The organism is Paenibacillus sp. sgz302191, from assembly GCF_057749925.1.
This window is the reverse complement of record NZ_JBYLHY010000009.1, coordinates 1-57,671: the sequence shown is the minus strand read 5'-3', so window position 1 is coordinate 57,671 and position 57,671 is coordinate 1. Positions and strand designations below refer to the sequence as shown.

At 41.2% G+C, this 57,671-nt stretch carries 53 protein-coding genes and 3 pseudogenes (1 of these 56 running past the window's edge); 7 read left to right on the top strand and 49 right to left on the bottom strand.

From position 1 onward, the window contains the following. The 4 genes and pseudogenes from nirB to AC3G2T_RS15055 all read right to left on the bottom strand — a co-directional run. Positions 1-1,653, bottom strand: the 5' portion of a protein-coding gene (gene nirB / locus AC3G2T_RS15070) for a nitrite reductase large subunit NirB (protein WP_488435996.1). 780 nt of this gene lie to the left of the window's left edge; only the first 1,653 of its 2,433 coding nucleotides appear in the window; the start codon lies at positions 1,651-1,653; the stop codon falls past the left edge of the window. A 541-nt stretch (positions 1,654-2,194) separates the two neighbouring features. Next, on the bottom strand, positions 2,195-2,458 hold the full coding sequence (locus tag AC3G2T_RS15065; RefSeq protein WP_474684821.1) for a helix-turn-helix transcriptional regulator: 264 nt from the start codon (positions 2,456-2,458) through the stop codon (positions 2,195-2,197). A 243-nt stretch (positions 2,459-2,701) separates the two neighbouring features. Continuing rightward, positions 2,702-3,034 carry a branched-chain amino acid transporter permease gene (locus AC3G2T_RS15060; protein WP_488435995.1) on the bottom strand — a complete coding sequence of 111 codons (333 nt, stop codon included), beginning with the start codon at positions 3,032-3,034 and terminating at the stop codon, positions 2,702-2,704. Continuing rightward, positions 3,025-3,669, bottom strand: a pseudogene (locus tag AC3G2T_RS15055) (AzlC family ABC transporter permease); the annotation flags it as partial. The pseudogene AC3G2T_RS15055 and the gene AC3G2T_RS15060, both read right to left, overlap by 10 nt. Between AC3G2T_RS15055 and AC3G2T_RS15050 the strand changes: the two are divergent. After that, on the top strand, positions 3,646-5,040 hold the full coding sequence (locus tag AC3G2T_RS15050) for an aminotransferase-like domain-containing protein (protein WP_488435994.1): 1,395 nt from the start codon (positions 3,646-3,648) through the stop codon (positions 5,038-5,040). The pseudogene AC3G2T_RS15055 and the gene AC3G2T_RS15050 overlap by 24 nt on opposite strands. Positions 5,041-5,127: 87 nt before the next feature. Here the strand turns inward: AC3G2T_RS15050 and AC3G2T_RS15045 are convergent, their stop codons facing one another. The 5 genes from AC3G2T_RS15045 to AC3G2T_RS15025 all read right to left on the bottom strand — a co-directional run bounded on the left by AC3G2T_RS15045 (position 5,128) and on the right by AC3G2T_RS15025 (position 9,272). Next, the gene (locus AC3G2T_RS15045) at positions 5,128-5,784 is read right to left on the bottom strand and encodes an FMN-dependent NADH-azoreductase (protein WP_488435993.1); all 657 of its coding nucleotides are present in this window, start codon (positions 5,782-5,784) and stop codon (positions 5,128-5,130) included. Next, complete coding sequence (locus AC3G2T_RS15040; RefSeq protein ID WP_488435992.1) at positions 5,784-6,317, bottom strand: EVE domain-containing protein; 534 nt, start codon at positions 6,315-6,317, stop codon at positions 5,784-5,786. The genes AC3G2T_RS15045 and AC3G2T_RS15040 overlap by 1 nt, the downstream gene beginning before the upstream one ends. A gap of 65 nt (positions 6,318-6,382) precedes the next feature. Next, a complete protein-coding gene (locus AC3G2T_RS15035) occupies positions 6,383-7,327 on the bottom strand; it encodes a helix-turn-helix transcriptional regulator (RefSeq protein ID WP_488435991.1) in 945 nt (314 codons plus the stop codon). A gap of 166 nt (positions 7,328-7,493) precedes the next feature. After that, positions 7,494-8,051, bottom strand: a complete 558-nt coding sequence (locus tag AC3G2T_RS15030) for a TetR/AcrR family transcriptional regulator (protein WP_488435990.1) — start codon at positions 8,049-8,051, stop codon at positions 7,494-7,496. A 66-nt stretch (positions 8,052-8,117) separates the two neighbouring features. Next, positions 8,118-9,272, bottom strand: coding sequence for a serine hydrolase domain-containing protein (locus tag AC3G2T_RS15025; protein WP_488435989.1), 1,155 nt, complete (start codon positions 9,270-9,272; stop codon positions 8,118-8,120). A 400-nt stretch (positions 9,273-9,672) separates the two neighbouring features. Here AC3G2T_RS15025 and AC3G2T_RS15020 point away from each other — a divergent pair, with 400 nt between their 5' ends. The 3 genes from AC3G2T_RS15020 (at position 9,673) to paiA (ending at position 11,305) form a co-directional block, all read left to right on the top strand. Beyond that, positions 9,673-10,170: a DinB family protein gene (locus AC3G2T_RS15020; protein WP_474684828.1), complete on the top strand. Its 498-nt coding sequence runs from the start codon at positions 9,673-9,675 to the stop codon at positions 10,168-10,170. A 139-nt stretch (positions 10,171-10,309) separates the two neighbouring features. Beyond that, complete coding sequence (locus AC3G2T_RS15015; RefSeq protein ID WP_488435988.1) at positions 10,310-10,762, top strand: MarR family winged helix-turn-helix transcriptional regulator; 453 nt, start codon at positions 10,310-10,312, stop codon at positions 10,760-10,762. A gap of 24 nt (positions 10,763-10,786) precedes the next feature. Then, positions 10,787-11,305 (top strand): spermidine/spermine N(1)-acetyltransferase, encoded by a 519-nt coding sequence (gene paiA / locus AC3G2T_RS15010; RefSeq protein ID WP_488435987.1) that lies wholly within the window; start codon positions 10,787-10,789, stop codon positions 11,303-11,305. Positions 11,306-11,372: 67 nt separating this feature from the next. On the opposite strand, the gene AC3G2T_RS15005 is transcribed toward paiA, so the two are convergent. From AC3G2T_RS15005 to AC3G2T_RS14945, 13 genes and pseudogenes are all read right to left on the bottom strand, one after another. Then, positions 11,373-11,723 carry a thioredoxin family protein gene (locus tag AC3G2T_RS15005; RefSeq protein WP_474684831.1) on the bottom strand — a complete coding sequence of 117 codons (351 nt, stop codon included), beginning with the start codon at positions 11,721-11,723 and terminating at the stop codon, positions 11,373-11,375. Between the two features lie 56 nt (positions 11,724-11,779). Further along, positions 11,780-12,163: a rhodanese-like domain-containing protein gene (locus AC3G2T_RS15000; protein ID WP_488435986.1), complete on the bottom strand. Its 384-nt coding sequence runs from the start codon at positions 12,161-12,163 to the stop codon at positions 11,780-11,782. 14 nt (positions 12,164-12,177) lie between these two features. Beyond that, a complete protein-coding gene (gene trxB / locus AC3G2T_RS14995) occupies positions 12,178-13,104 on the bottom strand; it encodes a thioredoxin-disulfide reductase (RefSeq protein WP_488435985.1) in 927 nt (308 codons plus the stop codon). Between the two features lie 121 nt (positions 13,105-13,225). After that, complete coding sequence (locus AC3G2T_RS14990; protein WP_488435984.1) at positions 13,226-14,344, bottom strand: flavin monoamine oxidase family protein; 1,119 nt, start codon at positions 14,342-14,344, stop codon at positions 13,226-13,228. 118 nt (positions 14,345-14,462) lie between these two features. Further along, positions 14,463-14,600: pseudogene (locus tag AC3G2T_RS14985) on the bottom strand (N-acetyl-alpha-D-glucosaminyl L-malate synthase BshA); the annotation flags it as partial. 26 nt (positions 14,601-14,626) lie between these two features. Next, a complete protein-coding gene (locus tag AC3G2T_RS14980; RefSeq protein WP_474684834.1) occupies positions 14,627-15,589 on the bottom strand; it encodes a zinc-binding dehydrogenase in 963 nt (320 codons plus the stop codon). 326 nt (positions 15,590-15,915) lie between these two features. After that, positions 15,916-16,569, bottom strand: coding sequence for an ArsR/SmtB family transcription factor (locus AC3G2T_RS14975; protein WP_488435983.1), 654 nt, complete (start codon positions 16,567-16,569; stop codon positions 15,916-15,918). A 277-nt stretch (positions 16,570-16,846) separates the two neighbouring features. Then, entirely contained in the window at positions 16,847-17,008 is a 162-nt protein-coding gene (locus AC3G2T_RS14970) for a hypothetical protein (RefSeq protein ID WP_488435982.1), read from the bottom strand. Then, complete coding sequence (locus AC3G2T_RS14965; protein ID WP_488435981.1) at positions 17,005-17,445, bottom strand: SRPBCC family protein; 441 nt, start codon at positions 17,443-17,445, stop codon at positions 17,005-17,007. The genes AC3G2T_RS14970 and AC3G2T_RS14965 overlap by 4 nt, the downstream gene beginning before the upstream one ends. A gap of 13 nt (positions 17,446-17,458) precedes the next feature. After that, complete coding sequence (locus tag AC3G2T_RS14960) at positions 17,459-17,947, bottom strand: MerR family transcriptional regulator (RefSeq protein ID WP_474684839.1); 489 nt, start codon at positions 17,945-17,947, stop codon at positions 17,459-17,461. Positions 17,948-18,146: 199 nt separating this feature from the next. Then, entirely contained in the window at positions 18,147-18,521 is a 375-nt protein-coding gene (locus tag AC3G2T_RS14955) for a VOC family protein (protein WP_488435980.1), read from the bottom strand. Between the two features lie 94 nt (positions 18,522-18,615). Continuing rightward, positions 18,616-18,723: pseudogene (locus AC3G2T_RS14950) on the bottom strand (SRPBCC domain-containing protein); the annotation flags it as partial. 27 nt (positions 18,724-18,750) lie between these two features. Further along, positions 18,751-19,089 carry an ArsR/SmtB family transcription factor gene (locus tag AC3G2T_RS14945; protein ID WP_488435979.1) on the bottom strand — a complete coding sequence of 113 codons (339 nt, stop codon included), beginning with the start codon at positions 19,087-19,089 and terminating at the stop codon, positions 18,751-18,753. 628 nt (positions 19,090-19,717) lie between these two features. Between AC3G2T_RS14945 and AC3G2T_RS14940 the strand changes: the two genes are divergently transcribed. Then, complete coding sequence (locus tag AC3G2T_RS14940; protein WP_488435978.1) at positions 19,718-20,128, top strand: DoxX family protein; 411 nt, start codon at positions 19,718-19,720, stop codon at positions 20,126-20,128. A 485-nt stretch (positions 20,129-20,613) separates the two neighbouring features. Here AC3G2T_RS14940 and AC3G2T_RS14935 read toward each other — a convergent pair whose 3' ends face one another. Continuing rightward, positions 20,614-20,814: a hypothetical protein gene (locus AC3G2T_RS14935; protein WP_488435977.1), complete on the bottom strand. Its 201-nt coding sequence runs from the start codon at positions 20,812-20,814 to the stop codon at positions 20,614-20,616. A 160-nt stretch (positions 20,815-20,974) separates the two neighbouring features. Between AC3G2T_RS14935 and AC3G2T_RS14930 the strand changes: the two genes are divergently transcribed. Beyond that, positions 20,975-21,256 (top strand): hypothetical protein, encoded by a 282-nt coding sequence (locus AC3G2T_RS14930; protein ID WP_488435976.1) that lies wholly within the window; start codon positions 20,975-20,977, stop codon positions 21,254-21,256. Here AC3G2T_RS14930 and AC3G2T_RS14925 read toward each other — a convergent pair. The 9 genes from AC3G2T_RS14925 to AC3G2T_RS14885 form a co-directional block, all read right to left on the bottom strand. Beyond that, entirely contained in the window at positions 21,233-22,027 is a 795-nt protein-coding gene (locus tag AC3G2T_RS14925) for an ATPase (RefSeq protein WP_488435975.1), read from the bottom strand. The genes AC3G2T_RS14930 and AC3G2T_RS14925 overlap by 24 nt on opposite strands. Before the next feature lie 172 nt (positions 22,028-22,199). Continuing rightward, on the bottom strand, positions 22,200-22,376 hold the full coding sequence (locus AC3G2T_RS14920; RefSeq protein WP_254366674.1) for a hypothetical protein: 177 nt from the start codon (positions 22,374-22,376) through the stop codon (positions 22,200-22,202). Continuing rightward, entirely contained in the window at positions 22,366-22,935 is a 570-nt protein-coding gene (locus AC3G2T_RS14915; RefSeq protein WP_488435974.1) for a hypothetical protein, read from the bottom strand. The genes AC3G2T_RS14920 and AC3G2T_RS14915 overlap by 11 nt, the downstream gene beginning before the upstream one ends. A 79-nt stretch (positions 22,936-23,014) precedes the next feature. Beyond that, a complete protein-coding gene (locus AC3G2T_RS14910; protein ID WP_488436131.1) occupies positions 23,015-25,108 on the bottom strand; it encodes a TnsD family Tn7-like transposition protein in 2,094 nt (697 codons plus the stop codon). Further along, complete coding sequence (locus tag AC3G2T_RS14905) at positions 25,074-26,831, bottom strand: TnsD family Tn7-like transposition protein (protein ID WP_488435973.1); 1,758 nt, start codon at positions 26,829-26,831, stop codon at positions 25,074-25,076. The genes AC3G2T_RS14910 and AC3G2T_RS14905 overlap by 35 nt, the downstream gene beginning before the upstream one ends. Before the next feature lie 67 nt (positions 26,832-26,898). Then, entirely contained in the window at positions 26,899-28,569 is a 1,671-nt protein-coding gene (locus AC3G2T_RS14900; protein ID WP_488435972.1) for an ATP-binding protein, read from the bottom strand. 16 nt (positions 28,570-28,585) lie between these two features. Then, entirely contained in the window at positions 28,586-29,326 is a 741-nt protein-coding gene (locus AC3G2T_RS14895) for a hypothetical protein (RefSeq protein WP_488435971.1), read from the bottom strand. A gap of 204 nt (positions 29,327-29,530) precedes the next feature. Continuing rightward, the gene (locus AC3G2T_RS14890) at positions 29,531-31,696 is read right to left on the bottom strand and encodes a Mu transposase C-terminal domain-containing protein (RefSeq protein ID WP_488435970.1); all 2,166 of its coding nucleotides are present in this window, start codon (positions 31,694-31,696) and stop codon (positions 29,531-29,533) included. Further along, positions 31,680-32,519, bottom strand: a complete 840-nt coding sequence (locus AC3G2T_RS14885; protein WP_488435969.1) for a TnsA endonuclease N-terminal domain-containing protein — start codon at positions 32,517-32,519, stop codon at positions 31,680-31,682. Before AC3G2T_RS14885 ends, AC3G2T_RS14890 begins: the two co-directional genes overlap by 17 nt. A gap of 282 nt (positions 32,520-32,801) precedes the next feature. On the opposite strand from AC3G2T_RS14885, the gene AC3G2T_RS14880 reads away from it, so the two are divergent. Continuing rightward, positions 32,802-33,227: a helix-turn-helix domain-containing protein gene (locus AC3G2T_RS14880; protein ID WP_488435968.1), complete on the top strand. Its 426-nt coding sequence runs from the start codon at positions 32,802-32,804 to the stop codon at positions 33,225-33,227. Between the two features lie 24 nt (positions 33,228-33,251). Here the strand turns inward: AC3G2T_RS14880 and AC3G2T_RS14875 are convergent, their stop codons facing one another. From AC3G2T_RS14875 to AC3G2T_RS14795, 17 genes are all read right to left on the bottom strand, one after another. Next, positions 33,252-33,569 (bottom strand): hypothetical protein, encoded by a 318-nt coding sequence (locus AC3G2T_RS14875; protein ID WP_488435967.1) that lies wholly within the window; start codon positions 33,567-33,569, stop codon positions 33,252-33,254. Between the two features lie 194 nt (positions 33,570-33,763). Continuing rightward, the gene (locus AC3G2T_RS14870; RefSeq protein ID WP_488435966.1) at positions 33,764-34,723 is read right to left on the bottom strand and encodes a 3'-5' exoribonuclease YhaM family protein; all 960 of its coding nucleotides are present in this window, start codon (positions 34,721-34,723) and stop codon (positions 33,764-33,766) included. After that, on the bottom strand, positions 34,720-36,609 hold the full coding sequence (locus tag AC3G2T_RS14865) for a UvrD-helicase domain-containing protein (RefSeq protein ID WP_488435965.1): 1,890 nt from the start codon (positions 36,607-36,609) through the stop codon (positions 34,720-34,722). The genes AC3G2T_RS14870 and AC3G2T_RS14865 overlap by 4 nt, the downstream gene beginning before the upstream one ends. A 14-nt stretch (positions 36,610-36,623) precedes the next feature. Then, positions 36,624-38,675 (bottom strand): ATP-dependent nuclease, encoded by a 2,052-nt coding sequence (locus tag AC3G2T_RS14860; RefSeq protein WP_488435964.1) that lies wholly within the window; start codon positions 38,673-38,675, stop codon positions 36,624-36,626. A 25-nt stretch (positions 38,676-38,700) separates the two neighbouring features. Further along, positions 38,701-40,866, bottom strand: coding sequence for a hypothetical protein (locus tag AC3G2T_RS14855; RefSeq protein WP_488435963.1), 2,166 nt, complete (start codon positions 40,864-40,866; stop codon positions 38,701-38,703). 232 nt (positions 40,867-41,098) lie between these two features. Next, the gene (locus AC3G2T_RS14850; protein WP_488435962.1) at positions 41,099-42,253 is read right to left on the bottom strand and encodes an IS110 family RNA-guided transposase; all 1,155 of its coding nucleotides are present in this window, start codon (positions 42,251-42,253) and stop codon (positions 41,099-41,101) included. Positions 42,254-42,461: 208 nt separating this feature from the next. Continuing rightward, positions 42,462-44,621: a hypothetical protein gene (locus AC3G2T_RS14845; RefSeq protein WP_488435961.1), complete on the bottom strand. Its 2,160-nt coding sequence runs from the start codon at positions 44,619-44,621 to the stop codon at positions 42,462-42,464. Between the two features lies 1 nt (position 44,622). Next, a complete protein-coding gene (locus AC3G2T_RS14840; protein WP_488435960.1) occupies positions 44,623-45,366 on the bottom strand; it encodes a DUF6063 family protein in 744 nt (247 codons plus the stop codon). Beyond that, positions 45,347-46,915: a hypothetical protein gene (locus AC3G2T_RS14835; RefSeq protein ID WP_254366342.1), complete on the bottom strand. Its 1,569-nt coding sequence runs from the start codon at positions 46,913-46,915 to the stop codon at positions 45,347-45,349. The genes AC3G2T_RS14840 and AC3G2T_RS14835 overlap by 20 nt, the downstream gene beginning before the upstream one ends. Continuing rightward, positions 46,916-47,974 (bottom strand): Wadjet anti-phage system protein JetD domain-containing protein, encoded by a 1,059-nt coding sequence (locus tag AC3G2T_RS14830; RefSeq protein WP_488435959.1) that lies wholly within the window; start codon positions 47,972-47,974, stop codon positions 46,916-46,918. It lies immediately after the preceding gene. A 260-nt stretch (positions 47,975-48,234) separates the two neighbouring features. Then, on the bottom strand, positions 48,235-48,582 hold the full coding sequence (locus AC3G2T_RS14825) for a hypothetical protein (protein ID WP_488435958.1): 348 nt from the start codon (positions 48,580-48,582) through the stop codon (positions 48,235-48,237). Between the two features lie 67 nt (positions 48,583-48,649). Next, a complete protein-coding gene (locus AC3G2T_RS14820; protein ID WP_488435957.1) occupies positions 48,650-51,745 on the bottom strand; it encodes an AAA family ATPase in 3,096 nt (1,031 codons plus the stop codon). After that, positions 51,702-52,898, bottom strand: a complete 1,197-nt coding sequence (locus AC3G2T_RS14815; RefSeq protein ID WP_488435956.1) for an exonuclease SbcCD subunit D — start codon at positions 52,896-52,898, stop codon at positions 51,702-51,704. The genes AC3G2T_RS14820 and AC3G2T_RS14815 overlap by 44 nt, the downstream gene beginning before the upstream one ends. Before the next feature lie 256 nt (positions 52,899-53,154). Continuing rightward, on the bottom strand, positions 53,155-53,856 hold the full coding sequence (locus AC3G2T_RS14810; RefSeq protein ID WP_488435955.1) for a hypothetical protein: 702 nt from the start codon (positions 53,854-53,856) through the stop codon (positions 53,155-53,157). Positions 53,857-53,952: 96 nt separating this feature from the next. Further along, entirely contained in the window at positions 53,953-55,011 is a 1,059-nt protein-coding gene (locus AC3G2T_RS14805; protein WP_488435954.1) for a hypothetical protein, read from the bottom strand. Positions 55,012-55,017: 6 nt separating this feature from the next. Continuing rightward, the gene (locus tag AC3G2T_RS14800; protein ID WP_488435953.1) at positions 55,018-56,664 is read right to left on the bottom strand and encodes a hypothetical protein; all 1,647 of its coding nucleotides are present in this window, start codon (positions 56,662-56,664) and stop codon (positions 55,018-55,020) included. Positions 56,665-56,807: 143 nt separating this feature from the next. After that, entirely contained in the window at positions 56,808-57,509 is a 702-nt protein-coding gene (locus AC3G2T_RS14795) for a hypothetical protein (RefSeq protein ID WP_488435952.1), read from the bottom strand. Between the last annotated feature and the right edge of the window lie 162 nt (positions 57,510-57,671).

The window sequence follows — 57,671 nt, the reverse complement described above, 5'->3', positions numbered from 1 at the left end:
ATTGCGTTCATTCACGAACCGGGACTCTCTTTCATCCTCATGCTCTTCCGGCCATACCATGCCGAGGTAATAGTTAAGCGCCGGACGGCATTTGGAGCACCCCTCCGCGTTCGACCATTCCAGCACGTTCATGACTTCTTTCGAGGTTGTCAATCTCATGCTGCGAATCGCCTCCACGACCTCGTCGCGCCCCAGCGGCGTACAGCCGCAAATGCCTTCCTTTACCGTCTTTACGCCGTCCGCTCCGAGCACATAGGTGAGCACATCGGCCACAAGCGGTTTGCAGCCGCCGCAGGAAGCGGACGCTTTGGTGCACGCTTTGATCTCATTGACGCTGGAACAGCCCTTCTCCCGGATCGCCTTCACGATGGCGCCTTTGGATACGCCGTTGCAGCCGCATACGATCTCGTCGTCATTCATCCCCGCAATCAAATCCGCGCCGGATTTCGCCTTGCCGCCTCCTTCGCCAAGAAGCACCGTCTTTTCCTTGCCGGTTACATCCTCGCCGTTGCGGATCATGGCAAACAGGCGGGAGCTGTCGCTGATGTCGCCGAACAGGACGGCGCCGATTACTTTGCCGTCCCGAATGACGGCTTTCTTATATATCCCTTCGAAATCGTCCTGAACGCGAACGGCGCGCGTACCCGGTTTGTCGGCATATTCTCCGGCCGAAAATACGTCCACGCCCGACACTTTCAGCTTCGTCGATACGACGGAGCCTTGATAGCCGGCTGTCTCAACGCCTGCAAGCCGCTTGGCCAGCACAGCGCCCTGCTCGTAAAGCGGAGCGACCAGCCCGTAAGCGACCCCGCGATGTTCAGCGCATTCGCCGACGGAGTAAATATGAGGGACGTTCGTCTCCATGAAATCGTTGACGACGATGCCCCGGTTAATCTCGATGCCGCTGTTTTTCGCCAGCGCAGTATTCGGACGAATGCCTACCGCCATCACGATCAGATCGGTTTCGATTTCCGACCCGTCGGTAAAACGAAGGCCTGTCGCGCGCTTTTTCCCAAGGATCGATTCGCTGTTTTTCTTAAGCAGAAACTTCATACCCTGGCGTTCCAGCTCCTGCTGCAGCAAGAGTGAAGCGGTCCGGTCAAGCTGGAGATTCATCAGGTATTCATTAATATGAACGACCGACACTTCCATGCCCAGGTTCAGCAAACCGCGAGCCGCCTCCAGACCGAGCAAACCGCCACCGATGACGACCGCTTTCTTGTATTGCTTGGCGGCTGCAATCATCGCTTCGCAATCTTTAATATCCCGGAAAGCAATAACGCCTTCTTTATCCGCGCCGGGGAGCGGAAGCATGAAAGGCAGCGATCCGGTCGCAAGAATCAGTTCATCGTAGGGAACCGTGATTCCGCCGTCCGTGCTGACGAGCTTGCGGTTCGCATCGATATGACTAACGGTATGGCCTGTATGCAGCGTAATGTTATTTTCTTCGTACCAGGACCAGTCGTTGATGACGATATCTTTCATACCTGCATCGCCGGCCAGCACAGAAGAGAGCAGGATGCGGTTATAGTTCGGATACGGCTCTTTCCCAAAAACAGTAATTTGATATTGACTGGGCGCCAGCTTCAGCAATTGCTCGATACAGCTGACTCCAGCCATCCCGTTTCCTACCAAGACAATTTTCTTCTTCATTGAAATTCACGCTCCTGTTCCGACTATAACATCACTTATGATGTTATGTTTTTCTTTATATTTAGCAAAAACACTTCCGATCTCGAAATTACGTAAATTAATCTAACATATAAATAATGTAACTCATAGGGCTGTATTTTTCAACAAAAAAATAACGATCTCGTTGGTGTTTACAACAAAATCCGTTAAATAAGCGGATATTTCAATGATATCCAGCTTTTAATATTCGTTTTTTAGAGCAATTCCCCTGGATTTTTTCGAGAAATCCTGCCATGAACGCTTTTGAATCCATGCTCCCGAATGAATTATATGTAATGTTTTTTAACATAAAATATACTGTTATCAATCAAGAGATGGACGAAAATACTCTTAAAAGTGCATAAGAAAAATAGGAATTAAGCGCCTGGGCAACCAGGGAATCAATTCCTCTCTGTATCCGATCCTAACTTCGTCTATTTGAAAAGGACTATCTAAAGAATAACTGTTTCAAAGCCAATTCGGTATACTACACATGCAGTATTATCGAGCTGCGGCACTATCGCTAAAGGAAATTGTTTATTATTTCCAGGAGTATACTGATCGTAATTGAAGCCTTGGAGTTTGCATTTAGCTTGTTATTGATATTTTGAATATGAGTGCGTACCGTACTTTCGCTGATATAAAGCATTTTGCTAATTTGTTTGTAGTTATAGTCGGAAATCCAGTAAAGCAAAATTTCTTTTTCTCTTTTCGACAGGTTCGGGAATATGGATCTCTCGACGAAAAAAGGTTGGATTGTTTTAAATATTTCTTCCTCGTCTTTCATAAAACACTCTCCTTCATAAATTCCCCCCTCCTATATGTAGACACGTTTCAAAAAAATAAAATCACTTATTTCAAACATATTATTCCAAATGATGAACAAAATGTGTACATTTTATGAATTCAATTGGCATGAGACGACCTATTACAGTCCCTTTGCACAATTCCGTCTGATTTTTCGCATACAAAATAAAAAGCAGCTTGCCGCGGCAAACTGCTCCTTGTCTCTTTTAACTATAGCAGCCAGCTAAAATAAAAATTGAACCAAAAACATATAGAATAGAGTGCCGCTTGCAATGGATAAAAACATATTCTTTTTCCAAATATGGAGAAAAACAACGACTGCAATTGAAATCAATTCGGGCACTCCATAATTGCCGGATAAAAATTTGACATCTTTAATGCTATAGACAATCAGCAGCCCCAAAGCTACCGAGGGCAATACTTTGCCGAGATACTGCACATAGCTTGGAGTGGGCCTACCTGAAGGAAAAATAATAAACGGAATAAATCTCGTCATCATCGTTCCCAAAACAACCATTCCAATCGTAATCATTTGCTCTAATAAAGTCATTGACATGTACGTCCACCTGGTTTCTTCTCCACTTGCTTCCTCATCAAAGTAAGTACGAAGAGAATGATGATCATGGAAGGAATGACAAAGCTGCCGCTGTTAAAAATAAAAAGGCATAAAAGCGATAATCCTAGACCCAATAAAGCGCTGCGATGCGCTGTCTCTTTCATCCATTGTTCGATAAAGATGACAACAAATAGAGCCGTCATAACAAACTCAAGCCCTTCCATATTTACTTGCACTAGCGACCCAAACAGCCCGCCAATTGTAGCCCCAAGGACCCAATAGCTATGATTAAGCACGGTGACGAAGAACATATACCATCCTTTATTCACTTCTTGCGGTATATTTGCTGTGTAATTGATGGAGAACGTTTCATCGCATAAACCAAAAATCAGATAGAGCTTTTTCAGCCCGGTCCCCCTGTACTTTTCAAGCATGGATATCCCATAAAAAAGATGGCGCGCGTTTACCGCTAAAGTGAGGAACAGTGCACCTAACGGATGAAAGGCCCCAAGCAGCAGATTGACAGCAACGAATTCCATCGAACCGGCAAAAATAAGCAGGCTCACAATCAATAGTATAATTGTATGGATTACAATTTTGCGAGGTACAGTATGCCGATAAACTCCTTTACTGATTACCCAATGTCGTGGAAACCCGACAAAGGCGCATTGAACCGTCCGATCTATCTTTCGCTGGCCTTATTACTGGAACATGACATTACAAACGGATTTTTAGCTCCCGGTACAAAATTACCGCCGCAAAGGGAGTTGGCCGATTTTTTAGATGTAAATTTTACGACCATTACACGCGCTTACAAATTATGCGAGCTTAAAGGCTTAATTTACGCTGTTACAGGGAGCGGTACATTTGTTTCGCCCAACGCGGCACGCTCCATCACAATTTCAAAAGGTAAAATTTCAAATGAATGTATTGATCTTGGCTTTGTCGAATCATTTGAGCAAACGAATACGACTGTCGCTGAAGCTGCAAAAAAAGTGATGGAGAAACGTTATTTGGAGCAGCTCTTAAATTACAATGATCCTACAGGAATTCCGCATCAAAAAGCAGCGGCTCAAAATTGGATGAAGGCTTTTGGCATCCATGCGGACACAGAAAATATGGCCATCGTTTCCGGAGCACAGAATGCGCTGGCAATTACGTTGTTAGCTCTATTTGAACCGGGAAACCGGATTGCGGTCGATATTTATACCTATTCAAACTTTATTGAGATTTCGAAAATGTTTCGTATTAAGCTAGTTCCGGTTCCCGGTGACGAGCACGGAATGCTCCCTAACGAGCTTGAAAATCAGTGCCTTCAATTGGATGTACACGGCATATTTTTGATGCCTTCTTGTTCTAACCCAACGACTGTAGTGATCCCGGAAAAGCGCAAAAAAGAATTAGCTGCCATAATACGAAAGCATAATTTGATTTTGATTGAAGACGATATTCATGCCTTCCTGTCAGTTGGTGTTATAGATGATTATGGTCAGCCTATGTTTCAACTTCTCCCAGAACAAACCGTTTATATTTGTAGTACCTCCAAGTCCATCTGTTCCGGCCTCCGAGTGGCATATATGGTGTTTAGCGATGCATACAAAGAGAAGATAATGAAGGCGATTTTTAACATTAATGTCAAAACCTCTTCGTTGGATGCCGAGATCATTACCGAACTTATTTTATCCGGAAAAGCAAATGCAATTGTCGCGAAAAAGAAGGAGCTGGCGCAGTGTGCTAACGGTTTATTTACAGAGTTTTTCCCACAGCCTCTTTACACTGGCCATCCATTAAGCTTCTATAGGTGGCTCCCCTTATCGAACCATATTCGTGCAACACACACGGAGAGCTACTTTATGAACAAAGGAATTCAGGTTTTTCAATCCGATCGCTTTTTAAGTGGGGCCGGTACGCATGATCATTATTTGAGAATAGCGCTTTCGTCTACAAATTCTTTGGAGGAATTGAAAAAAGGCTTGGAGATCTTGAAAGAAAGTCTCGGGATTTAAATGCTGACAGCGGCTTAGAATAAAAAAAGCTGCATATCCCCAGAAACCCGGGATTGCAGCTATTTTTATGGTGCTTCTTGCAACGTATTAGAAGCTCTTCGCAGCTTCCCGGGCTTTCACGATAGCCTCTTCCTTGATGACTCCGGCTCGATCCGGCATTTCTGCCATTCCCTCGACAAAAATGCTTTGAGTATCAGTGACTCCGACGAACTGCAAGATTGTTCGCAAGTAACTATGTCCAAACTCCATGAATGTGGCAGGGCCTTCCGAGTAGACTCCGCCGCTGGCCTGGATGTGAATCGCCTTCTTGCCGGTTATAAGTCCGACAGGGCCGGTCTCGGTGTAACGGTATGTCTTTCCGGGAATAACAAAACAATTGATATAATGGTTCAGCACATACGGGATTGTAAGGTTCCACATCGGCGAGACGAAGACGTATTTATCCGCTGCGATGAATTGATCACAGAGTTCATCAAGCCGGGCGAGCTTTGTTCGTTCAGCATCAGACAGCAACTGATCGAACGGGGTGCCGGAGCCGGACTTTCTCCATTCAAATAATTTCGCTTTTGCATTTAGGATATCGGCGTCCAAAGGCGGGATGTCCATTTGAAATAAGTCGAGATGGATGACTTCGTCCTCGGGGTGCGCTTCACGATAAGTATCGATAAACTCCTTACCGATAGCCAGGCTGTACGAAGCATGTTGATCGAGCGGGTGAGCAGTAATATACAATACGGTTTTCATTATGGTTTCCCTCCAAGTAATAAGTTCGTTGATTCATCCGAAGTTGTTTCTTCCCAGCCGGCCCCCAGCATCTCATTCGCTATGGTCATGAAATCTTCCCGATTAATTTCAAATTGCCCGAAGCGAAATGAGTACCCCCAGTTGCGTCTCCCTCTGGTGAATGTCAGCTTATCCAACAGACCGGCGATTTTAACGGTGCGGCAAGGCAAATAACGCATATTCCGGCGATATGGAATAAAGTCGTCGCTCATTTTAAATTGATATACGATATCGTCAGCGACCCAGCCAATAGCCGTAAATGCCTGCAGGAATTCTCCTCCCTTCATATCCGTTCGCGGGGAGTAGTAGATGAGCCAATCCCCCGACCGCATTCTTCCGAGCGAACCAGCCTTCCCGTTGCAAGTCTGCGCGATCCCTTCTTCTACCCCATGGTTGACATGCGATGCAGAGACTATACCGATCCAATAACGACTCCGCTTGGAACAAGTCATGTCGCCCTCATCAAACACAAAATCAGTTGCTCTATCGATCATTTTCTTGCAACCTCCTTTCGTTTTGATATATCCAAGCATACAACAACGCTACTGACAACATCATGTCAGTAGCGTTTTGTCATTTTTTCAATTTCTTCTCTCACTCGATTTTTAAACGATTCCGGCTCAATAACTACGACACCTGCCCCCCATCCGAGTATCCAATGCAGCAGTTCCTCGGGGTGACGTACGCGATAATTCACATAGTATCCATCCGCATGAAGCTCGCCATCCTCCATATAGTAGTTGTCCGTGTTCTGCACTTTATCCGCGATGCTTGCATCAAAGAGCACACGAATCTTGACGTTGCGGTCATCCGTTTGCCGATAATCGTGCAAATTAAAGCTGCTTGGGAGCTGAAACCTTTCATCCGTGATGACAGGATCTTTTATCCGCGAGACTCGGAAATGACGTAGGTCCTGGCGCAAGTCACAATGAGCTATTAACATCCAAGACCCGTCAACGAGTATCAAACCATAAGGCGCAACTGTTCGAGCAGTTTCACGGCTCCCATCGGCATCAGTCAATCTTTTATGGTATCCGAAATGGATTTTTTTGCCATCTAGTATGGCGGAGCGGATCGTTTCAATGTTTAATTTCTCACGCCCCACATTCCGTTCCTTCGTATTGAGAAGGCGGATACCGCTGCGGACCCGTTCAGTTTCCTCCTTGATTGGCCCAGGCAAAATCGCTTCAATTTTCCTCCGCGAAGACCGAGCATTTCTGATGTAATGATGATCAAAGCGCTGTTCGATAAAATCAACGCCGATCAACAAGGTGACTGCTTCATCCAAAGTAAAACTGACAGGCGGTAGAAAGTAGCCCTCGATTAAGGAATAGCCTATTCCGGGTGACCCTACGATAGGTACGCCGGCCTCACAAAGCGCCTGAATATCACGATAGATCGTTCTAACACTGGTCTCAAATGTTTCAGCCAAATCCTCCGCTCTCCGCACATTGCTCCGCTGCAGTTCCAACACAATCGCTAACAAACGTTCTGTTTTTTTCAAGCGCTGCTCCCCCTCTCCCCTTTGCTCTTATCCGCCTTCGTTTTTTTAATCTAACTATACAAACACGATAATGACAACTGTATGTCAGTAGCATTTCTTCTTTTTCAATTTTTATGAAAATAATAGAATGTTCGTTCATTATGAGGCAAAATAAAATGGGACGCGCTTAAGATTTAATCGCATCCCAACTCATTTGAACCAAGTCCTTCATATTTTTCTCAGTAAATTCAAATTCTCCCTTGAAATGCTGCTTCGCCAATGCTGCTATCGGATGTTGAAGATGTACGTACAACAGCTTGTTATCGCAGTCTTTGAGCAGCTGCTGTTCCCTGCCTTTCTCAACTAATTTATCGTAAGGCTGAAACATCTGACTGGTATCTTCAAGGTTCAAATTCTCAACAAGCGGTGAATTGCTAAACTGCTCGAGGAATAGAAAATCTTCTGTACGATCAGTAATAAACTTAATATAATTCCGAATCACTAGTTCGAATCCAGCTTTGACAGGCATAGATGCATCTATTCCCGCAAACATACACGAGCTCATTCTTTGTTTAACATTCAAATACAGCTTAGCGAGCATGTCCTCCTTGTTTTCGAAATAAACATAAATAGTCGACGGGGATACGTTGGCTCGCTTCGCGATCTTTGACATGGATATATCGGAAAAGCCAATCTCATTCAGAAGTTGTATCGTTGCTTGAAATATCGCTTCGCTCTTATTCATATCTTTATGTCTCATGAATTTATGATAAACGTTTATTCGATTAAAAGTCAACAATGTTTAGAAACTCTACTCCAGAGCCCCGTAAACAACGGCCCGCAGCCGGTTAGCAATGTAGGGTTCGAGGCTCGGCAGCATCTGCTGCATGTACACGACGGACAACTCCTCTGCCGGATCGATCAATAGCCACGAACCAGCCAAACCGGCCCAGCCGTATTCGCCGATCGAGCCGTTGCTGCCGCCGGCTGCCCGATCGATCATGACACGGACCCCTAAACCATAGCCGTAACCGCTCATATGCGACCAATTGAAATCTGTAAGCTGCCGCGGACTTAAATGATTGGTCCCCATCAATCGAACCGTATTCGGGCTAACAATCCGAATCCCGTCCAGTTCGCCCCCTCTTGCCAACGCTTGCGCAAACCTGCTATAGTCGCCGATCGTTGACAACAGCCCGCTTCCACCGCTTTCATGGCGGCAGCCTGGCTGATAAGGAGTGTCCATGCGGGTATTTGGAGTCAGCGTCCCATCTTCGGAACGATCGTACATCACACATAAGCGTTCCCGCTTCTCTTCCTGTATCCTGAATGAGGTGTCTGCCATTCCCAGTGGCTCGAAAATTTCCTTCTGCAGAAACTCTCCGAACGTTTGACCGGACAGCACTTCAATCAATGCAGCCAAGACATCGTGGCTTGTACCGTATTTCCAGCTCGTGCCGGGATCGAAAGCCAATGGAATGGCCGCCAGTGCTTTGGACAGCGCCCGGGGGTCCAAAGTCGCTACATTGTTCTCAAAGATTTTTCGGGTCTGCCTTTCAGTTTCCGTACCGTCGCCGCCATAAGTAAGCCCGGACGACATAGTGAACAAATCCTTGACCCGTATCGGGGCCGCTGCGGGAGAGACGGACACAGTACCGAGTTCATTATACCGGTACACTTGTGGATTTTTGAATTCTGGCAGATATTCATCCAGCGGATCGTTCAGCAAGTACAGTCCCTTCTCATATAGCATGAGAGCAGCGACACAAGTAACCACTTTGGTCATCGAATAGATCCGGTAAATTGTATCCGGCTGTATCCTTATGTTCTTCTCCAAATCAGCATATCCGAACCTCTCCTGATATAAAACTTCCCCGCGTCGTACGATGGTGCAGGCACACCCGGCCGGTCCGCCTTTCTCCATGAAGCTCTTAAGCAGCGGAGTCAATCGCTGTAATTGGCTCATTTCCCTAGCACCTCCCGAAAATACTTATAATGGCTGATTCTCAACAACCCATAGGTCAATGATTTAATTATTCGAGGAATACTATGGATATCCTCCTAAACTCTTCAAAGGCTTTTCCCCCTATTTACTTTTTCTATACCTGGAAAAAAGATATGATATCCGAAACAAAACGTCTGTTTGTAAAAACGTTCCTATGGCCCCGCCCGCCGAAATGAAAAGACCCGATAGGGCAGCCGGCACCAATGAAGATGAATTCAGCAAATAAACGGATACACGGGACGAACGAATGTAACATGCATTTCGGCTCGACCGAGACAAGCCTTTCCACTCGACCGAGACAAGCCTTTCCACTCGACCGGGTTTATAGTAAGCTAGTCATATAAGGGAGGAGAGGGAATCTATGGTGAAACAACTAATCATCGGAGATGCTATGCATGAGCTGGCCATTACGCGCCGCATTCTGGAACGCTTGCCCGAGGAGCATATGACGTGGAAGCCGCACGTGAAATCGATGACGTTGGGTGGGCTGACTACGCACCTGATCAACCTGCTGAACTGGCAAGTCGCGATTTTTCAGTACCCGGAATTCGATCTTTCGACCGTGCCGCTTCGGCGGGAACCTTTGGAAAGACGCGAAGACGTGCTGGAGGAATTCGACGCGAACGTCGTCAAGCTTGAAAAGCTGTTAGCCGAATGCGACGAAAAAACGCTCGGCGAGGAATGGACCTTGCGGAACGGCGATCATATCATCCTGCGCCAACCGCGGGCGATCGCGCTTCGCACCTTCGGATTAAGCCACATGGTCCACCACCGGGCGCAGCTCGGGGTTTATTTGCGGCTTCTCGATATTCCGGTGCCGGGCCTCTACGGTCCCTCGGCCGACGAGGCAGCCAACTGAACTAAGACACACCGAAAAGTCGCAGGGCATCGGCATGACGCCGGTACTCTGCGACTATTTTTTTGTTGTAAATACAACAAAAATGATGTACTATTTTCTTACGTCATTTGAAAAATACAATTGTAGTGGAGTTGCAAATATGAAGGAAATTCTACGTGAGGTTGGAATGATTGCTAGGTCATTGGATTCTATAAGTAATATTGAATTTAAACAATATGACCTTACAAAAGGACAGTACTTGTACCTCGTGCGAATATGTGAAAATCCGGGAATTATTCAAGAAAAGTTAGCCGAAATGATAAAGGTAGATCGAACGACAGCCGCTCGTGCTATAAAGAAACTTGAGATTCATGGATTTATTGAAAAGAATGATGATCCCTATAACCAAAAAATTAAAAACCTGTTTCCTACGGAGAAAGGGAAGGCTGTTTACCCTGCAATAAAAAGGGAAAACGATTATTCCAATACAGTCGCACTATCCGGATTCTCCGAAAGTGAAGTAGAAACCATTTTTAACCTGCTGCAAAGAGTCAGAAAAAATGTAGAAAAAGACTGGGAGTTTGTAAAAAAGGGAAACAAGAGAAATTATTGATTTTTTAAAAGGAGGACCAATAAAATGACTGTAACTATAAAAAAGTGCACGTTTAAAGATCTGGGCTTACTTCAAGAAATTAGTGTAGAAACATTTGATGAGACATTCAAGAATCAAAATTCACCAGAAAATATGAAAGCCTACTTGGAAAGAGCATTTAACTTAAACCAATTAGAAAAAGAATTATCAAATATTTCTTCGGAATTCTATTTTATTTATTCTAATGAGGAAATTGCCGGGTATTTAAAGATAAACGCCAATGAGGCTCAATCCGAAATAATGGGCAATGATTCGCTTGAAATCGAGAGGATTTATATAAGGGGAAAATTCCATAAACAGGGGCTTGGGAAATATCTAATAAATAAAGCTATAGAAGTAGCGATAGAACAGAATAAAGAGAAGATCTGGCTAGGGGTTTGGGAAAAAAATGAGAGCGCGATTGCCTTTTATAAAAAAATGGAGTTTGTTCAAACAGGAGCCCACTCTTTCTATATGGGTGATGAAGAACAAATAGATTTTATAATGACCAAAACACTCATTTAGCGGGTACGAGTAAAAAAACAGCAGCAGCCAAAGTTTTAATTCCAAGGTTGCTGCTGTTGCTTGAAAATTACTTCACTTTATCATCTTGAGTAACTATTTCATAAATTTGTTCAATTTGTTCATTTAAATGGTCAAAGCGAACAAACCGATCCGCTCTTGCATATTCTTTTTGTTCGATCATCAAAAGCATTGCAGGGACTGCAAAAATCAAAAATCTTGCCGCTACCTCCTCGACCTGATTGGCGTTAATATGGCCCAGGTGTATCTGCGGATAATGCTCGAGCAGCTCCCTTAGCTTAGGCAAAATGGCGTGACACACATTACACTCCGGCCTGGATACGTATAGGAAACTCAACTTATGCTGCTCCAGAAACGCTTCTACCATATCCAGCGAAGTTAATTCATGAAGCTCTTTCATGTTGTCACCCCCATGTTCGTCCACCCCCGAATTGGAGCTTCAACCAAGCGCGTATACTAATCTTCAAGTTGAAACAACTTAAGCTGATTCAAAACCGGCCCATGCACCGTATATAATTTGCGGAATCCTTTTCGTTGAAGAAGCCGGGCGGCCTTCTTGCTTTTGAAACAACCATCTGCCAAGATCATAACCTCATCCTCAAGGGATAATTCTTTTTGCCATACAAAGGGCAGCCGGCCTAATGAAATATTGATTGAGTTCGGAATATGCGCCTTATCGAAATCCGTAACATCCCTTACATCAAGCAGCTTAATTGAGGAGGGTAATTTGTTTAAGCTATCCCTTAGATTCGTTTTTAGACACGACAGGTAATGAACCGGCCCAACTTGACGAATAATCCACATGAGAACAACCGCAAGCAGAATATATAGAGTGACCATAATATTCACTGCTCTTAGTGTCCGTGGGATTCAACAAATTTTTCGCTGTCGATGGCTGCCATAGCGCCGCTGCCGGCCGCAGTGATGGCTTGACGATAGCGGCTATCCTGCACGTCCCCACAAGCGAATACGCCGGGTATATTGGTCTCCGTCGTACCTGGAGCAGTGATAATGTAGCCATTCGCATCCGTTGTAATCTGCCCATCCAGAAAGCCGGTATTCGGATGATGCCCAATAGCCACAAACACCCCGTTGGCATGAATGACTTCTTCTTCACCCGTTGCGTTATTTCGGACTTTCAATCCGGTTACCCCACGGTCGCCGGCGATGACTTCAACTGGCGTCTTGTTAAGTGCCCATTCGATTTTTTCGTTGGCATGCGCACGGTCTTGCATGATCTTAGAAGCTCTCAATTCGTCACGCCGATGAATCAAAATGACTTTAGAAGCGAAGCGCGTCAAGAAGTTCGCTTCTTCCAGCGCGGTGTCACCACCACCGACAACAATCAATTCTTTGTTCCGAAAAAAGAACCCGTCACATGTGGCACATGTGCTGACACCACGACCGACATTCTCTTGTTCATTTGGAATTCCAAGGTACTTGGCACTCGCACCGGTAGAAATAATGAGCGTTTCGGTTACAATCTCACCTTTTCCTTCCACTTGCAATTTAAACGGACGTTCGGACAGATCCGCTTTATTTACCCAACCTGTATAAAATTGGGCCCCAAATCGTTCGGCCTGTTTTCGCATGTTGTCCATCAATTCAGGACCCAGAATCCCCTCCGAAAATCCGGGGTAATTTTCAATTTCCGTCGTTGTGGTTAATTGCCCGCCAGGTTCTGGCCCTTCAATGACAAGTGGGTTCATATTGGCACGAGCCAGGTAAATGGCTGCTGTCAATCCTGCAGGGCCTGTTCCTACGATAACCGATCTATACATGCTTCATTCCTCCATTCGTCGTTGAAATTATCCACTATTCAATTGATTGATTGAATTATAGTATCAAACATCCCTTTCGTCAAGCGTAAACTTTCCACCTTGAATTCGTTGGACGAGCATGTCATTGATTCGTTTTGTATAGCTCAATGAGTTCAGATACCGCTCGCTCGGCTGATTGAAGCGCGCCTTCAAGGTGTCCGCCCTGTTCATAAGCAGTTTCTGTGCCCGCAAAAATGATCTTCTTTCCCCAACTCTGCGTGCCTACAGGCGGACCATAGCTTGGGTAGTCGCGAAGTGGTTCGGCGTCTTCATCAACCGCCGTCTCCGGGTCAATGGACCAATCCTTATAAAGAAGGGCACTCATGTTTTCAGCGGACGGCCCGAAGAGCCGGGTCAACTGTTCCACGACGAGTTTGAGGACTCTTTCCTCCCCTAGCTCTTGCCGCGACTTCGCCGGCATCCCAAAAAAACCAAAAAGTGCACCTGCGCCTGTATCAGGCGATGCATCATGGATTTCCTGCAAAGGTCCTACCCAACTGGATACGAGACCAGAAAGCCCTTTTTCGCGCCAAAATGGACGATCGTAAATCGCAACTGCTTTAGCCTGTGCTGCCATCCACGTGGGTTTGTTGACCAAGCTAGCCATTAGTTCGGGAGAGAGCCCAGGCCAAAAGGCGATGGTTCGTGCTACGATCCGGGGCGGTAAGGTGATAATGACCGCACTTGCACGGATATTCTCCCTCTTGCCATCTGCTTCAAGTGTGATGGTTCCGTTTCCTTCCTGATGGATCGAAGTCACTCGCGTGTTAAGCTGGATCGTCCCTGGAGGAAGTGTGGCTGCTACGGCGTCGATGAGGGACTGAACACCTCCAATGAACCGAACCGATCTTTCAACAGCTCCTTCCGGCAACACATATTGCTGTGCGGGTTCATTTCGAGATCGCTCAGAAAGCATGAATCCTTCATTGTACTGCTCAAATGTCCCTAAACCGAGTTCTTTAACGAGCTTGGTAATCGTTCGCTCATACTGTGGCCAGAACCATGTCGGGCCTAGATCGAACCTGCCAAGGTCAGGCCTGTCTGCAACCTCTTTGCTTAAGACTCTTCCACCGATACGTCCTCGTGCTTCTAGCACGCTGCACTTGATGCCTTGTGCTGTGAGCAATGATGCCGTACGTAGGCCGCTTAAACCTGCGCCGATAATGATCACCGGGTCATTCACATTCATTTCCAATTCCATTCCTGCACCCCTTCATCGATTCGATAGGCAGTAAATCCCTTATTCTGCATATGTTCCACGGCCTCCGTTGTATTCACACAAAAGGGTCCTCTACAATAAGCTGCAAGTTCTACATGCTGTGGCAGATAATTTTCACACCCGGACGTGCGAAATCATTACGCAGTGATGCGCTATTGCGCGGATAGTAGACTCGTTTGTCCACGAAGTTGTACATCAGGTCGACAGCACCCCATATATCCAGTAGCTCTCGCGTTTCTAAAGTCACATTCCCTTCGTTTAGAATCATTCAGAAATGCTCAGCACGGCTCGAAATCGTGTCTTTGCCGACATCATTTTATCATACGCTTCGCTAGCGCGTTCCAAGGGGAAGACTTCAATCATAGGCCGTACATCAGTCAGCACACTGAAGCGAACCGCCGCTTCAACTTCTTTAGCCTGTCCGGTAAACGAACCTCGCACTGTATTAGGACCTTTTAAAAAGTCCATGGCAGACAATTCCAAAGGTTCCCCAGAACCCGCTACAATAATGAGTTCGCCATCTGTACCAAGCCCATTGATTAAGGAAGAAATAACTTTAGCATTTGGCGCAGTAGCGAGAATGACTTTGGCTCCGCCTAAGGCTTTTAGCGCTTGGGCCGGATCTTCTTTTTCGGAATCAATGTAAAAATGCGCTCCAAGCTCTCGTGCCAACTTCTCTTTATCCCCGCCACGAGAGATGGCAACGGTTTGAAATCCTGCTTTCTTTGCGTACTGTACCGCAAGGTGCCCGAGTCCTCCAATACCGGAAATGGCTACAAGATCACCTGGCCGAGCCTTGCTGTTTCGCAGTGCGCTAAACGTAGTTTCGCCTGCACACATCAGCGGAGCTGCTTCTTTGGAGGATACTTCATTTGGAATGCTAGTCAGCCCATCTTCAAAAGCAACCATGTATTCCGCGTAGCCGCCGTCCATGGTTAGACCCGTCACATGGTTGTGGCCCCCATGCCATCCAATGCCTACCCGCTGCCCAATTTTCCATTTCGTCGAACCTGCCCCAAGCTCCTCCACGATACCGACTACTTCATGACCCGGAATCCGCGGATACTCAGGGGCATTCCCTCCAATGGCCACCGAGTCCCCGTTACATACCCCGCATGCTTCTACACGAAGAAGCACTTGCCCTTCTCCAGGTTGAGGCACCGGGATTTCGACCAGCTTCATTTTTTCGCCCTTGGACGGAATTTGTATAGCTTTCATCATTTTCATTGTATCTTACCTCCTACAGTTCGGTTGTGGAACGATTTTAGTATATGACAAAATCAAAGTATATTCAATTATATAATTGTATAGTTGAATGACAATATTCCTTATTTTCGTCAATATCCTTCCTCCGCCTGCGAACAGATCCGCCGCTTCTCTAGACGATTTCTGCTAACAAGGATCTAAAGATTAACAACTAAAAACGCCGCTATTTCCTAAGACAGAAATAAAACGGCGTTCGTATTATTCAACTGATTGTGCAGCGCTGACCTGTACGTATTGTGTTAAAACCGCAGCATCTTGGCTGCGTTTTTTGATTAAGAAGAACCGCCTTAACTGGTCCGCCATTCCTGGATGCCTTCTTCGATGCGATAGGCTTTGAAACCTTTTTTCTGCATCTTTTCAACGGCTTGCGTGGTGAACACGCAGTATGGTCCACGGCAGTAAGCTGCAATTTCGGTATCCTGCGGCAAATCTTGAAGATAGTCATCAAGTTCTTCCATTGGAACAGATAACGCTCCATCAATATGCTCCGTCTCGTATTCGTCTTTAGGCCGAATATCCAATACAAGAATCGTGCCCGTTTTCATCCGATCCAATACTTCCTTCTTGGATATGGTACGAACATTTTTGTAGTGTTGCAACATATCTTGCTTGATACGCGGTACATCAGAAAGCTGATGTTCAGAGACTTTCCATAAGGATTTCAAAAACTCTGCGACCACCGGATTTGCTAATGAGTAAATGACGTAGGTTCCCTTTTTTGTGAATCTCACCAGATTAGCATCCAATAATATTTGAAGATGACGCGACACGTTGGCAACACTCATCCCAGTCTGAAGGGCTATAGTTTCTACAGCTTTAGGACCGTTTGACAGCAAACTCAACACTTCAAGTCTTCTCTCACTGGACAAGCATTTCCCGATTCTGGCGTACTGTAAAAATAATTGTTCTTTATATAATTCGGCCAATTGAGCGTCTTCCATAAAACCCACCATCCTTCCTTATTCAACTGAACATTTGAATTATAAGATGCTATGTATTAAAATTCAAGTATTCCCGATAGGTATTCCCTAAATCATACAACAGTAAATGGCACCGACATATTTTCCCCGGATCCTGCCGCTGGTATCCAGCAAGTACGTTGTGGGGTAGGCGCACTGCATTTTCCTCCCCAATCGCGAATACCAGAAGGTGATACAATTTAAGCAATTTCCTTGCAAAAAACCGGTAATGCAATAATTCGCACTACCGGTTTCTCTGTCACTGGCTGTTAACCAGATTCAAAATCTTATTTTTCAATGCATGCTTTTCGTTCACGGACACGTCAATCGAGACGAGCAAGGCGGGCAACGACAGCACGGCAAGTCCGATCCATTCCTTCAGTCCGGCCTTACTATTCGATTCGATCGCAGCATTGTTCATTGGCTGTCTAGCGCCTGACCAAGACGATCCAACAACTCCTTCGTTCCGTGCTCGCGCTGTTCAGGTGTATCGAGACCGTCCAGGAATACGCCCTGTTCGGTATAGATCAATCGTGTGCCGCCGTCCGTGAACTCAAATTCTACCGTCGTCACGGAGACGGACATTCGCCTGTCTTCCATGTCGAGAGTGTACGAGTAGACAATGCGTCTGTCCGGAACGATCTCCTGATAGCAGGCGTCGAATGTGTAAACCGGGCCCCCGGGCGGACCTCCGCGGTTGAATTCGCGTCCTCCGACGCGGAAGTCGAACTCGTTAGCCGGCGGAAACCACGATTCTTTGGCGGCCTGGCCGGCCCATGCGGCGAATACTCGGGATGGGGAATGTTTGTAGTTCTTTTCGATAACGAAAGTGGAATGCTTGGCAGATCGCTCGTTCATAGTCATATCCTCCTTATCCGGGTTCTTCCGGATGTTTGTCTAAATATTCGCTAAGCCGGTCGAGGTGATGATTCATGTTCGACTTCCTCTCGGCGAAAAACTTCTCATGATTTATTCGCATCGTCCGCATGATGGCAGTGAAATGATCGATGGTAAACGGTTCGTTCCGCTGTATCCGGCTCGATACGTTCTCAAGCTCGTGCAAGAGCTTCTGCTGCGAGCGGATATTTTCTTTCAGGCGGTCCATTTGAAGAGTGACAATGTCTAAAAAACTAAGTTGATCTCCGGTCATAGCGGCTTTAATCTGCTCCAGCGACAACCCCATCTCTTTCAAGGACAAGATTTGCTGCAGGCGCGAAATGTCCTTTTCGGTGTAGAGCCTGTATCCGGATTGCGAATAGCCGGATGGTGAAAACAAGCCGATCTGATCGTAAAAACGCAAAGTTCGAATCGTTACTCCCGCCATTTTCGCAAGTTCTCCGACTTTCCAATGTCGCTGCATGATCATCCCCTTTCCTGGTTGCTAGCTTATCACCGGTATCTTCACTATAAACCATTACGTTACGTAATGGTCAAGAAGCGCCATAAAACTTATTCCAGCGGTAAATTTCCATTCTTAAAACACCCATTTTGCCTGATACGGCAATGAAAAAAGCAGCTGATCATTTTGATTAGCTGCTGTCGTAACTTATTCAACTATTTTATTTCTTTTCCGATACAGCAAAGTAATTTTCTTCATTATCTGCGAAGTTAAAGACTCTGCCGGAGGGAAGTTCCACAATTTCTCCAACTTTGATATTTTTGTTCTTCAGATCGCTATACAGCTCATCGAAATTGTCCGTGTAATACATGATAGATGGTGTTCCGAGATTCATTTCAGGGTTCATTTTGGCAACGAACTCTTTACTATGAAGAACAATGCTCGTTGCTGCACCCTTAGGTGCGATTTCGATCCATCTCATCGGACCATTGGTTACTTCCGCGATGACCTCGAAACCAAGTTTTTCTGTCCAAAAATCTCTGGATGCGTCTTGGTTATTCACATACAACATAACTTGGCCAATTTTGTTAATCATAATTTAAACACTCCTCTTATGGAATAATTTACGGGTCAAGCCCACATTTTCTTTCTAACTAAACTTTATTTAAGCGACTCTAACAGCTCGCCCAAGCTTCCTTAAACATCCGGAATACGAGATCGCGCGGCGCATCGAATACGAGCTCCAACACCAGGACGCGATCGTTCTCTACGCTCGAGACCATTTCGTTTTTTGACATGGTACTGCTCCTCCTAATCAAATGATGTTATGGTTTTTCCTTATTCTGCAGTTCATGCAAGTAATTGTCCAAGTTATCAAATCGATCTTCCATAATGGGCCAGAAGGACTGCAGCCAACAATCCATCGCTTGGAAGGGCTCAGACCGGAGCTTGTAGATCCGGCGGTTCGCATCGATTCGTACTTCCACAATCCCGCTATCGCTAAGCACTTTTAAATGCTTCGACGCTTGTGGTTGGTGAAGCCCCAGCCGATCGGTGATTTCGCCAACGGTCAGAGGACCGCCGCGCAACAATTGAACGATATTCATACGATTCGGTTCAGCTAAAGCACTCAGTGTCGTGATGTCCATTGCGGACTTATTCATGACATGCTGCTCACCTCTGTAGTTAACAGTTTCTTGTTTAATCTTCTCAGTTATTCAGGGTAACTTTCATCCTGCAATTCAAATATAGCCAATAAGGAATATACCTGTCAAGGAATATTCAAAATGAACTCCTCTTAAAAATTTAAAGGTGACATTGTATCCGGCTCATGATTCAGCGCCAAGCGTTTCATCGAAGAGCCGTAATACAACCTGCTTCTTGGGTGAGCAATGAAGGGAGCAAAAATTATAATTCAAATATTCCTTGACAGGAATATTCCTTTAATAGTATATTCGACACATGAATACGACATGGAGTGCTCTGGCTGAGCCAAATCGGCTGCGTATTGTTGAACTGCTGCGTCAAGACTCCTTTTCTGCAGGGGAAGTAGCCGAGCTGGGTTGAGTCCTATCGCCCCCTCTGAGAGAAGAGATTCGACCGATTGGAAGCTTATCGCGGGATTACAAAGAAAGGAAGTGAACGATGCCGTTAAGCAGTAATCCTGCCAAGTGTTTAGTCCAAGAGGAACTGTAAAAAGTGGTTAAGGAGTACGGCGCAATCGAGGAGGCCGAATCGACGCTTGACCGTCTCTGAGAAATGATTAATGTAAACTAAGGAGGCTGAAATTCAATGAAAAAAATTATGATTCCCTACTGGATTTTTACCGGGCTGGTAGTGGTATTTATGGGTATGGGCGCGATTGCCGATACTATATCTTCAACTGATGCGGTTGAACTCTTCAAGCATTTAGGTTACCCTGCTTATCTCCTTCCATTTCTTGGAATTGCCAAATTATTAGGGGTCGTAGCGCTTCTTGTCCCAGGCTTTCCACGAATCAAGGAATGGGCGTATGCCGGATTGGTCTTCGATTTGACGGGCGCTATGTATTCAACCATCGCTGTGGACGGCCTTTCAAGCGGATTGGGTTTCATTATCGGCTATATTATAATCGCAGGCTCCTACGTTTATTATCATAAAAGACAGAAATCGGGCTTGTTGAATCAAATGAAACAAGTGAAGCAAGCAGATAGCGTGGTTTAAATAATATTCTCAAAATTTCAAATTGATCATACGTACTAATTATAACCAACGATCCGCTGAAGAACATCGCTTAATGTAGATGCCATCCCCATCTCCTTTTCATAAAGAAAAAAGTCCCGATGAAGGTATTTATCATCGGGACTTTTTTGAGTTTCTTTACTACTTTCCGAGTTTTTTATAACGGGACAATTTTCATGTTATTTGGTATTAAAGTTGTGTACTGAAAGTGTTGATTTTACTGATATATTTTAAGTCCGTTCTATTTTATATCATAATGTTGTGTACTAAGGATAAAACATTTCAATCTCCTGATATTAGAATCAAAGAACGAGGAACTCGCCATCATTTCGCTTATCGGAGTTGACCGTTTAGGCTCTTTCGCAACTTTCATATCGCTAATCCATCACCAATGAACTCCTTTTTTAGTAATTTCAATTATTTTTTTAGACCCGCTCAACTTTATAGGCATTGAATGCGATCAACGGTTATTGAACTTCATCATCCTTCATAAAATCATCTATTTTGTTACCCATCAGGTATATTAATAACAATAATACTCCTATACTTAGTGCCTCAATGGCTTTTATCCAAATATGATTCATTAAAAAACCTACTCCAAATCCTAACAACATAACTATAATAACTTTAATGATTAAATTTTCAAAATCGTCCAGCCGCCACCTCATAATGAAACTCCTCCGATCAATCTGACTTCTGATTCAATATCGGGTAATTTTTAAGCCTCATTAATACCATCCTTCCCCATGAAATGCGTAATAAAACTCGAACAAGCTGTTTGCATTGCACTAATTTTCTCTGCCTTTGTGGCGCAGTGGAGATATTATTTTGAACCATTGGAATAGAGAATACAGAGCCCCCAGTTTATACCTCTCCCCTTATTTTGTCAGCTTTACTGCTCCATGCTCAATGATTGCCGGTGCAGACTCCGGTTACAAACGCCTATCATTGTCTCTTATCCCCACCACTCTTTGGCAAGAAAAAACCGCTCTCTCCACGACACAGGAATTGAGCGGAAACACTAATGATTTTGATCAATCACAATTCATTTACCTGTTTCCTCTTTCTCTTGCCTCCGATATTTCTTTAAAACTGTTCGTTACTCTCTAACCACGATTGAAACGGATTTTGAAGCCATTTGGGTAAGCATTCACTTTTATATTTAATACTACCCTCTTTTATCTCCACAATTGTTTCGTATGTAGGGCCTGAGTTATCAATAATAGCAACTTTGTCTGAACAAGCGATTGCATTAGGAAGGTTTAATAAAGATGTGTGATATCTTCTATTTATGTCTTCATTAGAAATCCAATGGCCCCCTTCTGCAACACGAGTTTTGACACGAGCTTTATGGAGCCTAACGTCTTGTAAACCAATATAATATAAAATTACTGAGTAACCTGCTTCTTTAGCCAACTTCATTTGATTAAGCATATAATGTCCTGTAAGTGTTGTTTCGACTTGAAAACTCTGCTTACAACTGATTAATCTTTTTAATTTCTCAATGGCATGTCTGCCCGCTTGAAAGTCTACACTTCTTGGGTTTAGCGGATTCAACTGCGCCGCGAATAAATCAGGATTTATTACGGAATCTATATTATCTAAAAAACTTTCAATAAGTGTCGATTTACCTGCCCCGTTACAACCTGCAAAAATAGTCATTTCAGGCTTTCTCATTGAACTGGACAGAAAATTGTGGACACCATTTTTTAAATAAATGTTCTTTTGCAAATAAAGTTTGCAGCTTTCCCAACCCTCTTCCTTCAAAACACCATTCTGGATATAGTAAATTGATGTTTTTGCAATTACTGCCTTTTGTCTTATAAGATAAGTGGCTTGCCTGTATACCAATGAAAGATTTATGTCGCCTTTTCTAAACATGGCTATCCCCTCAACCTCTAACGCAATATTAGGTGGAATTATAAAATAATCCCCCCATCTTTGTTTGACTTACTTTCTAGCCTTTTGTCCCTTCAGATATCCCTATTACCCGTCCACCTTTAAAGGAATTGACTATTTAAATTTTGCTGTAATTTAACCCTTTAATCTAACTTCAGTCTTCTGTTAGATCCAATTTTCTATTACAGATATCACAATAAACATAGATGACAGTGCCAAGACTTGTTGGAATAAATGTATAGGAAAACTTGGCTCCTGCTACATCTACCGATTTACATGAATCCCATTCCCTGATTTTCTTTTCCATTTCTTCAGTAATTTCAAATAACATTGTTTTCTCCTGAATTTATATTCTGAACCCAGTTATGGATAATTGTTCGCAGTTCTTCAAGTGTTAAGGATGCCTGACTTGAGTTTGACAATCTGTCTTGTGGCACCACAGCATTTGATTGGAGAGCCGAATGTTGTGAATTCTCTGCAAAGAATGTGCTACTGCTACTTGCAGCAATAACTGGTTGTACATATTTTATCTTTCTTTCTAAGTTAATCGCATTACTTGGAGGTAAAAATGGAAGCGCAATGCTAAACTTTTGAACTACATCGCTCATATCTGGTATTTTCAAACCACCTTGAATCTCAATACGATCAGGAAATGGCTCATCATTATTCGAAATCAAAATCATGTTCTCCAGCATTACATTAATCGCTTCTTTTATATCATCATTAATTGATACATGAAATGCTTTAACTTTTCTAGTTTCTTTATCAACTGCAAGATATAATGTGGGTCTGCCAAGAATAACGTTTCGATCATAATTTGATACAATATAGTGATCAAGAATACATTGATCCACAAAAATCCCCTTATCATTCCCTAAAACAATCTTCATCCTTCATTCTCCTCACTTTGCTTAGTGGTATCATTTTTGCTCTACTTCAGAAACCTATGAGTTCCTTTATAATTTTTCGTTACAGTGACTGCAGATACTCTTGGATACGAACTATTACTTGCTGGGAACAGTTCTCATATATCCTGTTTTTTAGAACCATAGGCAACGTTGCATTCGCGTAATGCTTTCTATATAGCGCAACGATATGTGGAATCTGCCTTAGCTGATAATTTTCATTTGGTTCCAAGTATCGTTCTATTATCTCAACAGTCTTCGGTAGCTTGTCGCTGTGATTTAACAGTCGAGCTTTATCCCTAATCGATAATTTGTTAAGAATCGTATATCTTTTAATTTGTTTATTTGGGGGACTTTCATATAATTCCTGACAAATCCTATTGACTACAAGCGCTAACTGCTTATCTTCGTCCTCCCATTTTAGGCTTTTAAATGGAGGATCTGCTCGGGGCAATATACTTTTTGACCACTCACTATCTTCCTTCGTAAGTCGAGAAAAGACTTTACTCCCTATAGCTTTCCGAATATCCGACCTACTCAAGTCAGGGTTATCTTCCAGTAGTTTAATCAACCTCGTTTTTGGTTCTAACTCAACCTCTGTTGCCGCGGCAGCTTCATTCCTTGCCGGAATTATTTCTCGCTCGTAAAGTTCTTTATTCTTAATGTATTTGGACACTACTCTTTTACTTGTATGGAGTAGAATGCTAGTATCATAAATGCTCCCCAGTTGGTCGTAAGTTTGGTACAGCTTGTTAACCCAATCTACACTTCCTTTGACAATTTCAACCGAGTGTTCTGCATTGGATTCAATATAAAGAAGAATGTATTTCTTGACTGTACTTCGATTAGCTCCCACTATTCTAGCAATTTCCTTAATACTCTTCTTCATGTGGTACTCTTTAATAAGTCTATCGTGCCATAGTGATCCAAACTCGATCACTTTTACAGTATCGATATCAAATCCAGAATCCCCATCTGGGCAGCTCGCTTGATATTTCATTTGACAATGAGCACAAGTAAATTTGCCTATAACTCTTTTGGATTTACTGCAATAATGTTGTTCGTAAGAATAGATAACTTTCTGCGCATACATTTTACAAATCTTATTGAAACATGGCCAGGGCCCCTCGCCAAAAAATTGGGAAGCTGGTTGAATAGTTTCTACATAGTCATTAATATTCTGACAGCCTCCCAGCAACCACTGAATGACTAACAGATGAATAACAGGATTTCTTGTCGCATTCTTTTCACTGAAAATTTGTAATGCAATTCGTTTTTCCAGCAATTCAGGAATAATTCCTAGCAGATTTAACGTTGAATGTGAATAATGTTTAAAAAAGTCTTCGAGGAATTTTCGGTTTATGTACCTACCATCTCTATGTTGATATCCTTTTTCCTTTGCTAACAAGCTGTAGGATTCAAAAATATTGGTTTCTCTTATCCCGCCATTCAAAAGCAGGTGAATGTCTTTTGAAATTCGCAATTTAAGCACATTCATCTCAGCAGTATCAGTAGCTTCTATGACTGGTAAAAGCTCATGCCCATTAGGACATACTGCGGAACCTATAAATTTCTTTCCATATAACTGACCCAGAGATACCTCACACTGAGGACACATACTAATTAATGGATTACCGTGTCTATGACACACATCTATATATCCGACCTGATGGGAGCGATGAATGTAAATTTCACCAAAATGATTTTCATCTTCATGCATACATTGAACACAATATCGCACATTTTTCGAGATAATCGGTGGTACTGTGAGGGATGCATATTTATCAGTCAGCCTGTGGTTTGTCATTCGTGCTAATAATTCTTTACGATTTTCATCAGAAAGGAAAGTAGCGAACAACGGAAAAAAAGTATGTTTAGCAATCAAAGAATCCTTACCAAACAAAGAAGCCGGCAGCTTACTTTGCATAACAGCCAAATTATGAGGCAGAAAAGGAATCCTACGCGAATTGATCTCCAACAAATCTTGAATCCCATCTGAGAATGAGCACCCTTTACGAAGAACGTATCGGTAAATAAGGCTTCTCAACTCCTCGTCAGGATATGGAGTGGGAAAATTCAATAGAGTCACCTGCCATAAGAAAGTTAAATAAACGTGCTCGTGATTAAAGGTAGTACTCGATGACTTTATCGATCTCATTGTTAAGTTGATATGCAATCTCTTTGCGTAAACCTGCCTTCCGAATGACTTTCCATCTCACAACGCTCAGTCCCTCTTCAAATAATTTTCGTGCAGCTATATTAACCCGTCTTAATTGAAACTGTTGTAACGTTTCGACTTCACTTTTGATCAATGCTTTACAACGAGGCAAAGCAACCAACTTTTTTTCAAGTAATGAGAGATTGCTAATTCGTCTTCCAATTTCGGGTAAAGTTACACGAATCGGCTTGTCCGTAGCTGATTTAATATCACTTACTGCTTGTAAAATCGCTGGTAATAGCTTCCGGTCTCTCTCTTCCCAATTTACTCTGGATCGAATTGCGTTCCTACTAGGCACTTTAAACCTCGTTTTACTTATTGTTCTGCAAGCCGCCCTTTCTTTTGAGACGATATCACTGTTTGAAAAACCTAAAGCTATTTTGGGGTTCGATTTTATCTTTGCATAGACGGTCGAGTAATGAACTCCCAATAGTTCCGCTTTTTTCCGAATTGTAAGATCGGTTCTAAGTTGCAGTTCATCAAAACGTTTTTCCCAAACTTCACCAAACTGTTTAATTCTCCCAATATGAAATCGATCACTTACATTTGTATCAGGGCCTCTTCTTGAGTAAATAAATCCGCAATCACAGATGAATGCACCTACTGGACGTTTCGTATCGGAACACCTTGTAACTTTGCATTGAGTAACGATCTCCTTCTTGTAGTGATCGGCAGCTTTATTTAAACATGGCCAAGGTCCTGTTCCAAACGGATGATATATGTCTACCTTCTTTTGAAAAACGATATCCGTCGTTTCATTTAAAAAGAGTATCAGGAGCAGATGTCGTAATGTATGGGTATGCTCTCCGCCACGCACTAATTTATGAAGCCATGTATCATGTGAGTGTTTACTTATCTCTGAATCGCAAAGACTTAGTAATTCTTGACCCAAGGACTCAATCATCTTTGAACGAAGACTTTGAAAGCGGATATTTCCAGATAGGGTGATAAACCCTTTCTCAAATAATTTCGCATTGTAAAATTCTTCGATGAGTCGGTAGTTTAAAGAATTGCATGGAGTATTCAGCAATGTATGTGATTGTACAGCCAAAGAAGTTAAGTGAACCTTTAAACCCTCGTTCATTGACAGTCCAATCACTTCATTACATGCAAGTTTCCGATTCAGACATACGTATTCCTGTTTATTACGTCTCAGGAAAGTAGAAATTTCCGAATTCTTTAACCCGCAACCATGTTTATAACAAATGAACACTCCGGGTAATTGATGAGATCTATGCCAATATGGCAGCCCATAAGTCATCTCATCCTCAAACAAACATTGCATACAAAATCTAAGATATTGAGGCATTTTAATCGAAGAAGCAAGCAGTCCTAATCGTGCATTTATTGCCCTTCCTAAGTCTCCCGTCATTGCCGACGCCACGAGCTGAGATCGTTCTTCGGATAGAAAAGTTGAGAAATAAGGAAACAATGTATGAGATTGCATGAGCTCAAGAGGGGTCATGTTCTCTCTCATAAGATGACTTATCTGACCTAAGTGTGCTGGTAATAAAGTAACAGCACTGAAAACTGATCCATTATAAAGGTCAGCCATTGTAGCTTTCCTGCTATGGTTTCCGACGTACAGATGATATCTAGCTAATGTACTGTAAAGCAATTCGTCCGGAAATAGGGGAGGGAAGAAACTACTCAGTATACCCACATCCTAACATGGTTTATACTTTTAGTTTTCCCCCATTAATAGAGTTTAAAACCCCAGCTTATTGGGGCTATGAAACACTTCCTTCAGGAAACAATACATCATTTGACCCAGTGTAGCCGGCTTGAGATAACGCTTTATATAAGACTTCTGGTGATGCTTTGCCGTTGTTCGGAATATAATTGCGGACATCATTCGGATCGGGTTCACTAAATCCCTTCATGATCAGCCTGGCTACTTCCATCCGCAAGGAAGTGATGTCGACGTGAGGTTCATTATTCTTGATAATATGTAAGGCAATTTCTTCAGCTTTCTCAGCAGTCGACCCTAAACTCACGGCCAATTTAACCATTTCCAAGATCTTCGTTCGGTCGTGATCGACATTAGCTTCGTGCATCGTTTGTTCTCGTAGTTTCCCATGAACACTTACTTTTTCTTCTGATTTGGAGAGATAGGCACTAAAGTCATTCCACTTCGGATACAAATCATCAATATCATAAATTGCCGATTTGTTATGAGTTTTCAGTGCCTTAATCATAGGTTGAACCAACTGGAGATGCTCAGAAGCAACCTTTTTAAGTCTTTTTACAGTAATGCGTTCATTTCCACCTTCGGACTCTCCGAGAGCAATGGCATCCCATTGAGCGAGCATATACAATTTAACCGCGATATCAACGATTCCTTGTGATAGCTCATAAATTGTTTTCTTAAGGGGTTCTGTTAACGATGATTTACTGGCCGTCCACTGATATTTCCACATACTCGAAACAAAATAATCCCAGTCCTTTCCCTCAGTCATGCGATCAATGATCATATCGCCTTGGCCACAGCCCCTTCTAGCCTGACTAAACGAGCCTCCGAACAATCGAATTGCTTTAAAGGTACCCACGAGAACTACAGGAACTCCAATTGTATTGATAAGTTGCGTAAAGAAATTTAACATTTTCTCTGAACCGCCACTCTTAGCTTGACTCAAATTTTGAATCTCATCAATGACTAATGTCCCCAAACAATGAAGTGAAGCTATATGTGCCATTAAGGGGATTAAAGCATCAGTAGTCGAGCCTCTGGTTACAAACTTCTTAAAATAAGTGGTTCCCAATACCGCATCTACAGCTTGAAAGAAATTGATGCATAGCCCTTTTATGGAACCGTCAAACGGGCAATTCAATTTCAGCCAAACCAACTGATCTAAAATGAGAGGTTGCTTATTAAAGCTTATATGCTGTATAACTTGTGGGTATAGTAGCAAGTTTAGATCTACGGCAGTTGACTTTCCTTGTCCGCTAACACCAATAATGTTAAAACCCGCTGCAGTCGACCGAATGCCTGCTGCATTTTCCCCTTCCTCGTTGACACCGGCCTCTAGAATGTTTTCAAACCCGACATGAAATTGTCGAGCATATTCCCTTTGAAGGGGGTTTCGTGCAACATAGCCATGTCGAATCATTCTTGAAAATCTTTGCTCAATGTAAAAATGAATCGGCAAGACTTCTACATAGTCACTTAATTGTTGAACACAATGCAGCCTCAATCTCCTGCTCAAACTGCGCTGTGACTGATGATAATCAGGGTAGTTGGGTATATCATCCATTAATTCATCTTCATCCATGATCTTAGGAAGTGATTCAATCAATGGATTCCCGGCATATCCTTTTATTACTTGTTCGTTATCGTACTGTGCTTTGATAAGCTTACCCTTTAAAACAGGAGTATGTGTATACTGTTCAATGGGTTTCATTGTTTGAATTCATCTCCTAATTCTCACCATTAGGGTCCACGAGAACTATGGGAACCCCAATTGTTTTGTTAAGTTGCTTAAAGAAAATCAACATTTTTTCTGAACTGCTGCTTTTAGCTTGGCTCAAGTTTCGAATATCATCTATGACTAATGCCCCTAAGCAATGAGTTTTAGCAACACGAGCCATTTGGTGGATTAAAGCATCAACAATCGAGCCTCTGGTTACAAGCTTCTTAAAATAAGTGGTCCCCAATAACGCATCTACTGCTTGAAAGAAATTAATACATAGTCCTTTTATAGAACCGTCAACCGGACAATTCAATTTCAGCCATACCAACTGAGCCATTATTAAAGGTTGTTTATTATAGCATGTGTGATGTATTACCTGGGGGTATAAAAGCAAGTTTAGATCTACATCTGGTGATTTTCCTTGACCACTGACATCAATAATGTAATAACCCGCTGCAGTTGACTGAATTACTTCTACATGGTCCCATTTCTTGTTTACACAAAACCTATTCTCAAATCTGACATGATATTTTTGAGCGAATTCTCCTTGAAGGGGATTTCGTGCAACATAGCCATGTCTAATAGTTCTTAATAATCCTAGTTCATCTTCATCCATGATCTTGGAAAGTGCTTCAATCAATGGGTTCCCAGTATATCCATTTACCACTTGCTCATTATCATACTGCGCTTCAATAACCTTACCCTTTAAAACAGGTTTAAGTGTGTACTGTTCAATGGCTTTTATCATATAAATTCATCTCCTATTTTGTACCATCATCGGTATACTAATTATTTTTGAATGGTTGCGTAAGAATCCACAATCATTCTTGAACATTTATTAATACAAATGTGTAATTGGACTCTGACGATTACTTCCTCTACATCTATTGATATTGCATGCAAACCAAGATCACGTTGTTCCCATACATTATCTGTTGGGTCTAATTTGATACTATTCGTACTCATCTTCTTCACTCTTCCTTCGTTTTAATTTATCGAGTAGTGACAGCCCTTTGACTTCATCTTCAATTTCTTCTTCCTCTAGATCTGTATTGGAAATAATAACTGGCTGCTCATTTTGTTCACCTAAACGGAATGCCTCATAAGCTTGCACTTCTTTACGCTCAACGGCTCTATTCTCCTGGATGTTTGATTTAAACTCCGTATTGGTCAGGTTAACTTTACTCAGCGCTTGCTCAGTAAACGCGATTTCTTCTTGATTTATTTTTTTGATGCTTTCGTTCAATTTGTATTTTGCAAGATTTTGCGTGTCTTTGTGAAATGCGAGTGCTAGTTTCTCCTCTTGTTGCATCATCTGGATCTCTTCCAGACTAAGATTCTTAAATCGATCCGATCTTTCTTGTAATGTGCATGTGTGGTATTTGAGACCATCAGGGGTCTTAATGTAAATTGCATTCATACATCTTCTATCGAAAGCCATTATGACCGACCGAGAGTCTCCCTTAACAAACCATCCTGCTTCTACCAGTTCATCACTTTTGTAATGAATTCCCTCAAAGGTGATGCCAGATCTCGTAGCTGTTACCGACTTGCTAGGGAGGAGGTTTAGACGGATGATGTCTTTTGTAAACGTCTTCAGATGACCCGCCCGATTTTGTATTCCCCAATTCCATAAGTGAATAGGAACAGGAAGAACAGAGTCAGGTATCATGCTGATATCAACCGGATAATCATTAATTGCTTTACTGTTATTGTGAAACAATATAAATTGAATCATCATCCTGATAAAACCTCGTAAAGAAAGTTTCGCATCGAGAATATAATCTTTTCCACCACGTTGCTTAAAGTCTGGTAGTACTGCGCCCGGAGACCACCTTTTAATCGTTATGCTCAGAGTTTTAAAATTGGACTCAACAATCCCTTTCCAGTCTGCACGATAGGGAGGCTCATTTTTTACGGTAACTCCCAAATATTCAGTAAGTGAATTAGCCTTCTTGCTCTCAATTTCACCCCGATCCCCTATAAGTACCTCAGGAACATGATGACACGGCCATTGTTGCTCATTGATGGTAATGTCATGCTCGGCACAAAACTCTACCTTGTTAGTTGTAGCATTTTCTAACGCCATCATCGCTCCCTGCCAGGAGGGACCTTCTAATCCCACATAGAATCCGACAATCATCCTGCTGAATACATCTATGACGAGATAGATAACAGGCCTTCCAATAATTTTAGTCCGATCTGCCTGACTCACGAGATAAATGTCCCCAACGGTCGCGTCAATTTCGTAAATACTTCCGGGGCCAACCGCCCTTCTTGTAGAATTGCCTAGAACAGGTCTAAATTTAAGATTGTAATTCCGAAGCCCTTCTCTAGCCATGATGACCTGTTTGTAGTCTTCCGTCTGTTCATAATGATACCGTAATTGGTCTATAGTAGGGACCTGATAACTCGGCATTGGAAGCTCTATAACTTCGCCATTCATAACGGATTTTTTACGAAAAAGATTATGCCACATTTGCTCATGAACGAATTGCAAGCTGTTTTTGTCGGTTGTTTTATACCATTCTGCTAATGCTGTGGTCATTTTTGCTCTAATTTCATCATCTACAACTACCCCAACAAATTCCGGATGTATTTTGGCCAGAAGGCTTCGTCTTCCCACTTTCTGCGTATTTTTTTTCTTTTCTTCTGGTTTTAACGGTCTACCGCAGTTAAAATAGTGTGAAACAAGGGCATTCTTTATTTTTCCACCGGTCCAATAATATCGTAGATATCTATAAATCAATGTCTTACTTTTCTTGGTCTTAAGTGATACTTCTTTTATAAGTTCCCCTCGTAAAACACGATCATAGATGGCGGGCTCAATATCTACAATATCTTTTATGAGTCCCCATTTTTCCTCAATTCCTGTACCATGCATTTTTTGATATTCTGAGTTCGGGTCCATAAGCATTGCATAGGGATCTATCTCGGCGATGATATATAATCCATTACGCAAACCTTCTTCGATCTCAAAATAATTTTTTCTTACGGGCAATGGTTTTTCATCTTTTTTAAGTGAAATCGTATACAAATAGCTTCTGTTCGGGGCTATGTATAAGACCCTGTCGGCATTCTTCCCATGCTGCAGGATAACGTTAACCTGTAACTCCATTTTGCATTACCTCACACGATCGACTCACAACTAGTGGTTCTAGTGCCGGTTGAATTAAACGGTTCATGTCCACCAGCCAGAGCTTGTTTGCAATAAGATGACGTACAATAAACAGACATGTTCCTACAGGCAATCCAAATTTCACATCACATACCGTCGCCGATTTGGAGCATGGCCGTGTCCGGTTTCGAAGTGCTTCAAACAATTCTGGCTCTAAAGCTGCAATGATAGATTCATTTAGATGACCCATTCCTGTTAGTGTTCGAGCAGAGTGGACCCAAGCTACGTTTTTGACCAAATTATACGAAATGTCTTCATCTGTGATTAATCTCCAGCGTACCCCCTCATCCGCAAAAAACCGCCTCTCTATCTCAAATTTTTCTAAAACTCTTCTTGTCAGCTTGCTTTTCGGTTTGGCTGTATGCGCCCAATATTCTAGGCCACTATCAGTCCGAACCGTAAGCATAAAATCAGTGGTAATCACCACAGGAACTCTTGTTTTGGGATCACGAGGATGTCTAATATTAAGCGCTTCTGCAATATGCATTGTCTTTTCTAGAGGCAAACACGCAAACTGTTCTCGGATGTCTACAATACAGTCCGACCACTCACACACATAGAAGTAGGCCATTTCAAGGTGTTCCGAGAACAAGTGGTGTATTCTTCCCGTCTTCCACCCTTTAATCCGACTCACCAAACCTAGTGAAGGAACATCATGAATCGTAAGCCAAGGTTTATATTGGGCTCCGTGACCCTGTCCTCTCTTTTCTTTTATTCTTCTCTCAATTGTGCTGCGAGTTGTAGCACGTTTGCGCTTAGCCAAAATAATCACCCTTCTCACTTAAGTTAAATAGCTTCTTTCCGTTTATAAAAGGGAATCACTTTTTTTTCATCTATCCCATAAACTGAGATCATCTCCCCTCGTCCCCTCCAACAAGTAAATGTTTCATTTACTTCGTAAATGTAATATTTACCACAATCTTAGTAAATCTTTGGTTTATTTGTCAACAATAAATTTACTTTTTGACTGTCCGATAGTAATATTAAGTTAAGTGTTCCATCGATTGAACACATAAGTATTCAGTTTTTTAAAGGGGAAGCTAGTATGAATACACTTGGCGATCGCATAAAACTACTCAGAAATTCCAAAAACCTGACTCAAGAAGGTCTATCGCAAATGCTTGGTGTGACAAAACAAGCAATCTCAGGCTGGGAAAGAAACGTTGCTAGCCCTGACTATAAGCAACTCTGCCATATAGCGGATCTATTTAATGTATCTGTTGATTATTTGCTTACAAGAACGGATTTCCCGTCCCCATTTTACTTATCCTCTAATGGAGAACTCTCAATATTTCCATTGGATACAGGGCTTGTTGAGACATCATCATTCGATCTGAACGGACTATTATTAACCCCTAATGCTAAACTTCATTTAGGTGGCAACCCTTTATCAATGAAAGACAGACAAATGGTGGCTGAATTAGTAAGTACAATTTTCGGTAGATTCCAGGAGGTCCAGCAGAAAAGTTAGTATGTATCAGCCACTTATTTGATATCATTTTCGGACGTTATTTCTTTCTCGTTTCAATTTCTGAATAGATTCGAAATATTTATCCAATTTAGTTGGACTAATATTTTGTCTTATAATGCGGTAGCATTTTTCTGGTTCAACCTGATTCTGTCTTTCCAAATAAATTATTTCTGAATTTCCTGGAATAAAATGAACACGAATTTTCCAACCACCATAAACTCTCGCATTCTCGAACCATTGTTGACTGATAGCTGTGGCGCAAGAGTAATATAACCCACGAAACAAAATCCCCTTCCACGTTACTCTTGCAATATCACTATGTAATTCTGATTTTGCATACATACTTTTACCTCCAGATATTATAGGCTCTTTTACTTTTATATCCGTAATTTAATCAAAAAATACAAATTTATTAAATATTATTGTTTATCGGATATTCCTGAAAATAAAAAACTATCCTTTAAAAAGGATAGCTACTTGATCTTCTTTTGCTGCCAGGCATTTGTTCCCCAGTAGAACTAATTGTATTTTTTGTATTATAACTTTAATTTGAAAATTGGTTTGTTCTCCAAACCTCGAATTGCCGGTGTCCACTCCTCGCTCTCAGGGATTGTCTGAAGCATGTCTTCAACCATTTGCAGTTTTGCATCCATTGCATCTATATAATGAAGAGCTACCGCTTCCGGTAATTGAGGCTGCACCGGGCTTCCCCATTCACCTAGATTATGATGGGATAATACCAAGTGCTGTAATGCAAGGATGGTATTCGATTCCAGATCAATCCCAAGTTTAATTGCAGCTTCTATAATCCAATTCGAAGCCATACTAATATGTCCAATCAGTTTGCCTTGGTTACTGTAATCAGTTACCATACCATACTCCGAAACCATTTCTACTGGTTTAGCAATATCATGTAAAATTACGCCCGCTTTTAGCAAATCCGAATTGAGAAAATGCCGTTGCTGACAAATAAAATCACTCAATTCAAGCATCCGAACGATATGGTATGCCAAACCGCCATAATAAGCATGATGATGAGATTTCGCCGCGGGTGAAGAATGCATTTTATCTTTGACTTTCCCAAAACAAAAAGTAACAATTGCTCTAATATCATTGTTACTTAATCTGTTGATTGTCTTCTCAATTATAGGGATGAGCTCATCTGATCCTACAGGGGCAGAACGGATAAAATCTGTTATCGTTACCCCGTCTTGTTCCGTTGTTTTTCGGATTCGTACTACTTTGACTTGCAGTCTTTCACGGTATACTTGTACCACTCCCTGCACCTTAACAAGACACATCGGAAAGAATGTTTCAATATCAGTCTTGCTGGCATCCCAATACTTTGCAGAAATATTACCACTAGAGTCGGCGAGCACAAGGTCTAAGTAATCTTTTGGAGTCGAACTACTTGTTTGTTTCGCTTCTATTTCTTTGATCAAATAGTAGCCAACAAAATCATCACCATCACAAAATTCTTTTATTGGTTTAGTCACATTATCACCTCTGCGCCCGTTGTATGGTACACAGGTTCTACAACTCCCGAATCGTGCAATGCTTGATAGAAATCAGCTATAACTCTCCTGTGTTGATTACTAAATTGCCCAAATGGTCTTACCTTACTAAAAGTAAAATGAAGCGTGTTTTTTGCCCTTGAAAGAGCTACGAAAAAAGCTGCCGTATCTTCTTCCCTTTGGTCATTAAATCTAAAAAAGGCTGCATCCTCTAATCCCAAAAAAATAATCGTTTTAAACTCAAGACCCTTGCTTTTATGGATTGTCATTATCGGGACCGTATTTTTACCGAGCAAATTATTAATCGCCGCTCCTACAGTACCTGACTTATCGTATTCTTCCCACAGATATTTTGCCAGTTGTGAACTTAATCTTTCAATGTAGTTTGATCTTAAATACTGAGGAAAGAAGGCTTTAAGTGCATCTGTAGAATAAAAATCAGTAATTTTTTTGATAATCATTTTCAGATTATTCTCATTATCAATTGCCCTTAAATCAGATTTAAGCTCAGTTATAAAGTCGCTTAATTCTCTCTGTGATGCATGAATCTCAGAAGAAGATTCATCCACACTCTTCAAATCCAACAATATATTCCGACAGTAGGTCCATGAGCTAGCATCCCTTCTGACTGCTATAATCAACGTATTTATGCATAGCGATATGTAATCTTCCTTCAGGAAGTCCTGATATACACCTTCGTTTCGAGCCTGAATTCCGCACAGATTAAATTCCGTTATCAATTCGCTAGAATATGCATCAACTCGTTGCTTCACAAGAATGCAAATATCATTGGGTTTGTGACTTCCATCATTAATATATCCTTGGACAAGATTTACTATAGTCTTAGCTTCTTGTACATGATCATCAAACATGTGTAAATAGGCTTGTCCATCCGTAGCTTGCCATTTGGGATTTGTTTGTATTGAAATAGGTTGCTCATTAAATCTTGAGAAAAACATCTTTTGAATTTCAATGAGCCTAGGTGCTGACCGATGATTCATAACTAGTTGATAAGCAGTTGATCCAAAGTCAGAGGTGAAGGTTGGGAATACGTCTCTCATTGCCCCGGCCCAAACCATTATACGCTGTTTACCATCCCCAACTGCTGTTAATACTGAATTAGAATTGTAGAAACAGGTTTTAACAAGTTCATATTGAATGCGTGTAGTATCCTGAAATTCATCAAGGAATACATGGCTGTAAGTCATTTGCAGAGACTTTATCAACTGCTGATTACATTGTAGTAAATATGTCGCTAAGCGGGTGATCATAGTAAATGACAACCTTGCTGTATCGGTTACGTCACCTTTTAACAAGAGCTCCCAAGCAGCCTTTGTTGGATAGTCGCTTTCTTGAAGTAATGGTAAAGCATATCGAACAATTTCTTTTTCTAAAAAATCGTTTATATCTCGGGGACGCATCCCAACAGGAGGTACAAATCCAGCGTGTTCATATGCTGTTCTGATGTCATTCTGGGTTCGGTCCGCCACTGCAATATCATAAACTGAGTTAGGGCGATATTCCTTAGGAATACCCAAATAGAAACGATCCACAAGACTCTTAGCAAATGCATCATACGTCATAGATTGAAATCTCTTTGAAAGCTCTGTACCACAGCGTTTCTCTACCCGTTCTGCAAGATTTTTAGCAGCGTCTCTCTTGAAGCTAATTGCGAGTATTTTCCTTGGGGCATTACAAGTGCTAGTTTCAAGTAAGAAGCAAGCTCTTTGAGCAAGTAATTCCGTTTTACCTGCTCCAGGACCAGCAATAACAAGAGCATTATTTTCACTCTTTACAACTTGAAGTGCAGCGGGTTCAAGAGTCAGTCCATCAGCAGGTTCCCATATATGTTTATCAATGATTTTCATTTATTAACCTTTCCTTATACGCCATTAAGTTTTTGTTTCGCTTTAGTAAGTAGCCGCTTTAATGGAGCAGGCAAACTATTTTTAAACGTCTCATCATTAATGTTAAGTGATGCTAATCGGTGTGTAACAGGTTTCCCTCGTTGTAAGAAAAAGTAATCATACCACACCATCATTTTTCTCTGTTCGAAAGTGTAAGTTTCGCCAGTACCTCCACCTTCTTTTAAAGAATGTTTGGTTGCTAAGTCCACACGTTCTAAATATCCATCTGCCGCAGGATCATTATCCTCGATTTCGGAAATCTTACCTACACGATCAATTCGCGGGCCTTCATTGCCCTTTAGAACACCTTTATATGCTTCAGGAAATGCCTCTAACATCATGAAGTCCAGATCCAAGGGAAATGAGAAATAAACATCATAGTTTTCCAACATATTAATCCAAGTACCCTGGGTATCAATACTTGCTTCGTCCCAATCATGCATATTACTTAATTCTTTATCACTTAGAATACGGCCACCAGTAACAGTCAGTAGTAAACTTTTATCCACTCCAATTTGAATGAGTTGTTCGACAGCATATTTAATCCTACCCCATCCTCCTCCGAAACGTTCTTTATCGAAGTCCAATAAGGTTACATATGGAATGTTTAGTTCGGATAAAAGCTTCCAAAAATGATTGACATGTCTACCTCCAAGTGGCACAACATATATCGCAATGCTATCTAAATGATCCTCGGTATCCAATTCAATTGCTTTAGGGATAACAATTTCTTCACTATCCCCTTCTCCCAAAATGACTAGCTTTGAGAAATAAATTTCAGGATATGCTCTCACAGCTTCTTTTACATATTTGTACGCTTCTTCGTTCTCTACAGACCCTTGCCTACGAGGTAATACGATTTTTTTCACTTTTGTAACTAATTCATCAATCGAAATATTAAAATACCGAATCGATTCAGGTGAAACCCTCTTCACAATAGCAGGCGTATGTGATGTGATAATGACCTGAGAATTATTCTTCGAAGCAATTCCTTTCAAGTTTACGATAATGTTCCCCAATAGATGAGGAGATACGTGATTTTCAGGTTCCTCAATAGCAAGAATAGTTAATGCGGGAATCTGCATATTAAAAAGAGGAGCATTTCCGCCGTCACTGCTCGCCATAGCCTGCTGCTCAATCTCCAAAAATGAATCTACGAGTGACAAATAGAATAAGGAACGAAGTCCATCCCCCAGTGAGTCAATTGAATATGCCTTTTGCGTTATTGATGGCATGAAATCAACTTCAAACTTTTTGATTAGTTGTTCCAGGTCAGTACTATTAAATCTGATATTTGCTTCCGAATACCGGGTATCCTTGTGATACTTTTTCCAATGCTCCTTAAGTGAATCCCTGACCTTTTCCAGACCAGCTTCTTCAAACAAAGACTCTTCTGCCTGTTTTAATTGCTCTTTAATATTTTCTTTTGTTTCAGATGACCAATTAATACTTTTTAATACACGCCATAACAATGTTCCAGTCGCATTCTTTAATAATGTGGATGGGTTACGAATGGCCGGGACATAAATGATCTTGATTTGAGAAAGCTCACTTGGCGGCACTTTCGTAGCTACTTCTTCTGCATCTTCAGACATAGACATGTAGCATATTTTACTTTCTACGATTCCATCTGGCGTATTACTTTGCTCCCAAGAAGCCTGTAATCTTATTCTCAAGTACGGAGGTTCACCCGTGTTCCCAACAACAAAATTATCAAAATAAGTAGGTACCGCATACTGTGTTTCTCCGCTATCGTCCTCAATCTCCGGAAACGAAAAATTTGCCTCAATATATAGTTCTCTTCTCTGCATATCCTCTACTACTTCGTCATGTGATACATAAAAATCCGATTTCTCTAATGTTCTTTCCGAACTTGTTTCCCCGAATAATTTAGTTAATGCCTGCAGCGAGGCGCTTTTTCCGCTGCTATTTGCGCCAATGAATGTTGTAATATCCTCAAAATCAATAACCGTCTCTGTTGGTCCATAACAACGAAAGTTGCTTATCTTTAATTTGCTAAGCCTCATTTCAGTATCTCCTCTTCTATCTACATTAGTTGCTCTTAATTGCATAGATGTTATTGAGCTCCATGTATTCCGATTCTGATTTTAGAATTTCGACTCCACCGCGATTGTAATAACGATTGCTAATAACTGCCTCAAAGTGACTTCGGATTTCTTCTTCACGGATTGCCGTTAGGCAGAATAATTGTATCTTATTTTTTAGAGCAAGCTCGATAATCGGTCGTACTACATGCTCGGATGATGCGGCTCCGAATGGATTGTCAGCAACAATTGATTTCCAGACACTTTCTTTACCGTGTATTTTCTTTCGGATATGCGTCACAATTATCATAAACATAATCATGTAGGAGGTGTATCGTTCCCCGCCTGACCAAGAGGCAGCTTCGTCCCAAGAGAAATATTCAACACCTAATTCAAGCAGTGATTTCTTTCTCGGTTTAAATATTTCAATGTAACAATTCTCCAAAGGCGATACATTTTTGAGGAGATTTAAGCTGTTCATTTGTTGTTCAAGGTATAAATTCACCTCATCATCGGGTTTCCCCTCTTCTTTCAATCTTTTGAGTTCGTAAATAATTTTCTCCACAAACAAATTAGTATTGTGAAGTGAGACTTCTCTTGGATTCGCATCCCACTTTATTTTGACCATCTGTATCGTATTACCAAACAGTTCGACTTTCGAGTGTTTTGACACTTCACATATATTCTCGTGAATAATAATGGCACGTCGGTGAGCAATATCCACAAGATTTTCCTTATCTTTTCTAAGCTCAGTTAACTTGCTCTGTAAGTCACTTTCCATCGCATCAAGAGCATCAAATACTTTCACAAAAGCTTCGATAATGTAGTGATAATCAAATAGCTTCTCTTGCAATATGACAACAGTATTAAACTCTGTCGCAAACCGGCTTACCTTAGTATTATTAGTCTGTTGCAGTGTTTTCACGTAGGATTCGCATGCCTTTTTGACAGCATTTCGCTGTGATTCCAAGCTATTCTTCGATTCCATGTATGCACTAGAGACAACAGTCACCGCTTGAACACGAGAATCTCCAAATGTCTTCCATTCTTGTTCATTAAATATTGGTCGCGAAATATTACCTGTTGGCAGTTCTCGCTGTGCTTGGTAGCGCTCGAGTGCAAAATGAATATCCTTCATAACATTGTTTTGCGCATCTAAGTATTCTTCGTTCAACTTATTGTTTTCTCGATTTTTCTTTATTCCTTCTTGAACTTCATGGATAGTCGAAGGAAACTCTCCTTCTCCATCTCCATAAGGAGCCTTACCATATTCATTACTGAGTGTGGAAATCATATTGATAATGGTTCCTTCTACTTTAGCAACTTCAATCTTTTTATCATTAAAAGATTTTTCAAGGGAACTAACAACATCTCTTTTATTATCTATTTTCTTTTTAAGCTCCGATCTTTCGCCCTGATAAACTGCACGATAGTTCAGTTGAACCCAAGTAAACTCAAGCCCTGTATCTACTATTGCAAATCTAGCCTTATCCCTGTTTTCAATACACTTTAATAGAAGCTCTTGCTTAGCCTCGTATCCAGCATTTTTTACGTTCAGCTCTTTTCGGGCTTTATCCAAAGTAATTCGAATTTCTTTGAATTCCTCTTCTGAATATTCGCTTTCGAAACCACAATCTTGATCTAGCTGGTATTCCTTCCCGATCTTATAGTGCTCATCAAGAGTTCGTTCCTTCTCTTGCAATAATACCAATTGCGTCTCTTTATGCGTACGCAATTCATCTAACTCATCTTCAATTTCATTTATTTTTGTCGTGAGGGCTTCAAGTGCAAACTTCGTTGCCTTAAGGGTCGATCTTTTCAATTCAACATCCGGCTCTGGATATTTATCAATAAAAATTGCTAAATGTTCTGTTTTATAATTTAACTTTTGTTGTTCTTGCTTGTAATCTTCCCTCTTGTTTTGGGTAGAAATCTGTGCACTCTTTAGAGCAACCATCCTATCTGTATTAGCTGAAAGTTCATACGCGATGGAAGCCATTCTGTGTGCTAGCTCAGTTTCACGCTGTGCAAATCTCTTGGCCGAGAAAGCATCATACGTTTCATAAAAATCTTTTGCAGTTCGAAACGTATCGTCAAAGAAAAACAATTCTTGCTGATCTTGCTTAAGTCTCTCTTCCTTACGGTCAAGCTCCTGTTTTAATTCCCTAATCATGGATTCGATTTTCTCTCTGGATGTAAACAGCTTTCCATCTAATGACTGAAAGACCATGAGGCCGTCTTGGGAAGATGCAAGGATCACATCTTCTTGAGATGCATTTACTAACAGTTTGTTTTTTCTGTGAAAGCAATCTCTAAAAGTTGCGAAAAACGGCAAAAGGATGCCCGGTAGGGCGAATTTCGCCTACAAGGTTTAAAATAGTTATCATTGGGGCAAAATGATTAAGTTAACAAGCTACCTTTGGCGGACCGCCTTCGATGTAGTTTTGTTTGTTTTTTATCATGTGGTAGACGATTGTAAGAATTTTGTGAGCGATCGCTATAACAGCCTTTTTCTTTCCCCTACGTGAAGCGAGTTTCCAAAACTTAATGGAAAGAGATGTGTTTCTCGTCTTGGCAGCAGCCCATGCGGCCTCGCATAGAGCGGTCTTGGCATGAGAATTACCCTTCACGGTACGTGTACTTTTTTTTTTACCAGCACTCTCATGGTTGCCTGGGGCTACACCAACCCATGAAGCGAGGTGATCAGCCGTGGGAAACTGATCCATATTTACACCAATTTCCGCAACGATGGTCGCAGCTACAGTACGATTAATGCCTGGGATCGTGTCGAGCCGTTCTACTGCTTCTTGATAGGGGTCCAAGTATTTCTCGATTCGCTGTTCCAGCGTTTCCAGCGATTTCTCCAAGTATTCGATATGGCCCCAGGCAGCGCGAATCATGAACATCTGATGCTCCGTCATCGTACCAAATAACGAATCAGCTACATCGGATACATTTTTCTTGATGTTGCCATGCACACGATGTTCGATGTCGTTTGCATCAACATATCCTTGTTCGAGTAACTGTTCTAGTAAGTTACGGCCCGAGACACCGAACACATCCGAAATAACGCTACCAAGCTTTACGTTGGAACTTTCCAAATATTTTTGGATACGATTTTTTTCTGCCGTCAGATTGCTTACCCATTTTTTGCGCAGACGTACCATGTCACGCAGTTCCCTCAAATCTTGTGAAGGAACGAAGCTGCGTTCGATGAGGCCATGGCGTAATAGCTTCGCAATCCATTCCGAGTCCGACACATCTGTTTTGCGACCGGGAACATTTTTGATTCGATAGGCATTGGCTATCGTGATGTCGAAGTACCCCTCCAAAATGTTATAGACCGGACGCCAGTAAATGCCTGTGCTCTCCATAGCAATATGGGTGATCTGTTTGGATTCCAGCCACGTGAGCAGCTCAAATAACTGTTTGGTCGTTGTGCCAAATGTCTTAATTTCTGTCTGAATCTCAGATTCAGACGAATCGCTCACCAGTGCGCAAACCACAATTGTTTTTTGGTGTACATCCATACCTGCACACCGACAAATTAACGTTTCCATTCCAACCAACTCCCGATTAATAGTGACCGTCGTCGGAGGCGATCGATTGAAAGTGAGCATTTTTCTGTTCGTGGTCACCATCTATTCAAAATGGGCCTACAGGGGGTTGTGCACAAATCGAAAGCCTTACAGTTTTAGTTACAGGGTCGAACCACCAAAAAAAGCTACGTACTGAGCCCGACTGACAGTTATTATCCAGTATGGGAAGTTAGCCCTGGAATGAAACATACCCCGCAGCTTTCATGCTCGGGGTTGCTGTGAAAAACCATGATTGTTTTAGTTGAAATATTAAAGGAATTTCAAACATTTCTCGATTGATCTTAATTCGTTGCATTTCACGAACGATCGTTGCCGTTTGAGCTTCCTCTATTAAAAATGAATATGGTAGCAGTGGGTGATTTTGCAAATATTGTTCCTTAGTTACCTCATCAACGTTTTGGTCTGCTAACCACTCGCTTCCGAGTGTAACAAGTGTACCTCCTCGATGTAGTCGGCTCTTAATTTCAAGAAGAGTATGATGTGGAACAAAATATTCATTCTCCGTGAGATGTCTAATCTTTCTGCGAAGCTCCTCAATCCCAACTTTAAGCTCATCGCGGTGGTAACTCCTTGTGCTAATCTCTTTATCTAACCAAGCTAGATTTTCGTCCTTTTCGGCAAACAAATCAAAGACCATTCTCCCCTGCTTGGTCAGGGTATCTGTGAGTATGGCATTTCTAGTCTCATATTTCTGTATTGCTGTTTGATTATCATTGCGCTCAGTGCGGATTTTTGAATCCTCTAAGCTAAGGTCTTTTTCCTTAGTATGACAAGCGGAAAGTTCCTCATCATAAGTCTGAAGATGACCTGTGCATTCTTGAATTTGAGCCTGGAGATCTCCAAGTCTCTGAACAAAGCTTTTTTGCAAAATTGGGGGGCTATCAAGAACGCCCAATTCGCATATTTTCTTCATTCGTTCCAGATCACTCTCATAGTTTCGCAAGTACTCATTAAGAGTACCTATTTCATTTTGATACCCACCCTTGTCATCCTGGCATCTATTAAGCTCGTCTATTGTTTTATCATATTTAATTTTTATGTCATCTATTTTTCCGGAGACTTCATCTCTAGCCCTTGCCTTCAAATGGAGAATTGCAGACCACGCATCTTGCAGTTCCTCAGTCTTATTTCGAACGGTCTCCTCTAACTCCGGTTGAGTTTTTTTCATCATTTCAAGCTCTTGAGTGTAGGAAATTACTGCTTGGTTCTCACTTTCATATAATGCATACTGTGTGAACGATTGAAGTTCTTTATCTTTTCTCTCAAGTGAAATCAAATGTTGACTGTGAGATTTAAATTCCTCTTCATATTGAACTGCTTCTTGCTGAAGCTCCTGCATCTCATGTCGCTTTGTTTGAATATAAATACTATCCTTCTTCCAATTCCAATCCTGAAGTTCTTGATAAAGTCTCTTTTTCTCATCCTCTAGCCTTTGCAAGGCTTCTGCGGATTGTACCTGATGCATCTGTAAAGTAGAACGAAGACGTTCAATCTTAACCAGTTCTGAATGATGTATTTGTTTCTTACTTTCAAGCTCCTGTACACTCGTGACGACCATTTCAGCCAACGATTTTATCATTTTAAAGTCTTCAATATCTTTTTGATATTCAGGAATGATTAGAAGGTTTTCTTTATATCCTTTGAATGCCTCAATTATTTCTTTTTTGTCCTCTTCGGTTTGAAAAATAGTATTTTCCATTGTAGGTACCAGTAACTTCGTAATCAATGTTTCTGTCGTCTTCGCTTTTTGAAAAAAGCCTTCTACTCCCCCCTCATCACCGTTAATTTTCCGGATACTTTCCCATTCTTCCGGGAGTATGCCGTATAACAACAAATTTTCCTTATACTTTTTGTTGGAATCTGGGATTTCAACGTAGGGATACTCTAAGTTGTTTAAGTACTTTCTGAAATCAGTAAATCTCGTCACCATCTTATCCGTAGTAAAAGGTAACGTAGCAATATTAACTTCAGAATCCTTTTCGTAAGTAAAAAGATAATTGAAATAATCCAACTTGTCTTTATCCGTCTCTGCATTCTTAAAGCAAAAACCAGTTAATAAATACTTTTCTTTCTCCCCGTCAAGTAACCACTCTACCGCGATATGCCCATATGACTTTTTTGCATAGGTATCTTTAATATTTCGCCCAGCGAGACCTGAGTTAGGTAACACAGTTTGCATTAATGTCTGGATAATGCTTGTCTTGCCGCCGCCATTCTCAAGCAAAAAAATTGTATTCTTACCTCGAGGTTCCCATATATTATCAGGAATAATCTTCTTCCCTTCATCAAACTTAAGGCCGACCGTACGTATTCGAGTTATGACAGGCATATTAACTTCTCCCCTTCTGAGCATTTGTAATAAAACGCATGATTCTTTCTTTTCGGCCAGTATTAAAATAATATTTAATAACAACGTGATTCAGTTTTTCTGTAATCCTGACTTCTTTACCTTCCATGACTACGGCAAGCTCTTCCTTCTCTAAAAACACCAACACTTTATTTAAAAATCCAAAATGATGCTTATCATACTTTGATTTTTTTAGGTTTTTTACCGTTTCATTAAATTCAGGCACAGAATCCCATGAATTCATAATACCTTTTAGGTCCAGTTCTAGATCCTCTGCAATGGACGTTAAGTCATCTTCATCCAGTGACTTGAAATACTCCATACTCTTATCTACCGTCTCTAGTATTTCCTCAATTCGCACGTATTGCCGCGTCGATACTGTCTGATCCATACTATTGAAAAATTTAGACAACAAAACCAGCATACAGAAATAAGCCAAGTAGAGGTGCTCATTATTTTTCAGCCCCATTTCCTTACGAAGTTCTTCATTCGTGTAAGAAAGCACTCGATTTTCCAGGGTAGGAACCATATATATAACACCGTTATCTTCATATTCAAAAATTTTCACTTGTGCATTCGGCTCAATAACATCACGGATCATTTCTTGCACCTCAAAGCGCCTAAAGGTACTATAGATTTCCTCATTGTCTTTGGTTATGCGTCCTTCTTTTTGGAGTGCAATAAAGACAGAGAATGCATCTGCAAAGTCATCCTTGGGTGTTCCCATATAAATTCCCCTTTCGTATTGCAAAATCGGATAGAACAAAGCCGTTCTGGAGACTAATGATTTTCCCATTCGGCTCGAAAGAAAAATAACCTATTGTTTCAAGCTCCGGATATACCTCAACAGCACGCGCCAAGCATCTAGGGATCTCTGGTAAATGAGGAATAATCTCATGTTCAATTCGTTGGAATGACGTATAGTCGCTTTGATGCAGGTCAACAAGGAAGGAGTAAAAATGCATCGAGTTTGTTAGTTCATCGTACAAGTCTACGTTCTCAATTTTAACATTTGTAAGGATTTCAGAAATTGTAACGCTACTTTCCGTAAGAATCGGCTTTCCCAAAATTCGAAGGTATTCAACCGTCTTTGCTTCTTTTTGAATCCGCTGCATTTCTTCTGCTTTTTCAATTATTAGCATCTCCTCATCACTGACTTCATGAACTTCTACATCTTGTTCTTGCTTGCGAATAATTCGCCGCTGCGGTTGAAATGCTTCAAGAGGATTGAAAATTGATTTTCTACGAAGTGGTAATAAGGGATTTAATATGATTTTCAATGTATCCAGACTTACAGGCCTTGTGTTAATCTCACTCAATATTTCACGTTCAAAATTCAACTTTACTGAAAAAGCGTTGAGGATTAGAGATTCCATGGAATGAGTCATGACCATCTGTAGCTTCTGCTTATCTGTAAATAAAGACTCATGGACGGCGATCACACTTGCCAGTTTTCGCTGGATTTGCATGACAAGCTCGATACCCTTAATTTCTTTTGCTGTAAGCTCACCCATATGATAGCTATTAATTTTTTCATCCACTAAATTTTTCAAACTATTAAAAACTTCTCGTTCCCGCGTAAGTTTATCATGAACACTCTCAAGTTGTTTTTTGAGTAATTCCTTTTTTGAAACCGAAATGGCATCCTTCACAATTTCACCCTGTAAATCTCGTAAAGCAGAGCGTTCTTTTTTAATTGCTATTGTAATGTCATTAATTGCATTTAGTGCCTCATGAAAAAGTCCCTTTTGCATTTGTTGTTTGAAATACAACTGAGCAATAGAAATTTGGAGCTCACCATACATTTCTTTTGTTTTAAAGAGCATTTCAATACCCTCGGTAGATAAACGCAGACTGATTTTTCGCTCTTTAAGCATGTCTATATCCATGTCCTCATCGTACTCAAATAACCGGAATGATATAATTTCCTTGCTCTTCTGTTCCAAATCGAAATATTCAAATTCATGATTACGACCAAAATTTCGGAGAAATTCATCAACGAGCACTTCCCGCAGCTCTTCGATCTCTTCATTATTCATTTGAATGCCGCAGCGTTCTGACAGAGTACTTTTCAGAAATCGGTGCAAACCTTCGGTAGTCGTAGGTCGGTTCATCAGCATATTTTCTAAAGTGAATAGCATAATCGCAATTGACAACGACACTAGAGGCAATTCACGGAAACGATTCTTATCTCTCATATAGAGAATTGGTGAAAACACACCTAGATTCTTCATACGTTCCCGGAAACCAAGAAATATATTGTCGTAACTATCCATTTATACGTCTCCTTGGGAATGACTTAGCCTTATGAAATCTTTACGATTCAACCCTTCTTGAGGAAGATATCCGTTCTTTTGTTCAATGATCGAGATAAAACTTTCTCTCGTGGATTCGTCAAAACATTCAAGAAAGGTCGCATAAGATGATGGTTTAGTTTTGACCTGTTCCTTTTTACGCCGCGGTGGCTCCCTAAACTCATATTTACTTAACAAAGCAATGTAGAATGGCAAGAAAGGTTGAACGTCTATGGCTTTCTTTAAAGATGAAAAAATACTCATCCCCTTAGGATCAATATCCCCGAAGTAATAGACTCGATAATCAATATCTCTAAGCTCTTCTATCTCGTTAATATAAGAGAAACTGCTCAGGATCTTATCACCCTCCCCATAAATGAGCATGGAGAATGGTACCTCGCCAAAAATATAGGCTCCTTCAATAAAAAGTCGTTTGAGCGTATAATATGTGTCTTTATTTTCTATAATCAAAATGTGGTAAGATGATTCGCCGCGGCTAGAGCGACGGTATTCAAAAAACGGCTCATAAGTAGGATAACAATATAAATCATCTAAAGTTATGCTAATTCTCTGGAGAACTCCCCTGTTTTGGTCTAACCACTTTTCATCATAAAAAAGTTCGAAAGATCGTTCGTTAATTGAAATTACTTCCGTATCACCTATCTGTAGGAAATTATTTATTTCATCCAGATACGGTTTATCTTTAATGAATCCTTCGTAATCTCTTACATAAGATAATAATGCTATTTTAGGATGATACCCATTGAGCAACTTTCGAATATATGCTTCATCTACTGGATCAGTAGCTTTTTCAATTTTTCGATAGGCATTGTACAGTTTCGTGCCGATTTTCCCTCTAGAGGTAACCGGTGATATCACTCCATCATTGCAGAGAGCCTCAATCGATTTCACAAAGGATGAAAATCCGCCGTCTCTTTCATAACGCAATTTATGATTTCGTACCAAATAAGATTCAATATCATCTGTCGAGATAGTTTTATTTCTATTATTTTCGATAAATAATTCTATAAGGTCTTTCAAAAAGTATCATCCTTTTGCTAGAGTTATAGTAACGAAACCAAATCACATAAACGATTTTTGCACCGAACGTTTCATCGTACCTAGAAATTGCATTATATGTTTATTAAATCACACCAACATGTCAGCACCCTGCCACTGAACGTTTGTTCGCATGAATAATATTTCGACAAATTAATGGAAACTCCTATCCGTATTATGGCAAATATCCTGCTCTAAATAAAAATAACCCCGCCGTAAAGGGCGAGGTGTGAGAACTAGCTTCATTTCTTATCCACTTGTAGTAACGTTACGTTCTTAATCGAATACGTATCTTTAATCTTCTCTTCAGTAATAACATTTAGCTTGATCAGGCTTGCAATCTTGGAGGAATCCGCTTTCGAGAGCATACGCCAAACTCCGGGGTCAGGCAGTGCTTCGTATAGCTTGTTATCGTCGTACTCCTTCCGCTCTTGAAGTACGATCTTTACCTTGTAACTTCCTACCTCAAGCTCAGACACGCCTTGTTCTGTACAATGATTCATGATGTCGCTGCGTAATTCCGATAACTCTTGCTCTATTTCTTTTTGTTTTTGCTTCAGTTGATAATATTGTTTTACTTTCTTGTCCATATTGTTCACGCTCCTCTTTACAACATATTTATGCTGAGGAAGCCAATTTAGGACAAGATTGATAATACTAGCTTACACAAAAGTTGGTGTAACTATATCCCTCTCTCGTTTTCTTCACTTCCAGGATGGCAGGTATGGCTTGTTTTAGCTCCTGAACATGGGAAATGACGCCGATCATACGCCCGGATTGCTGTAAATCGATCAAGGTATCAATTGCTTTGTTTAATGACTCTTCATCGAGAGAGCCGAAGCCCTCGTCTATAAACATGGTTTCCAGAGATATGCCGCCTTCATAGGACTGAATAACATCGGCCATCCCAAGCGCTAAACATAATGAGGCATTAAATTTTTCCCCGCCAGATAATGTTTTCACATCTCTCATTTGGCCTGTGTAATTATCATACACATCAAATCCTAGGCCGCTCTGCTTGCCACGTTTCTCCATACGGTCGCTGCGAACCAGATAGAATTGACCACCTGACATCCGTTGTAATCTCTGGTTTGCATTTTGAATAATCTTTTCCAAAAATTCAATCTGTAGATACCGTTCAAAGGATATCTTCTTCCCATTTTCTCCGCGAACAACATCATACAAATCTTTGACAAGTTGGTGTTCGCGTTCAGCATCTTGCCAATTGCTCTCAGCCTCTATGATATTGGCCTTGTAGTCTCTACCCTTGTCGTAGTTGTTCTCGGTATGTATATACCCGCTGCGAATAGAATCAATATATTTTTCCAACTCCTGCAGCCACTGTTGTAATGCATCAAGATCATGACGTTCTTTGCCTGCTAACGATGAGGACAGTTCCTCGATTTGCTTTGTTAAAGATAGCATTGCTGTCTTATATGTTTCAATCTGTTGCTTCAATTCTTCACGAGCCACATCTGTCATTTTCGCCGCTTTGTAAGCTTCTTCCGTCTCGAATCCTGCTTGCTCCAAAGCATTCATGTAGCTTTGATGAGCTTTATCTTTATTAGCAATAGCCTCGTTATTTAAACTCTCTGCATTACTGCGGTTTGCTGCCGCCTTGATGTTCCGATCGTTCGCCTCTTGATATCGCAGTTGTGCTGCCTTCCATGCGGACTCCAGCTGTTTCTTAATATCTTCCGTTTCCCGGATACGCAGTTCTAGCTGCTCAAGACTTCGCACATCTTCAGGTAAAGCAGCTAACGATTGATCATATAGTGCCTTCTCCGTGGCATATGCAGTCTTCTTCTCATTGCACAAATTCAGAATATGCTCCTTATGCTTGCGCAATTCATCCAACCTGTTCTCCAGTGTTTCCAACCCAAGTCTCAGCAGGGCAAGCTTCGCATGATCTTCCTTCAACCACTTCTCCTCTTCAGCCAGTGCTTTTCCTTCTTTCACCAGCTCTTTAAAAACACCCTGAATCCCTTCTAAGCTAAAACCCTGTTCAAGCAATTGTTGCTGTTTCTCTTGAATCAGCTGCCCAGTGGCTGCGAGTTTCGCTATCGCTTCGAGATGCTTTTTTTCAGTTGCGGATTTCTCCTTGCGAAGCCGCTCCAACTCTTCTTTGGTCGGGATATCTCCGGCCACAGCTGCCTTCTTAGGATGGTCAAGGCTTCCACAAACCGGGCAAGACTCACCGTCATGAAGATGACTTGCAAGTAATCCTGCCTGACCTTCAGTCCAGCGATCCTCTACTATAGAATAAGCATGATCCGCTTTTTCAAATGCTGCTCGATTCTCTCGCTCCTCTTGTTGTTCCTTTTCAGATTTTTGAACGAGGTTATTGTATTCTTGTATGATTGTAGCTTGCTGTCTCAAAATAGTAAGCTTCTCTGTCTTAACCGGCAAGAGAACAACTTTCTCTTCCAGTTCCTTTATTTGAGCTAAATTCGTTAACCGTTCGGATTGTAAGGAATCCAATTGATTCTGTGCATCCGTCAATTGTTTCGACAACTTTTCGACTTCAGCCGCAAGCTGCACTTCCCGTTGTTGCTTCTGATCGATTTCCTTTACCGTTGGCAGGTATCCCTGAAGTCGATCCAGCTCATGAAAAACCTGCTCTCTTACCTCTTCCTTGCCTTCTTCCTCCTTATACTGCAACGCGGCCAGTTGAAAAGTAGCCTCCGCGTGTACGTTTTCAGACAAAGCTTCTTCGAGAAGCTTACTTTTGCGGACGAGTTCTTCCGAGAACTCTGAATTATGCTTTTCGTACACTTGCAGATGGACGGCTTGCTCGGCAAGTGAAAGCAACACCGTTTTTTCCTGAATATCTTGTTCTTGCTCTACAAGGTTTTGTTTTGCCGCGAGCTTTTGATCCAAAATATTGAATTGTTCATTCAGGTTTTGGGCTTGATGATATGCCGATGTATGTTCTTGGTACTTAGCTGTTTCATCTTTCAGCTTCTGCTTCATAACTTTCATTTGTTCAGCGTAATATTCGATCTCTTTATCTAAGGCTTCAAGTACTTGATATGTATTATAATGCTGCTGTTGAAAAAATACGTTATACAGATCCGATCCCTCACGTACTGCTAAAGAGCCCTTAACATTGCTGATATGATACTCACGCATGTTTCCCAGTTCCGTACAGAGCAGTTGCATTTCCTTCCGCTTCTCATTTAAATGATCGGCAACATATTTGTACAAACCGGTCTTAAAGATACGGCGCAAAATCTCCTCTTTGTTCTCCGTCTCCGAGGTTAACAGCTTACGGAACTCCCCCTGCGGCAGCATAACGATTTGACTGAATTGTTCCTTCGTGAGTCCTATAATTTCACGAATCTTCTCATCCACCTGTGATACAATAAGGCGGTCAGTAAGCGGAACCTCTTTCCCACGAACGATCTCGTACAATTCGTATCGGTCTCCCGTTGCCCCTTTATTGCCTACTTTAACATGAGCCAGCTGCCGGAATACGCGGTACGTCCGGTCTTTCAGTTCAAATTCAAAATCAACGGAAGTGTGCGCCTGGTCATCAGCGAAATGACTACGGAGCATTTTATTGTCATTTCTGTCCTCTCCACTCGCATCCCCATATAAAGCAAAACAGATCGCGTCAAAAATGGATGTTTTCCCAGCCCCCGTATTTCCCGATACGACAAACAATCGATGTCCTTTCAGCTCTGAAAAATCAATAACTTCTTTATCCTTATACGGCCCGAACGCCGTCATCGTAAGTTTCAACGGTTTCATTGCGCTCACCCTCTTTCTTATAGATCTCCTGCAGCGTTTCTATAAACAAATGTTCTGTTTCTGGAGAGAGCTCTGTTCCTCTCACTTCTTTGTAGAATGCTTTGAACAGCGAAAGTCCGTCCATCTTTGCTCTTCCATCAATCGCTAAAACTTCCCCTGTGAGCCCAGGGATAGCCATTTTCCGTTCTACATGCATAGCATTTGGATACACGGATCTAACCCGTTCCATCGCAGATAGTACTAAAGTCTCGTCAAGCAAGCGAACAAAAACATAATCATAATTAATCGAGTGCTTCTCAATATCTGCAATTAGGCCTTCTACAGTTCTCATATCACGTCGTGGAGCGAGGTATCTTTTCTCAATTGTCACGTTTCCATGTTGATCTAGTTCAACTATAAAATATCCTTTGTTATGATGTTCTTCCGAAATGGAATATTTCAGAGGCGAACCGGCATATCGGATAGTTTCGTTCCCAACGTGATGCGCCTGATGAAGATGGCCTAGTGCCGTATAGTTGAAGCCATCAAAATGCTTTGCACTCACATGTTCGGCCCCACCGATGGACAACGGCCGTTCCGAGTCGCTTGTATTATTCTGTGCTTCACCACTAGGTGTGACAAAAGCGTGGCCAACGAACACGTGACGAGCACTCAGGTCCATTTTAGCTTTGATGGTTTCAACGATCTTCTTCATAGCATCATCATGAGTTTTGATGTCTTCATCCCCAAGCAAATAACGAACTTTTCCAGGCTCGGCGTATGGGATGAGATGAAAATGAACCTCCCCATCTTGGTCGCAAAGCACTACAGGTTCGAAAGGATATGTAAGTTCACCCGCGATATGTAACCCTGAGGCTTTCATAATGCTGCTTCCAAAGTCAAGCCGGCTGGGGCTATCGTGATTACCCGCAACTGCTAATACGGGGATTTTCAATTGGAGGATAATCGTTTCTAGCACGCTATCAAGTAATTGAACGGCTTCCGTCGGTGGAACTGCACGATCATATAAATCACCTGCGATAACGATGACGTCTGGTCTATCCGCTTCAATATCCTTTATAAATTGTTCAAGAACAAATTGCTGATCCTCCGTCATGTAAACACCCTGAACCAACTTGCCAAGATGCCAATCAGCTGTGTGGAAAATTTTCATTGGTTTCCGTCCTCTCCGATAATATCTCCGTATCTTCCTCAGCAGTTTTTATGCAGCTGTTATTGTGTAACTCTATTATAACAAACGTTCTCTGACAACAAGTTGCCAGAGAACGTTTGTTTGTACTAATTATTTTATTCAATGGGGCATGAGACTTATTCCTCAGCTCTGGTTGGACAGTTTATCCGTTTCGGTCAACAACGTCAGCTTTCGGACATTACACTTTTGTAATAACACCAACCTACCGCTGCTAAAATCATTCTTCCTTATATTTTTCTAAAACCTCAGTGGTTTTGCTTATAAGCTTATCAAATAATTCTTTCTCTCTTTCTTTCGTAGTCAGCCACAAATCACCGTATTCTTTGACAAATGCCTGAAATAATAAGTTATCGTCATCTGTTTCATTAATCTCTAATATCTCGGACATAATCCTTTTATTTCTTATAACATTAAAGATCTTATTGTATAGTTCATTTAACCGCTCTGAAGCTAATTTAGACACAAGATTTACTGTGTACGGCTTACTTGGAACGACTGAACTTACTTTCCCCCGTCGATGCTTCTTCCCTTTGGTTGTAGTTACAGCCTCTGACTCATCCCCAACCATTTCAATCTTTATAATATGTGTAAACTCTAATTGATCTCCTTGAATAGTTGACGAGTAAAATTCAATGTTGTTTTTCAGTAAAATGCTTTCAAGTTGTTTTAACTGAAAACCTAATACATCATACATCTTATCCTTTTCGTCGGTCTTTTTGCGCTTATTTATTTTATCCGAAGGCGGTAAAATAAATCTATCAAAACCAGATAGATCCTTTAAAAGATCAACATGAAAGCTCGCAATGAACTTATACACTTTTTCCGCTTCGAATGGGTGTGTTTCATTCAAGATGATTGTATCGAATTTCTCAGCAAGTGTTGGATCGAAAATATCGGTATCACGAAGTACATACTCCATTTTATTAATCCTCCTAGATAAGAAATATTGTCGACATTGTCATTTACTTTCGCTAACTTCCTGACGAAAAAGCGCCGCGGCGACACAAAGCTACATTCATGTGAGTTTTTCCATTCCTATAAGCCTGATTTCATTAAGAATGTCCAAAACTGGATCGCTTTCTTGGGCAAGTTGGCGTACTAGCTGAATATATGTGGTTAATTGCCCCTTCTTAATTGGATCATCTAGCGTAGAGGTGAATGCTTCCAACTCACCTGCAAACTTTCGAAGTTCTTGTGACCTATACCAGTTTCTCATTTGAGTATCGATATTTCCCATCAGATGTTTTTTTCGGTGTTCTTGTTCTTCTAACTTCTCAAGTTTCTTTCTCTTTTCTGTCTCGACCTCACGAAGTCGCAGTTGTTCTTGTCTCTTTATTTCATCTTCTTGACCTGCAATGAATTTGGCTATTAGAGCCTCGCCACTTATTTTTAATAATGTCCTAAATATTTCCCCAATCTGTTCCTCTATTGGCACGTCAACAGAATCTGAGAACGTATTTGTTTCTGAAACTCTATTTTTCATTCTGTAATCTAACATTTCATGAAATTGAAACTCAAGTCTTCCACTTGGAAGTTTCTCGTACATTGGCCCGAATGTTGTTAATGACCTTTCACTGATCGATTCATCAGACAACAACGAACGCCTTTTCACCATAAGTTCCCTTACTTGTAATGAAAACTTTTGATCGAATAATCTTATTGCTGCATTATCGTCTTCTCTCGAATCAACTGAAATTGCCCCGCCCAGTTCCTGAATGGACTGAATCAATATATTCATAATTCTGGATACTCGATTAACTTGTTGATTGGATACAGCTATCGGAAGAACGGCTTTATTACGGCGATATTCAGTTTTACTGATCATGGAACGCTCAAGTATATCTCTAAACTTGTGTTCCTCGTCCCTTTTCATTCTATAAGTAATTTCTTCTTGATAATCGATAATAAGTGGATGATACTGAGAAACCCTTTTATTCACTCGAATTTCATCACACCACTTTAAGAAAATTTTCTCAGATCCGGGTGTAAGTACATTCATTCCATTAAGCGCTTTCAATTGCTCAATTGATATATGGTTATAATCAACAAATTCTAGTCGCCTTCCCCCAAACACAGCTCTTCACCCCCCTTGTGCAGAGAACGTGAACCCAGCTCTAAGAAGGTCATCCGTTAGTTCTTCAAGTTCATGGGTACTGCTCATTCCATCAGGTATAAAGTAACGACTTAAGTTATCGTTTAATAAAGCAGAAATACAGCCCATGAACTCAGAAATCCGGGGATAATCGTGTTGATTCAAATAAACTTTGTCGCCTTTATATAGGTAATTCGCAAAAGTGTACCTGGTCGATAACTTAGACAGATGTATTCCAACAATTGCATTCCGCATTTCGGCAAGCTGGTTAAAGTCATCTTCAAATTGATTTAGATAGGTCTTATTTTTCATTAACTTCGAAATGTCGATTGCAAACTTCATTTTAAACTTCATCTCTTTGACAATGCCTCTTAATTTAACAATATCCTCTGTAGTTTGCATAAGGTATTTGGGCTTGGAGCTATGTCTGTGAGGCCCGTTTACCAGTACAATTTTCATATCTCTATATTTTTTCATAGATTTTTCTATAAGACGGTATTGGGTAAAAAACTCTTCTTCATTATATTCTGGTGCACGCAGCGGAGGCAGCAGTTCCAAAGCAAACGGTTCACCGTATTTTGCAAATGTATCACTAAGATTTTGAATAATCTGATTCAACTTCGCCGTGTCCTTCCAGAACGCATCATTATCCTTGTCATAATGCAAACGTAAAATATATGTTCCCTCCGGTTGTTCCTTAATCGAACCTGTCATCGTTTCAATAAATGAAATAGAACTTTGTATTTCATTCGGATATTCCATGCCTTTAATTTTCGCGGGAATCAAAATGTTGACAGGTCCAACGATACTAACTCTACCTGTAGATACACATAAATTCATATACTCAGGCCAGTATTCGGTATCGTGTACATTCTCAAAAATCCAAACATGCATAACCAGCATTTCCAATTCGCCTTTTCGACCATTAATGAATGGTCTATGGCGATTCTCTTCATACATTTCATCGATATCAAAAGGGTTGTTGTTATATCTGTGATTATATCGATTAATATAATAAAATTGTTCCCGTTCTCTATTGTAAATAAGTTCAACATATTCCTCGTAGTAGGATCTAATGTAACTTTGAGCAAACTGAAATAAATTAACTCCATATTCACGGTAAACTTCTTTAACCCAAGCAATTAATGAATGATCCAAATATTTGAATCCAGTGATTGAAGGCTTTACAATTTCTTGTTCTTTAATTTCTTCACATAAGATTGTGAGTCTGTCCTTATATTGTTCAATGCCGGTTTCCCTCATTTTTCTGCTATCGCAAAATTCATCTACAGCATAATTTAAATCCTCTTTGCAGTAAAAAAGATCGACATATTTGAGTTCGTTAAACCATGATCTATACATCTTATCAATACGGCTTTTTGTTTGTCTGTAGTAATCTACAATAAAGTCCTTACTTTTGGGGAAAATATTGCCGATCTCCTGTTCAATTTTTGATACTGACTGTTCAACTTTGATCTTCTCATAGTCTACGGCTTCCGGGTCAAGATAAGTATTAAAATAATCCATCACGTACTTGATTACGTTTGTCATATTCTCAGCATGGTTTTTAAAATTAAATTCATTCAGCTTGTCTTTCTTCTTCATTTTTGTGATGTACTGCTCTACGGTTAGCATCTCCCACTCTCCTCTCATTTTCAAAAATGTTGACTGAAGAAGTGAAGCCCCGACTTTGTAATAAAAAAACAAAAGACAAATAAAGTGTGCATCTGAGCTGAATTCGCACTCTATCTGTCTCAACGTCTATACTGAAGGTAATCTCACGAGCTGATTTTCTTCCTTGTGCAATGTTGGATATAATCGAACAATTCTGATCCTCTAAGTCCGTTTTCTAAAACAAATGTTATCTGATCTTTGTTCAATCCTGCTTCTTGAAACGATTTATAGTATCCTTTTATAATTTGTGATGTTTCCTTATGTGCCCTCCATGCAAAACTAAATGGATCTTCTAACTTTCCAGTCTCTTTTTCCGAAACATCATACACTAACGCGTATACACTAGGAATTTTAAATCTTTTGACAATGCAGGTTCGATGCTTTCCTTCTTCTGCTACGAGTTCCCCATTACAATTCGCCAGCTGAATTTGATCATAATCGGGTACATCTTCTCGATACGTATTTGTTTCAAATTTTCTCAACAGTGAGCCACAGTGCTCAGATCTTCTGCATATTTCCAAAAACTCTTGTCGTTCTGAAGATAATGTAAGCATTTCCTGGACAGTAAATGGAGAGTAATCCCCCCATGTGTCTATTAAATTCTGTTTTTCAAACCAACGCCATACTGCGCACTTACGCGCATCACCTGTCAGCAAGTATGGGTAGTTTTTAATCTGACTAACATCGACATAGGTTGCTCTTGTTGAGCCTACTGTACCGACTGGGCGATCTCGTCTGAATTCATGATTTACGTATAAAAAGTTCGTATACACATCATCATATCGAACGGCTATTTTATCTCTCATGTTTTTATTCCATAATTCAAAAGAAATCAAATGGTCTAGTACATCATCAGTCTTTAAATTGTGGATAAAGACGTTTTAATTTGATCCGGGCGTCAGAGGTAGTAAACTGCCAATCGACTCCCTTTTGACTCGAGTTGCGACCTTGCTCCCAGGCAGACAGCT

Bases quoted from the DNA above. Each gene is read 5' to 3' on its own strand.
- AC3G2T_RS15065 (WP_474684821.1), bottom strand. From the start codon at position 2,458: ATGAAAGACGAGGAAGAAATATTTAAAACAATCCAACCTTTTTTCGTC.
- AC3G2T_RS15060 (WP_488435995.1), bottom strand. From the start codon at position 3,034: ATGTCAATGACTTTATTAGAGCAAATGATTACGATTGGAATGGTTGTT.
- AC3G2T_RS15050 (WP_488435994.1), top strand. From the start codon at position 3,646: ATGCCGATAAACTCCTTTACTGATTACCCAATGTCGTGGAAACCCGAC.
- AC3G2T_RS15045 (WP_488435993.1), bottom strand. From the start codon at position 5,784: ATGAAAACCGTATTGTATATTACTGCTCACCCGCTCGATCAACATGCT.
- AC3G2T_RS15040 (WP_488435992.1), bottom strand. From the start codon at position 6,317: ATGATCGATAGAGCAACTGATTTTGTGTTTGATGAGGGCGACATGACT.
- AC3G2T_RS15030 (WP_488435990.1), bottom strand. From the start codon at position 8,051: ATGAATAAGAGCGAAGCGATATTTCAAGCAACGATACAACTTCTGAAT.
- AC3G2T_RS15025 (WP_488435989.1), bottom strand. From the start codon at position 9,272: ATGAGCCAATTACAGCGATTGACTCCGCTGCTTAAGAGCTTCATGGAG.
- AC3G2T_RS15020 (WP_474684828.1), top strand. From the start codon at position 9,673: ATGGTGAAACAACTAATCATCGGAGATGCTATGCATGAGCTGGCCATT.
- AC3G2T_RS15015 (WP_488435988.1), top strand. From the start codon at position 10,310: ATGAAGGAAATTCTACGTGAGGTTGGAATGATTGCTAGGTCATTGGAT.
- paiA (WP_488435987.1), top strand. From the start codon at position 10,787: ATGACTGTAACTATAAAAAAGTGCACGTTTAAAGATCTGGGCTTACTT.
- AC3G2T_RS15005 (WP_474684831.1), bottom strand. From the start codon at position 11,723: ATGAAAGAGCTTCATGAATTAACTTCGCTGGATATGGTAGAAGCGTTT.
- AC3G2T_RS15000 (WP_488435986.1), bottom strand. From the start codon at position 12,163: ATGGTCACTCTATATATTCTGCTTGCGGTTGTTCTCATGTGGATTATT.
- trxB (WP_488435985.1), bottom strand. From the start codon at position 13,104: ATGTATAGATCGGTTATCGTAGGAACAGGCCCTGCAGGATTGACAGCA.
- AC3G2T_RS14990 (WP_488435984.1), bottom strand. From the start codon at position 14,344: ATGGAATTGGAAATGAATGTGAATGACCCGGTGATCATTATCGGCGCA.
- AC3G2T_RS14980 (WP_474684834.1), bottom strand. From the start codon at position 15,589: ATGAAAATGATGAAAGCTATACAAATTCCGTCCAAGGGCGAAAAAATG.
- AC3G2T_RS14975 (WP_488435983.1), bottom strand. From the start codon at position 16,569: ATGGAAGACGCTCAATTGGCCGAATTATATAAAGAACAATTATTTTTA.
- AC3G2T_RS14970 (WP_488435982.1), bottom strand. From the start codon at position 17,008: ATGAACAATGCTGCGATCGAATCGAATAGTAAGGCCGGACTGAAGGAA.
- AC3G2T_RS14965 (WP_488435981.1), bottom strand. From the start codon at position 17,445: ATGAACGAGCGATCTGCCAAGCATTCCACTTTCGTTATCGAAAAGAAC.
- AC3G2T_RS14960 (WP_474684839.1), bottom strand. From the start codon at position 17,947: ATGCAGCGACATTGGAAAGTCGGAGAACTTGCGAAAATGGCGGGAGTA.
- AC3G2T_RS14955 (WP_488435980.1), bottom strand. From the start codon at position 18,521: ATGATTAACAAAATTGGCCAAGTTATGTTGTATGTGAATAACCAAGAC.
- AC3G2T_RS14945 (WP_488435979.1), bottom strand. From the start codon at position 19,089: ATGAATAAGTCCGCAATGGACATCACGACACTGAGTGCTTTAGCTGAA.
- AC3G2T_RS14940 (WP_488435978.1), top strand. From the start codon at position 19,718: ATGAAAAAAATTATGATTCCCTACTGGATTTTTACCGGGCTGGTAGTG.
- AC3G2T_RS14935 (WP_488435977.1), bottom strand. From the start codon at position 20,814: ATGAGGTGGCGGCTGGACGATTTTGAAAATTTAATCATTAAAGTTATT.
- AC3G2T_RS14925 (WP_488435975.1), bottom strand. From the start codon at position 22,027: ATGTTTAGAAAAGGCGACATAAATCTTTCATTGGTATACAGGCAAGCC.
- AC3G2T_RS14920 (WP_254366674.1), bottom strand. From the start codon at position 22,376: ATGTTATTTGAAATTACTGAAGAAATGGAAAAGAAAATCAGGGAATGG.
- AC3G2T_RS14915 (WP_488435974.1), bottom strand. From the start codon at position 22,935: ATGAAGATTGTTTTAGGGAATGATAAGGGGATTTTTGTGGATCAATGT.
- AC3G2T_RS14910 (WP_488436131.1), bottom strand. From the start codon at position 25,108: ATGAGATCGATAAAGTCATCGAGTACTACCTTTAATCACGAGCACGTT.
- AC3G2T_RS14900 (WP_488435972.1), bottom strand. From the start codon at position 28,569: ATGAAACCCATTGAACAGTATACACATACTCCTGTTTTAAAGGGTAAG.
- AC3G2T_RS14895 (WP_488435971.1), bottom strand. From the start codon at position 29,326: ATGATAAAAGCCATTGAACAGTACACACTTAAACCTGTTTTAAAGGGT.
- AC3G2T_RS14890 (WP_488435970.1), bottom strand. From the start codon at position 31,696: ATGGAGTTACAGGTTAACGTTATCCTGCAGCATGGGAAGAATGCCGAC.
- AC3G2T_RS14880 (WP_488435968.1), top strand. From the start codon at position 32,802: ATGAATACACTTGGCGATCGCATAAAACTACTCAGAAATTCCAAAAAC.
- AC3G2T_RS14875 (WP_488435967.1), bottom strand. From the start codon at position 33,569: ATGTATGCAAAATCAGAATTACATAGTGATATTGCAAGAGTAACGTGG.
- AC3G2T_RS14865 (WP_488435965.1), bottom strand. From the start codon at position 36,609: ATGAAAATCATTGATAAACATATATGGGAACCTGCTGATGGACTGACT.
- AC3G2T_RS14860 (WP_488435964.1), bottom strand. From the start codon at position 38,675: ATGAGGCTTAGCAAATTAAAGATAAGCAACTTTCGTTGTTATGGACCA.
- AC3G2T_RS14855 (WP_488435963.1), bottom strand. From the start codon at position 40,866: ATGATTAGGGAATTAAAACAGGAGCTTGACCGTAAGGAAGAGAGACTT.
- AC3G2T_RS14850 (WP_488435962.1), bottom strand. From the start codon at position 42,253: ATGGAAACGTTAATTTGTCGGTGTGCAGGTATGGATGTACACCAAAAA.
- AC3G2T_RS14845 (WP_488435961.1), bottom strand. From the start codon at position 44,621: ATGCCTGTCATAACTCGAATACGTACGGTCGGCCTTAAGTTTGATGAA.
- AC3G2T_RS14840 (WP_488435960.1), bottom strand. From the start codon at position 45,366: ATGGGAACACCCAAGGATGACTTTGCAGATGCATTCTCTGTCTTTATT.
- AC3G2T_RS14835 (WP_254366342.1), bottom strand. From the start codon at position 46,915: ATGGATAGTTACGACAATATATTTCTTGGTTTCCGGGAACGTATGAAG.
- AC3G2T_RS14825 (WP_488435958.1), bottom strand. From the start codon at position 48,582: ATGGACAAGAAAGTAAAACAATATTATCAACTGAAGCAAAAACAAAAA.
- AC3G2T_RS14820 (WP_488435957.1), bottom strand. From the start codon at position 51,745: ATGAAACCGTTGAAACTTACGATGACGGCGTTCGGGCCGTATAAGGAT.
- AC3G2T_RS14815 (WP_488435956.1), bottom strand. From the start codon at position 52,898: ATGAAAATTTTCCACACAGCTGATTGGCATCTTGGCAAGTTGGTTCAG.
- AC3G2T_RS14810 (WP_488435955.1), bottom strand. From the start codon at position 53,856: ATGGAGTATGTACTTCGTGATACCGATATTTTCGATCCAACACTTGCT.
- AC3G2T_RS14800 (WP_488435953.1), bottom strand. From the start codon at position 56,664: ATGCTAACCGTAGAGCAGTACATCACAAAAATGAAGAAGAAAGACAAG.
- AC3G2T_RS14795 (WP_488435952.1), bottom strand. From the start codon at position 57,509: ATGAGAGATAAAATAGCCGTTCGATATGATGATGTGTATACGAACTTT.